Raw genomic sequence first — 57,671 nt, forward strand, 5'->3', positions numbered from 1 at the left:
TTTTAGGTAGAATAGATGACATAGGAAGTTTTGGTATCCAATTAGTAGAAGATATAGTTACTATATTCACTAACTTTGGTATAGAATCAGAGATAATATGTGCTAGTATAAGAACTCCAATTCATGTATTAGAATGTGCTAGAGTAGGTGGAGACATTGCAACTGTACCTTATAAAGTATTTGCTCAAATGTTAAAGCATCCTCTAACAGATAGAGGTATAGAACAATTTTTAGAAGATTATAAAAGCATGAACAAATAATATAAGCTTTAAAATGATTTTAAAAATAAACATAAAATTGAAAGAAAAATTATGTATTTTGTCTTAATAATCCACAATATGTTAAAGCACTTATCAACATAAAAAATGTTGATAATGTTAGTAAATACTTATATTTAAAGACAAATCAAGCTTTTCCAAGAGAAACTTGTCCACAAAAATAAGTGAATTGTTATTAACTTTGTGGATAACTATAGAAAATATAGATAAATAAATTTTAAATTAAAGAAAGTTCATTAAAAGATAGTTTAGAGTGAATTTTCAGAAAGTGTCGAACACCTAGTATGAACTACATACTAGGTGTTTAATTTACATTTTTTTCAATTGATTATTTATAATGTGGGGTAGAGATTCTACGCTTGAATTCCTCTAAATTAAATTTAGAACTTATATAAACTCTATCTAGAGAATAAATACCATTCTCTTTAAAAGACCAAGTTCCAGTTGTAGATAGAGCCATAGAATATCCAGCAACTTCAACAGCTTTTAATGTATCTTCATTCCAATTACCAAAGGGATATGCTATATATTTAATATCTTTTTTTAATAAATCCTGTAAAAATTTTTTTGAATCAACTAAAGTTTTTAATTGATCTTCATAACTTAAAGTCAGAAGATCATCATGCTTAGTGGTATGACTTTGTATATCTATTCCATTATTACTCATTTCTATGATTTGTTCTGAAGTTAGATAGTTTTCATTATTATCTACTAAATCTGTGATGACAAATATCGTTGCATTAATATCTAATTCTTTTAATATAGGATAAGCATTAATATAGTTATCCATATATCCATCGTCCAAAGTTATAACTATGGATTTTTCTGGTATTGGATTGTTATTTTTTAAGAAATTAAATAATTCATCTAAAGTTAAAGTAGTATAACCTTCTTTTATTAAAAATTCCATTTGATTTCTAAAAACTTCTTTTGGAATTCTTAATTCATTATTTTCTTCATAATCAATAGAATGATACATAAGAATGGGGACACCTTTATTATTATATTTTAAATTTTCTTTTGAGAAAGTTCTTAGCTTTGAAACTTCTTTTTTATTTTGAGATGAGTTATCCACTATACTATTATTTTTTTTGTTAATAACTTGTGAATTACTTCTATTTAAATTTTCACTAGAAGAATAACAAGATGTAAAAATTAATAATGAAACAGAGAATATTGGTAGAAATAAAACTTTTTTGTTCATAATCAACCTCCTTCTAAATTTTTCGGCTACATGGAATTATATGTAATAAAATATACTTATCAACATTATCCACAATACGTATGTGAATAAGTTGTGCAATTAATGTTAGTTGTCGAAAAAAACATAGAAAAAAATTAAAAAATATGAAAAATTGAAAAAACTAAGGTTATATCTATAAGAATGTAGTTTAATGTATCAACATTATCCACATAAATGTTGATAACTTGTGGACAATCCACCAGAAACTAATTATACAATACATAAGTATATAATTAGTATATTAAAAAAACAATAAAGTATATGTTAATTATAGCATTAAAATATACAATTTATTTTAAATATGTTTGAATTATTGACAAAAAATTAGTGAATGATAGTATTTAATTATAATATGTTTAGGAGGGGGTCTAGTGAATAAAAAGTATGTAGTAGGAATAGACTTAGGTGGTACAACTATAAGCGGAGGAGTATTAGATTATGAAGGAAATATAGTTTTTAGACATACTATAGATACTAAGTCTGAACTTGGAGAGAAAATTGTACTAGAAAGAATCATAAAAGTTATAGATTATGTAATAAAAAAATCAAAGATTCCTAAGAATAATATAAAAGCAATAGGAATTGGATCACCAGGACCTTTAGATATAGAAAAAGGAATTATTATAACTAGTCCCAATTTACCATTTAAAAATTTTAATATAGTTAATCCAATAAAAAATCATTTTAAAATCTCTGTTTATTTAGATAATGATGCCAATGCGGCAGCAGTAGGAGAGTATAAATTTGGATCTGGAAAAGGAAGCAGAAACATGATATTTATAACTGTTTCTACAGGAATAGGTGGAGGAGCAATATTAAATGGGAACATATATAGAGGTAGTAGTTCCAATGCTTTAGAAATAGGGCATATGACTTTAAAAGAAGATGGAGCCATATGTAATTGTGGAAATTTTGGATGTGCAGAAGCATTGGCATCGGGCACAGCTATAGCTAAAAAAGCAAGAATGGAATTGAATAGAGGAAAAGAAAGCTCATTGAAAAAACTAAAGAAGATTTCAGCATATAATGTTTTTCAAGAAGCTAAAAATGGAGATAAATTAGCACAAGAAATTGTAGACGAGGCTTTGGAGTATTTAGGTATATGTGTTTCAAACATAATTATAACCTTTGATCCAGATACTATAGTTATAGGTGGAGGGGTATCAAAAGCTGGAGATATAATATTTAATAAAATAAACCAAGTTGTAAAAGAAAGGTGCTTTGAAGCTATGTGGAAAAATACTAAAATAATAAAAGCTTTGTTATTAGAGGATGCAGGTATTATTGGGGCAGCTTCATTAGCTATATTTGAAGAAAGTAAATAAATTTATATAATAATTTTACAAATTCTTTTAAGAATTTTCTTAACATTTGGGATATTTCATGATATTATATTAATATAGACAAAACATAAAATATTTTAGATAAAGGGTGTTGTGAAATGAAAAATAACGTTATCTATATTGATTTTGTTAAAAAGGTTAAAAAATCAAAGACAGGTTTTTTTTCAAGTTTAATTAATAGATTAAAAAGATTATTAAGTTTTAATAAATTCGCAAGCAATAAGGGTAATGTAATTGTTTACAAGAAAAATATTTCTTAATAATAATTTGTTCTGGCACATATTTGTGCCTTTTTTATTTTGGTACAATATTTTGTATAATACTTGTATAATAGAATATATAAACTTAAAATAGGTAGGTGAAAAAGTTTGGATTATATAAGGAACAAATATGTAAAAAGAAAAACTAAATATGATAAATTAAGAGAAAAACAAATACAAACTATAAATTTTATAAGTGTTTTGAGAATGATAATCTTTATTTTGGGTGTTTTATTTACTGCTATAATATATTATAAGTTTAAAAATTACTATATGAGTATATTAATTGCAGTAATATTTACTGGAGCTTTTATATATTTAGCTGTAAAACATCAAGATGTTATAAATAATAAGGAAATTATAGATAAAATATGTTATTTAAATGATAAATCTATAAAACGCTTAGATGGAAAATGGAGAGATTTTGAAGATACAGGAAAAGAATTTATAAAAGAAGATCATAATTATTCAAAGGATTTGGATATATTCGGAAGAGCATCTCTTTTTCAGTATCTAAACGCAACAAATACATACATGGGTCGTAGGCAATTAAAATCATCTTTAGAAAATCCTAATTATAATATAAAAGAAATATACGAAAGACAGGAAGCAACAAAAGAGTTATCTAAATATCTTGGATGGAGACAAAGGTTTCAGGCAGAAGGATTGCACACATCTAGCAATAAAAGTGTAGATGAATTAATTGAATGGGGAGAGCAAAGAGATGATTTTTATACTAATTCTATAGTTATTTTATTATCTTTAGTAGTACCTATAGCTACTGTAGCTACTATAATAATGTATTTTATGAAGTACATAAGTTATTCTATACCTATTTTTTTTATGATTATACAAGGAATTATGTTAAAAATAAAAAAAGAAAATAGGGATAATACATTAAAATTAGTGTATAAGTATAAAAAAATAATAAATAGTTATTATAACATGCTAGAACTTATAGGTAAAAAAGAATTTAAAAGCAAGTATTTAAAAGATTTGAAATTAAATATTATGTCCAAAGAAGAAAATAAAGCATTAAATGGAATAGATGGTTTAATCAAAATATCTAGTTTCGTTTCTGATAGAAATAATATGCTTTATTTATTAGTTAATGTAATATTACTTTGGGATTATCAGTGTATGATTTTATTAGAAAAATGGAATAAAGAATATGGAAGTGAACTTGAAAAATGGTTAGATACCATAGGCAAAGTAGAAGAAATCTCTAGTTTATCGATTATAACGCATGATAATCCAGATTGGGTAATGCCCAAATTTAATAAAGATTACCTAATTATAAAAGGTAAAAACTTAGGTCATCCTCTTCTAGGTAAGGAAAGAATTTGTAATGATTTTCAATTGGGAGAAAGGGAGAAAGTTTTACTAATTACTGGTTCTAACATGTCTGGTAAGAGTACTCTTTTAAGAACGGTAGGAGTAAATTTAGTTTTAGCATATGCTGGAGGGGTTGTTTGTGCTGAAGAGTTCTATTGTACACCTATGTATATATATACATGTATGAGAATAAGTGATAATTTAGAAAAGAATATATCGTCCTTTTATGGAGAAATTTTAAGAATTAAGAAGCTAATAGAAGGAGTAAAAACAGGTAAACCGATATTCTTTTTGTTAGATGAGATATTTAAAGGTACAAATTCTCTTGATAGACATACTGGAGCAGAAATATTAATAAATAAACTAAGTAAAGAAAATGTATTAGGAATTGTATCTACCCATGATTTAGAATTAGGAGATTTGGAAAAGCAGAATAGTAATGTTAGAAATTATCACTTCAGAGAATATTACAAAGATAATAGGATATATTTCGATTATAAATTAAGATTAGGAATTTCTACTACAAGAAACGCATTGTACCTCATGAAAATGGCGGGTATAGAGGTAGATGAAAATAATATTTAAGATTATTAAGTTGGGAGGAAGTCCATGAGAGTAGGAATAGGATATGATGTACATAAACTGGTAGATGGAAGAGATTTAATAATAGGGGGAGAAAAAATACCTTTTGAAAAAGGGTTATTGGGACATTCAGATGCAGATGTTTTATGTCATGCTATAGGAGATAGTATATTAGGAGCAGCAGCATTAGGTGATATAGGTAGACATTTTCCTGATACAGACAACAGATATAAGGGTTATAGTAGCTTAAAATTACTAGAAGAAATAAAGAGAATTATAAATGAAAAGGGATATTATATAACAAATATAGATAGTACTATAATAGCTCAAAAACCTAAAATGTTAGCATATATAAATAATATGAGAAAAAATATAAGCAAAGTTTTAGATATTTCTATAGAAGATATTAATATTAAGGCTACTACAGAAGAGGAGCTTGGATTTACAGGAAAACAATTAGGAATTAAAGCTCAAAGTATATGCCTATTAAATAAAAATATATAAAATTCTTATACTAAAAAAGGATTTTATACTGATCATATAGAATAATCAAAGTAGATAGACAAAATGTAAAAATAAGCAATAGTTATAAAAACTATATAATGAATATAAATATTTAGGAGGTATTAATATTATGAAAAAAGTAATAAACACAGAATTAGCACCAAAGGCTATAGGACCTTATTCACAAGGTATTATGATAGGAGACTTAGCATTTTTATCAGGACAAATTCCAGTAGATCCTGCCACAGGGGAACTAGCTACAGGAGATGATCCAGTTGTAGCTCAAGCTAATCAATCCCTAAAGAATGTTCAAAGTATATTAGAATCACAAGGTATGTCTTTTGATAATGTAATAAAGACTACAGTATTTATTGCTAACATGGATGACTTTGCAAAAATAAATCAAGTATATGCACAATACTTTAAAGAACCATATCCAGCAAGATCTTGCGTACAAGTAGCAAAATTACCTAAGGAAGCATTAGTAGAAATAGAAGTTATAGCTAAAAAATAACTTCATAAATATAATTGAATAAAAAATATAAGATGGCGGTTGCGAAATAATTTTAATGACAAAGTTATTTTGTAGCCGCCATAAATATATAATTAGTTGTATTAATTTTTAAAGTTATTTATCAATTTAAGTATAATATGTTCTATTTCACCATAGAAAAATTTTGTAATAGCTTATATAATTATAAATATAAATATATTTTGGTAAGGGGGAATTTTACATGAAAATCAGAAAGGTTATTATATCATCACTTATATTTTCCATGTGTTTAGGAAGCAAAGTGTTGGCTAGTAATAAATTTCAAAGTAAAGTGAATATTTCAATAGATAAGGTTTGGACAGTAAAGTTTAATTTTGGGTTGAATAGAGATACAATAAATAATAAAAATATATATGTAACAGACACAAACGGTCAAAAAATTAATGTTAATATTACTCCAGGTAAAGATGAGAATACAATAGACATAGTCCCAATAACAGGTGGATATATACCAGCGAAAACTTATGTTTTAAATTTAGGAACAGGAATTGAATCTATAGGAGGTAAAAGTTTAAAAGAACCAACAAAAATGAATTTTACCATAGAAGGTAAGAATAAAGACGGATCAAATTATATAGATTTACCTAAAGTTACAAATGTTAAGATGGAGAAGGAACCTATATTGCCAGGACAGACACAGACATTTGATTTAACTTCAACAGGAGCTAATCATGTAGAATATAGAATATTTGTTAGTAAATATACATATGGTGTGGACAAGTTTGAAGATTTTAAAGAAGTCACTAATGGTTATATAGGCAACAATAAAATAACATCAAATAAAACTTTTGAAGCAGGTAATGATGGAGAAAAATATAAAGTTATTATATATGTTAAAAGAGCAGGGCAAAAAGGATTATACAAGGATGAGCTTACAGATTTTGATAATTATTATGTAGATTATTTTAGATGTGTGAATAGGATAAACAACTCCAATATAACCAATATAAATTATAATAACACAATTGATGAAGTTCTTAATAAACAAGCACTTCCTAGCGTTTCTGTAACAGATGAAGGACCTTCAGCTTGGGTTGGAGCTAGTAGAAATCAAATAAAGTATTATTTAAATCCTGAAAACTTTACAGATGAGTATGGTAAATATATGTTTTTAAAATTAAGCTATATCGATGATAGCATTACAGCAGAAGACATAGATGGAATTTTAAAGGGAAAAGGAATATTAGAAGGAAAAGGACAAGCCTTTGTAAATGCAGGAAAAACTCATAATATAAATCCAATTTATTTAGCCTCACACGCATTATTAGAAACAGGTAACGGTAAGTCTAAATTAGCTAATGGAATTGAAGTAACAGGTGATGATGGAAAGAAAAAAGTCTATAATATGTTTGGAATAAAAGCATTTGATGCAAATCCAGATAAATATGGATCCGAATTTGCGTATGAGCAAAAATGGGTTACTCCAGAAGCTGCCATAATAGGTGGAGCTAAATATATAGCAGAGAAGTATGTAAATAGTGCTGAAAATCCAAGGGAAACTTTATATGAAATGAAGTGGAATCCATACAGACCAGGATCATATCAGTATGCTACAGATATAGGATGGGCATATAAACAAGTTAAAAATATAAAAGATTTAATGGATAAGTGTGAGAATCCAACTTTGGTATTTAAAAAGCCTGTATACAAAAAATAGCTTATATATTTAAATTACCGTGCATTTTTAATGCACGGCTTATTTTTAATTTAAGTTCAACTCATCTAAAGATTCGTCTTCTACAAAAGGAGCATAGAATTGAAAGATTCTTTCATGACCACATTTAGAACATATGCAATTACATATATCATGAGGAATACCTTCAACTATATCTATGTCTAAAAAATCAGCAAAAAAGTGACCACCACACACTTCACATGGGGTTTGGCTTATTATTTTATATTCGCTTTCTATATATTTCATTATATCTTTTATTATCATTGCATTCCTCCGATTTAATAGAATTTATAATATATTATAAATGGTAGCACTAATGAAATTTAAATGCAATATAGAAAAATGAGTCGCTTTTATTATGAGTCGAAGTTGTTTTTAAAAGTTGTAGGCATAAATAGTGCAATAATTGTAAAGAGTTCTAGTCTGCCTAATAACATTAATAGAGATAATAACAGTTTACTAATTCCACTAAATCCGCTATAAGTACAAGTAGGACCTACGAATCCAAAGCCAGGACCAACATTACCAAGCATGGATGCTGTAGCACTTGCAGCACTTTCAAAATTTATACCTTCCAATGAGATTAAAATTGTTCCTAATATAAATATTGCCATGTATAATATAAAAAAGCTACTTATACTTGCAACTGTTTCATTTGGTATAGCTCTTTCTCTATTTTTTATTGGTATTATTGCTCTTGGATGTAGAATCTTATAAAATTCTCTTTTAACCAATTTTGCTAATACCAGAATTCTTATACTTTTAATCCCACCACTAGTTGAACCAGCACATCCTCCTACAAACATAAGTAGAAAAAGAATAGATTTACTAAAGGTTGGCCACTCATCAAAATTTGTTGTTGCATAGCCTGTAGTGGTAATAATTGAGCTTACTTGGAATAATGCATCTCTAAGAGCTAATCCTATGTTATGATATATTTCAGAATTTATATTTAATGCAATTAATACTACAGATGATAGGACAATTCCTAGATATAGTTTTAATTCTTCATTTCTTAAAGCATCTTTCCATCTCCCTTTAAAGAGAGCATAGTATAATGAAAAACTAATACCAGATAGTAGCATAAATATGGATATTATAATATGAATATATGTACTATTAAAAGCACCTACACTTGAATTTCTAGTAGAAAATCCACCAGTACCTACTGTGGCAAAAGTATGTACTGTAGATTCATATAAAGACATACCACCAATTCTAAGTAATATTATTTCTAAAATAGTGATTGTAACATAAGTAATATATAAAATTTTTGCAGTATCTTTAATACGAGGTACAATTCTTTCAGCAGTTGGACCAGGACTTTCTGCTTTAAATATTTGAAATCCCCCAACTCCTATAGTAGGTAGCAATGCTACGGTGAATACAAGTATTCCCATGCCACCAATCCAGTGAGTAAAAGATCGCCAAAATAATATCCCTTTAGGAAGAACCTCTATATTATCAATAAGTGTAGCACCAGTAGTGGTTAAACCAGAAACTGTTTCAAAAAATGAGTCTATCCAGAAAGGGATGCTTCCTGAAAATACAAAGGGTAAAGAACCAAAAAAAGAACATAGAACCCATCCCAATGCTACAATAGCTAAACCTTCTTTTGCTTTAATAGATTTTTTATAGACAGTTTTTTTAGATAGAATAATTCCTATAATGCTTATTAAAACAATACTAATTATAAAGGAGAGCTTATCAGATTGATTATAATATAAAGATACTAGTAGAGAAGGTACCATTAATATGGCTTCAACGCTTAATATATTTCCCAGTACCTTGATTATGATTCCATAGTTCACTAAATATCCCTCCTTTATGCGATTTAATAAACATATTTAATGATGGTAAATCTGATGTTAAGCAGAAAACAATTATTCGATCATTTGGATGTATAATTGAATCTCCATTTGGAATAATTACATTTTCTTCATGGACAATTGCCCCAATTATAATACCTTTTGGCAAACCCAGTTTGGATAGGGGTTTTCCTACAATAGGAGTATTTTCGCTTGCTATAATTTCAGTAACTTCTCCTTGACCATCTAAAAGTAGAGATACGGATACAACTTTACCTCCACGTATATATTTTAAAATATTGCTAGCTGTAATGTTTACAGGATTTAATGCAACATCTAGACCAAGTTTATCTATTATATGAACATAGCTAGGTCTGCTTATTTTTGCTATAGTTTTGTTAACACCTGATTGTTTAGCCATTAATGCCATTAAAAGATTTTGTTCATCATATCCTGTAACACCAATAAAAGCATCCATAGAAGAGAGATTTTCTTCTTCTAGAAGATTCATATCTGTCCCATCTCCATGGATAATTAATACGTTATTAAGTTTTTCAGATAAATATTCACATCTTTTTTTATCTTGTTCAATTATTACTACATTTATATTATATGAAGTCAATCTTTGGGCTAAATAGTAGCCTATTTTTCCACCACCTAGAATCATAGCATTTTTAACATGTTTTTTATTTATATTTACATCAAGCTTGCTATTCAATTTCTCAATATTCTTGCTTTGTCCAATTATGTGAATTACATCGTTTTCAACTAACTCTATTGAGCCATAGGGAATAATAATAGTTCCATTTCTAGATATTGCAGTAATTAATAGTCCATCTAGGTCATCAATATCTTCGATTTTTTTACCTACAAAATTATTCATATTTCCTATATTAAAATCAACCATTGAAACTTTCCCACTTGCAAAATCACCTGAGTAAAAATTATAGTTTTTTAATAGATATTTCTCTATTGCATTTGCAGTTGCTAGTTCTGGATTAATAATATGGTCGATACCCATTTCAGCTTTAACAAAATCTAGTTGTTTCATATATTCTGGATTTCTAATTCTTGCTATAGTCTTTTTACATCCAACTTTTTTAGCTAGAGCACAAATGATTGTATTAGTTTCATCGCTACTTGTTGCTGCAACAAGTAGATCATAAGTTTCAATACTTAGTTCTTTAAGTACATCCATTTCTATTCCATTTGCAGTAACAGTTAATACATCCAGATGATCATTTATCCTTTCTAAAACTTTGGGATTTGAGTCTACCAATGTTACGTCAATATCTTCATTTAACATAGCTTCAGCTAGTTTGTAGCCTAACTTTCCTACACCTACTATTATTACTTTCATTTTTATCATCTCCTGATTTAAAAAGTAAGTAAAAAAATAAGGACCCAATATTATGCCTAACATAAAAGCTAGGGCAATATTAGTCCGTTGTAATGCTTAATTAAAGAGTAGCAATTGCAACCTTAAAACTTACATTTTTACATATGTAACCCAAATAATGTTACTTATTTAAAGGGTATAGTCTATTAGAGTATAAATTATGGAATCATTATATCTTAAATTCAATGGATTTTCAATACACTAAGATAATCCATTTTAACTACTAAAAGTATACTCTGAGTTATATTATCCATATATATTAAATAATATATATGGATACGAAGATAAATAAGTATATTTATGATAAGGAGAGATAAAATGGTAAATTATATATGGTTTTTTATATTAATTATAGGCATAGTAGTTGGAATTATAACAGGTAGAGGAGAGTTAATGTCTAGAGTTATAATATCTTCTACAACTTCTTCTGTAGATCTAATAATAAAACTTCTGGGTATTATGAGTTTATGGTGTGGAATTATGAAAATAGCTGAAAAAAGTGGACTAACAGATAAATTGGCTAAAATTTTAAAACCTATATTAAGGTTAATACTTAAAGATGCAGGAAAAGATGATAAAACATTGGGTTCTATAGTTATGAATATAACAGCAAATATGATGGGACTTTCAAATGCAGCTACACCTTTTGGAATAAAAGCTATGGAAAATATGCAAGAAATAAATCTAGATAAAGATAAGGCAAGCGATGATATGGCTATGTTCCTTGTTTTAAATGCCGCTTGTATACAAATAATTCCAACCACAATAATATCCATAAGAGCTGCTTCAGGTTCTAACAGTCCAGCAGATATAATACTACCATCCATTTTGACTACGGGTATGGCTGGAATTGTGGGAATTATAAGTTGTAAGATATTGGAAAAATATTTTTAAGTAGGTGATATTTTGGCAAATATAATAATTCCTATTATTATAATGACTATAGTAATATATGGAATGATGAAAGGTGTAAAGGTGTATGAATGTTTTGTAGAAGGAGCTAAGGATGGTATGAAAATATGTATAAACATATTTCCATACATGTTGGCCATGCTTTTAGCTATAGGAGTATTAAGGGAGTCTACAGCACTAGATTATATTATAAGTTTTGTAAATCCTATTGTTAAATATATAGGATTACCAGGAGAGGTATTACCTTTAGTTTTTATGAAACCTTTATCAGGAAGTGGTGCTTTAGGAATATATACAGATATAATTACAAACTATGGAGCAGATAGCTATATAGGAAGAGTTGCTTCAGTAATAATGGGTTCTACAGAAACTATATTTTACACGTTAACGGTTTATTTTGGAGCAATTGGAATAAAGAAAATAAGACATACATTATGGGCAGCTATAATAGCAGATATATCAGCGGTAGTTTTTTCTGTAATAATTTTAAATTTATTATATTAAAAACACTTTAAATAAAAAATACACTGTTATAAAATATATATAAGAATATATATTAAGGAGATTATAACAATGATACATTTAGAAAATGTTAGTAAGTCCTATAACGGAACTACTAAGGCTGTAGATAATATTAGCTTGAGTATAGAAAAAGGTGAAATATTTGGATTTTTGGGACCTAATGGAGCAGGAAAGACTACTACCATAAAAATGATAACTGGCATTTTAAATGCAGATGAAGGTGAAATAAAAATAAATGGAGTGGATATAAAAAAAGACCCATTGAGAGCTAAAATGCAGTTTGGATTTGTACCAGATAATCCAGATATGTTTTTAAGATTAAAGGGAATAGAATATTTAAATTTTATAGCAGATATATATAAAGTTTCACAAGAAAAAAGAGAAGAAAAAATAAAAGAGTTATCATTAAGATTTAATATGGAAAATGCCTTAGATGATAGGATACAAAGTTACTCTCATGGTATGCGTCAAAAAATAATAATTATGGGAGTTTTAATACATGATCCAGAGGTATGGATATTAGATGAGCCTATGACTGGACTAGATCCAAAATCGGCATATATATTAAAAGAGATGATGAGAGAACATGTTAAAAGTGGAAAAACTGTATTCTTTTCAACGCATGTGCTAGAGGTAGCGGAAAAATTATGTGATAGATTAGCCATAATTAACAATGGTAAAGTATTATTATGTGGAAAGCTTAATGAAATAAAGGAAAAGTTTAAGGAAGATGAATCTTTAGAAAAAATATTCCTAGAGGTAACTGAAAATGAGTAGATTTATATCTCTTACAAAGGTTTTTATTAAGACTAATTTAGGAGAGGATAAAAAGAAGGCTATTACGTTGGTAATATTATTAGCCATAGGATTTGCGCCTCTTTTAAAAAGTTTTGCCATGGCAACCTCCGCTGCTTATGATATATTAAAAGAAATAAATGAAGAAAGTATACTTTTATATACAGGTTTATCAGCTACTTCTTTGGCTATATTCATATTTGCTATATTTCATGTAATGAATACATTTTATTTTTCTATGGATATAGAAAGTTTACTACCACTTCCACTGCGTTCATATGAAATAATGGGGAGTAAATTAATACTTATAGTGATATATGAATATGTAACAGAAATAATATTTTTATTACCTATATTGATACAATATGGTATAAAAATTAATGCAGGAGTCAGTTATTATATTTATGGAGCTATAATATTTTTGGTAAATCCAATTGTTCCAACAATTCTATGTACTATATTAATAATGATAATCATGAGATTTTCTAATTTAGGAAAAAACAAAGATAGATTTAAGATGATTAGTGGAGTTATTGCATTAGGTATAGGTATAGGAATTAATCTACTTATACAAGGTACTTTTTCTAAAGATCAAAGTAAAGATCAGATTCAAAATATAATAATGGGAATTAAGAATAAATACGTAGGAGTTTTATCCAAAATTTTTACTACTACTAAATCAGGAGTATATAGTTTAGTAGAACATAATAATATCAAAGGATTTATTAATATTTGTTTATTTTTAATAATAACTTTATTATTTTTAGTAATATTTATATATATAGCAGAAAAACTTTATTTAAAAGGAGTTGTAGGAATATCAGAAACTACATCCACAAGAAAGGTGATAGAAGATAATAAATTACATAAGTATACCACAAAAAGAGATGTTGTTATATCTTATGTTTTAAAAGAAATAAAAGTACTTTTAAGAACACCTATATATTTTATAAATTGTATATTGATGAATTTTTTATGGCCAATATTTTTTATATTACCTATAGCTATGCAGAAAGATATAAATGAAATAACACAATATGCAAATGCAATGTTGCAAGATAGTAATGGGATGAAGACTGTAGTTATTATAGCTTTTTCAGTTATATTATTTATAACTGCCACAAATGGTATAGCTGCATCTTCAATATCACGGGAAGGACAAAATCTATATTTCAATAAATTTATACCACTAGATATAAAGAAGCTGTTTATATCTAAGATATTAACAGCGGTTATAATAGAAGTTGTAAGTACATTCCTTATTCTACTATTAGTAAATTTAATAATTAAAGTTCCTTTAATTGTTGCTATGAGTATAGTTATTATAGCCATACCAGCTATGTTTTTTTCATCATTAATGGGCTTGATTATAGATTTATATTATCCTAAGTTAAATTGGGATAATGAACAAAAAGCAGTAAAGCAAAATCTTAATATAGTAGGTAATATGGTGTTAAATATAATAATAGCAGTAATAACAGCTATTACATTTATAGATCTAAATTTAAATTTAACCATCACCGTTTTACTTATTATGGCAATATATACTTTAATAGATATTTTCATGTATAATTTCTTGAAAAATAAAGGAGTATCTATGTTTAATGATATCGAAGTTTAGTTTAAATTTGTGAAATATTTGTTTGGAGTGAAGTTTTGTGTTAGGGTGGAAAGAACTACATAATAATTGTTTGGCTTGTAACAAGTGTGATTTATCTAAAAATAGAACTCATATGGTTTTTGGAGAAGGAAATTCTAAGGCTGATATAATGTTTATTGGTGAAGCTCCAGGAGGAGACGAAGATAAAACGGGGAGACCCTTTGTAGGTAGGGCAGGACAGTTTCTTACAAAGATGTTGAATAGCTTAGACTTAATACGAGAAAGAGATTATTATATATGTAATATTTGTAAATGTAGACCTGAAAACAACAGAAATCCTAAAGAAGATGAAATTAAAGCTTGTATACCTTATTTAAGAAATCAATTTGCACTAGTTCAGCCTAGAATAATAGTATGTTTAGGTGCTATAGCTACTAATCAGATTATAAGTGATCAATGGAGAATAACTAGGGATAGAGGAAAGTGGATAAAAAGAAAAGGGTGCTTTATCACAGCCACTTTTCATCCAGCAGCGGTATTACGAGATGAAGGGAAAAAGCAGTATATTTTCAGAGATTTACAAGAAGTGAAAAAGGCATATGAGAGTTTAAGAAAAGTTGACTAGTTAGAAATTTCAAATATAATTAGTATAAAATTAGTTGACATTGTAAAATATATATAATATTATTACTTTGAACCATGATATTAAAATGCAATGAAAGGAAGAGTAGTAAACCTAAGGTATTTAAAAGAGAGTGAGGAAAGGTGAAAGCTCACAATACTAAGAGTTTATGAATATGGACCTGAAGCATAGTATTTGAAATTAGAGTAAAGTACTACGGTAGCAACCGTTAAATTGCAAAGTGATTATATAGTCACTTATGGAGGTCTTATTTGTGAAAATAAGATATATTTAGAGTGGTAACGCGTTTTGAGCAATACGCCTCTATACGGAATATTTCGTATAGAGGCTTTTTTGTTTATACAATTAAATTTTAGAAAATTAATTATAGGAGGAGTTTAATATGAATAAAAAAACTTTTTACATTACTACACCAATATACTATCCATCAGCTAAATTGCATATTGGGAATACTTATACTACAGTTGCAGCAGATGCATTAGCTAGGTTTAAACGATTAACTGGGCATGATGTATTATTCTTAACTGGAACAGATGAACATGGGCAAAAGATTCAGAGGGTAGCGGAAGAAAAGGGATTAAAACCTAAAGAGTATTTAGATAATATGGTTGACAGCATAAAAGAATTATGGAAATCAATGAATATAAGCTACGATAAATTTATAAGAACTACAGATGATTATCATATAGAATCTGTACAAAAAATATTCAAAAAGTTATACGAACAAGGAGATATATACAAGGGTGAATATGAAGGATGGTATTGTACACCTTGTGAATCTTTCTGGACAGAATCACAACTAGATGATCACAATTGTCCTGATTGTGGAAGGCCTGTAGAAAAGACAAAGGAAGAAGCATATTTCTTCAAGATGTCTAAATATGCAGATAGACTAATTAAATATATAGAAGAAAATCCCCATTTTATACAACCAGAATCAAGAAAAAATGAAATGTTAAATAATTTTTTAAAACCAGGGTTGCAAGATTTATGTATTTCAAGAACCTCATTTGACTGGGGTATACCTGTAAGCTTTGATAATAAGCATGTTATATATGTTTGGATAGATGCTTTATCTAACTATATAACAGCATTAGGATACAATAGTGATAATCAAGAACTATTAGAAAAGTTTTGGCCAGCAAATGTACATTTAGTTGGAAAAGATATATTAAGATTCCATACAATATATTGGCCTATTATGCTTATGGCATTGGGAATTGAACTACCAAAGCAAGTATTTGGTCATGGATGGCTTTTAGTTGATGGTGGAAAAATGTCTAAATCAAAAGGGAATGTTGTGGATCCAGTTGTTTTAGTAGATCATTTTGGTGAAGATACAGTTAGATATTATCTTTTAAGAGAAATCCCATTTGGATCAGATGGATTATTTAATAACGAATTATTCATAAAGAAAATAAATTCTGATTTAGCAAATGACTTAGGAAACTTACTTTCAAGAACTGTAGCTATGGTACAAAAATATTTCAACGGGATAATGCCAGCACCTATAGCCAAAGAACCTATTGACGATGAACTTATAAATTTAGCTTTAGATACTAGAGAAAAAGTTGAAAATAATATGGAAAAATTAAAAATACCAGAAGTATTAGATGAGATTTGGACACTTATAGGAAGAGCAAATAAATATATAGATGAAACGACTCCTTGGATACTTGCTAAAGATGAAGATAAAAAGGACAGACTAGGAACTGTATTATATAATCTATCAGAAACTTTGAGAATCATTTCAGTTCTTATATCTGCATTCATACCAAAGACTAGCGAAAGAATAAATGAACAATTAAATGTAGATTTAACTACTTGGGATAGTATAGCTTCCTTTGATGGCACTAAGGCTGGTACAAAAGTAGTAAAAGGTGATGCATTATTCCCAAGAATAGATGTAGAAGCTAAAATTGAAGAACTTAATAGTCTAAAAGAGAAGAAGGAAAAGAAAGAAATTAAACCTATAAAAGAAGAAATAACTATAGACGATTTTGATAAAATTGACTTAAGAGTAGTAAAGGTAATTTCTTGTGAGCCAGTAAAAGGTGCAAAGAAACTTTTAAAATTAAAAGTGGATTTAGGTGGAGAAGAAAGACAAGTAATTTCAGGAATTGCTCAATATTATAAACCAGAAGAACTAGTAGGTAAGTCTGTGGTTTTAGTTGCAAATTTAAAGCCAGCAAAATTAAGAGGAGAATTATCCCAAGGAATGATATTAGCAGCTGCTACAGATGATGATAGTAAGTTATTTACTGTGAGTATTCCAGGTGAACTACCAACAGGAAGTCAAGTTAGATAATATCATAAATAGCTTATAAGTAATAGCTTATAAGCTATTTTCTTCACGGAAATATATTTTTAATATAATATGAATAAAAAATAATTATATGGTAATATTATGTAATAAATCTCTTTTACCATAAGTTATAAAGGTTGAAAGGAAAATGAAAATGAAAATATTTGATTCACATGCTCATTATGATGATGATTCATTTAATGAAGATAGAATAAAGGTTTTAGAAGAACTAAAAAATAATAATATTATTGGAGTGTTAAATTGTGGTTCTTCCTTTAAAGGAGCTGTAGATTCATTAAATTTAGCTAAGAATAATGATTTCTTTTATGCTGCTGTAGGAATTCATCCTGAATATGCTGATACGGTAGATGAAGATATGTTAAATGAAATAAAAAATATGACTTCTTATCCTAAAGTAAAAGCTATTGGGGAAATAGGACTAGATTATTACTATGAAGATAATCCACCGAAGGAGGTTCAAAAAGAAGCATTTATAAAGCAAATGAAATTAGCAAAAGAATTAAATTTGCCTGTGGTAATTCATGACAGAGATGCTCATAAAGACATTTTAGATATAATAAAAATGTTCCCAGAAGTATATGGGGTAATCCATTGTTTCTCGGGAAGTGTAGAATTTGCAAGAGAATGCTTAAAATTGGGTTACTATATAGGATTTACAGGTGTTGTAACCTTTAAGAATGCTAGGAAAACTTTAGAGGTAGCAAAAGAGGTTCCTATAGATAAGATATTAGTTGAAACGGATTGCCCATATATGGCACCGGAGCCCCATAGAGGAAAACGAAATAGATCAGAGTATATAGAACAGATTATCAAAAAAATAGCTAAAATTAAAGAAATATCAGAAGAAGAGCTTAATAATCAAGTAATATTAAATACAAAACATTTGCTTAATATAAAATAATAATATAAAATATACGTAGTATTTTTTATGCTACAAACATATAATTAATTAAAACAAAGAACATATAGCAAATAAAGGGTAATAACATTTTAAATATAGAATAAATAATATCCACCTTAGACCATAAGAATGTTAAATTTTGCAATTATAAATTATTTATAATTTTATGCATATTAATGCATTTTATATTAAAAATTATATTCAAATTTGACAAAATCGAAAATGACATTTATAATTGACGAATGTTTATTGGTTTTGCCAAGGGAGGTTTTTTTGGTGGAAGAATGTAAGAAGTCTATCAACAAATATTTTTTAAATGGAAATAAAGCAGTTTTTATTGCAATTCTTGTACTAGTAACAATATCAGTACTTGTATTTAGCACAAAAAAGACCCTTTATGTAAATGTTGATGGAAAAGAAAAAAAGATAATTACATTTAAATCTGATATTAAAGATGTATTGTCTACGAATGGTATACAGGTAGGACCCAAAGATAAGGTAATACCTAAAATTGACAGCGTAGTAAATAATGGCGATAAAATATATATAAAAAGAGCAGTTAATGTTCAGTTAGAAGTAGATGGTAAAAGATTATCAATAAAATCTGCAGAAGATAATATTAATGAAATGTTAAAAGCAGAGGGTATAAAAATTAAAAATGAAGATAAAATTTTACCTTCTAAATCAGAAACAGTAAAAGATGGACTCAAAGTGGCTATTGTTAGAGTAGATTCAAAAGTATTAAAAGAGGTAAAGTCAATTAACTTTTCAACAGTCACAAAGCAAGACAATAATATAGGACAAGATGAAAATAAAATTATCCAGGAAGGAAAACCTGGTGAAAAAGTTATAACAACAAAGGTAACTTATGAAAATGGTAAAGAAGTTACTAGAAGGGTTATAAGCGAGGTGGTTACTAAAAAACCAGTGGAAAAAATCGTGGCTATGGGCAATGTATCATCATATACTCCTTCAAGAGGAGGGAATTTTCAATATGCTAATGCTATGAAAATGAGAGCTACAGCTTATACTTCAGATTATGAATCTACAGGCAAAAATCCAGGAGATCCAGGTTTCGGTATAACAGCTACTGGAACTGTAGCAAAAAGATCTCAGGGAGGATATAGTACCATAGCAGTGGACCCAAGAGTAATTCCTCTAGGAACAAAGGTATATGTAGAAGGTTATGGATATGCTATTGCAGAAGATACAGGAGGAGCTATAAAAGGTAATAGAATAGATGTCTATCTTTCTAGCAATAGTGAAGCAAATAACTGGGGAGTTAAATGGGTAAATGTATATATATTAAAGTAGACAAGTAAAAGGAGCCTAAGGCTCCTATTTTTCTATTTGTACATAAGTTTAGGAGATGGTTTTGTAATGATTAAAGAGGTTATAGTAGTAGAAGGCAGAGATGATATAACTGCGGTAAAAAGAGCAGTAGATGCAGAGGTTATTGCTGTAGGTGGTTTTGGTATAAATGCAAAAGTTATAAATAGAATAAAAGAAGCACAAAAAAGGCAAGGGGTAATTGTGTTTACAGATCCTGATTTTGCAGGTGAAAAAATAAGAAAAATTATATCAAAAAGAGTTGAAGGAGTAAGGCATGCTTATATATCTAAGGGAGAAGGCTACAAAGATGGAGATATTGGAGTTGAAAATGCATCACCTAAAGCTATAATAAGTGCTTTAAATTCTGCAAAGTGTAATGTTAAAATAAAAAGAGAAGAGTTTTCAATACAAGATATGATGGTATATGGATTAAGTGGAGCTACGGATTCTAAGGAAAGAAGAGATAAACTTGCTAAGGTTTTAAGAATAGGATATTGTAATACTTCTCAATTTCTAACTAGGTTAAATAATTATGGAATAACAAGAGAAGAGTTTCTAAATGGAATAAGAAAAATAGATGAGGAGAGTAGTTATGGGAAAAAATAATACTAAGGATATTGTTAATAAATATAACTTTAGTTTTACAAAAAGTTTGGGACAAAATTTTTTGATAGATGATGGAGTTATAAAAGATATTGTAGAAGGTGCAAATATAGAAAAAGAAGATGTAGTTATAGAAATAGGACCAGGATCAGGAGCACTAACAAGAGAATTGTTAAGTATAGCCAAAGAAGTAATAGCTATAGAATTAGATTCAGAATTAATACCTATATTAAAAGAAGAATTAAAAGAATATAATAATTTAACTCTTATTAATGAAGATGTGTTAAAAATTGAACTCGATGAAATAGTATTAGGTAAAAAAAATTTAAAATTAGTTGCCAATCTGCCATACTATGCAACTACTCCCATTATAGCTAAGATATTAAAGCAAGGAGTAAATTTTAAATCATTAACAGTAATGATACAAAAAGAAGTTGGAGAGAGAATGTCAGCTAAGCCTAAAGCTAAGGAATACGGCTCTTTGTCATTACTAGTTCAATATTATTGTGATATAAACATTATAAGAAGAGTTTCACCATCTAGCTTTATACCTAGGCCAAAAGTAGACTCTGTGATAATAAAATTAGATAAATTACAAAAACCTAGAGTAAGTGTAAAGGATGAAGAATTATTTTTCAAAATAATAAGGTCTGCTTTTAATATGAGAAGAAAGACTATGTGGAATGTTATAAAGAGTTTAAGTAATTTAGATAAAGAAATAATAGAAAAGGCTTTTCGGGTTTCTAACATAGATCCTAAAAGAAGGGGAGAAACTCTATCTGTAGAAGAATTCGCTATCTTATCCGATAGTTTGCATGAATTAATATAAAAATTTTTATTTTTAAGTTCTTGTTCACTTTTTGTATTAATACTCATATATTATAATGAATAAATATATGGGGGTACATCAATTGGCACAAAAAAAGAATTATAGCAGGTATTTTATAATATTGCAGGAAGACGAAAAAGGATATGCTTTGGCCTCTGACAAATTGCCTACTGGTTATGTTAAGCTAGAATTAAAGAATGACAAATGTAAAGTTTCCTACTATGTACAGAACCTTAAAAAAGAAGATGCTCCTTATTACATGGTATTAATTTTAGGTAAAAAAGGAACTAATAAACTAATAAGAATAGGTGAACTGAACATAGATGATTATGGTAGAGCAGACGTATCCTACGAATATAACAGCGACGATATAGCAAATACTCAATTGCCTATAGACAATATATCAGGGGCAGTAGTTGCAAAAATACTAGATAAAAACATAATACCTGTTTTAAGTGGATTTTTAACAACAGACAATTTGAAGTGGAGAGAGTTTGAATTATTAGAATCAAGCGCTAATAAAGACAAAATTAAAGCTGAAGAAAAGAAAGAAAAAGAGGCTAAAGAAGTTAAAAAAACTAAAGAAGAAATAAATGTATTTGATAAGTATGAAGAACAAATTGAAGATATCAAAGCAAAAGATGTCAAAGAAGAAAATAATAAAGCTAAACTACAAGAGACAGAAGTGGAAACATTTAAAAAATCGGAAGTTCAAGAAGAGGATATAAAAGTAGTGGACTTAGAAAAGGATACAAAAGTAGATGATTTAGAAGATGATGTAAAAGAAATAAAAACACAAAATAATCAGGAATATAAACCAAGAAAAGATTACTCGCAAGAAGTTAATAAAAAAGTATATGAAACTGTGGAAGATGAAAATAGTGAATCAGACAATAGAGAGAATGAAATATTTATAGCAGATACACATAATAATCATACTGATTATCCTACAGGAGAAACAGGAACGTTCTTTAGAGGCATAGCTAAAGATTTTAAAGATGTTTCTAATACAATAGTGGATATAAAAAGATGTAAATGGTATAGAGTACCGGTAAATAGTATTATGGATATGTATTATATAGGAGATTATAATAAATATACTACGTTTTATTATCCTATGATTAATTATTATAAATATATTGAAGCATATAATCATTTTATAGTTGGATATAAATTTGATAATGAAGGAAAAATGAAATATTTAATATATGGTATACCAGGTACTAAGAAATTAAAGCATCAACCATTTAGAGGGAAAACAGGATTTGTAACTTGGGTTCCTTCAAAATCTAAAGAAGATAATGTTAATGGATATTGGCTAATGTTTTATGATTTCAAAAACTCTACTATATTAATTCCTTCAAAAAAATAGGTGTGCATTGCATACCTATTTTTTAATATTATTTAACCTTCTATCATATATTTAAGTATTAGAATTTTTAGGAGGTGAGTCCCTTTTGAATAAGTCAATTTAAAAGGGGTTAAATGAAAATCATATTTATAGATAAGAAAAAGACCACAGTATTTATAGTTATATTAATTTTAATGAGCAGCATGTTTGTTTTTCAGAAAATAATAAATAACAGCATGAGAATGACTTCATTAATGCAAAGTAATATAAAAAACTTAAAGGAATATAAAGCTTTAAATGGAGAAATAGAATATGGATTGCCAGAAGATTGGATGACTGAAGAAAAAAAATTTGAAGAAAGTGAGATTATATACCATAATGAATTTCAATCAATGGATTTAAAAGTCCATGGATTTATACAAATTTGGGATATCAATTATAATATAAAAGAGTTTTTAGAAAATAGTAAGGCTATATCAGAAAAGCAAAATAAAATATCTGATTATGTTATGGAAAATATAAAAATAAATAATAATCTTACTTACTCTATTAATTATACTATATGTAATAATCAAGATAAATTTTTTAGGTGTTATGAATATTTTCTGAATAAAGACAATAAGATAATTAGATTTTCTTTTTTTGTACAAGAAGATAAGTTTAAAGAAAATATGCCTACTATTTTTAAAAATATAGTTTCAACTTTAAAATATAATAAAAATTAAATATAATTATTTTACGTATAAACAATATAGGAAAACATATATGATATAATAGTATTTATAAGATACATTTGATAAACAGGAGGAAAACACAATGAAACCAGTGTTGTTTGAATTATTTGGACTAAAAATATATGGATATGGTGCAATGATAGCTTTAGGAATATTGGCAGCAGTAATATTATTGGATAAACGATCAAAAAAAAGAGGATATAATGAAGATCACATATTTAACATGGCTATTGTGGGAATTATTGGTGGAATATTAGGGGGAAAGCTACTTTATATAATTGTAGATATAAAAAATATAATAGATAATCCTGAGATTTTAAAAGATTTAGGCAATGGATTTGTAATATATGGAGCTATAATAGGGGGAGCTATTTCAGTATATTTATATTGTAAGAAAAAGAACTGGGATGTTTTAAAAATGCTTGATTTAGTGGTACCATCAGTAGCACTAGCTCAAGGGTTTGGAAGGATAGGATGCTTTTTAGCGGGATGTTGTTATGGTAAACCTACAAAGTTACCAATAGGAGTTATGTTTACAAATTCACCCTTTGCTCCATCAAATATACATCTACATCCTACTCAAATTTATTCATCTATATTTGATTTCTTATTAGCGTTTTTCTTGCTTTGGTATAGTAGAAAAGCTGAAAAATCGGGAAGAGTATTTTCATTATATGTAATTATATATGGTGTAGGTAGAGTTATAGTTGAATTTTTAAGAGGAGATCCAAGAGGAAATGTATCTATGCTATCTACGTCTCAGTTTATAAGTCTATTTACTATTATTATAGGGATATTTGTATTTAATATAGATAGATTTAGAAAACAATAATAAATTTAACGGAGCTGGAGGAAAAAATATTGTTTAAATGTGATAGACATAAGAAAAAAGTTTATTTTCTTCTTTTTATAGCCTTTAGTATAATTTTTTCTGGTTGTTCTACTTTAGATAAGTTAAAGGTATCTTTTCGTATGAAAAATAACGATTTTGAATATATAAAAGAGAACAAAATAAATAAAATTATAATACAGAACACTAGGGATCCAGGATATAGATTTATAGTTACAGATAAAAGAGCTATAAATGATCTATATGATATACTTTCTAAAGCAAAAGAAGTTGACAAAGAATCAGAGCTGAAACCAGATTACATCTTTGAAATGCATGAATCACATGATAAAATTCATAAATTCCAATACATTGTAGGATTAGATAAGAAAAATGGTGGAAATTTATATGGTGATGGAAAAGTGTATATAGTATCTAAAAGAATAGATAATGATATAATAAAGAGCTTTTGGGATGTAAGAATTCCTAAAGATTTTACAAGTATATATTATGATTCTATATTAGAAATTCTTGATAATTATTTAAAAGATAATAAAGGAACAAATAAAACTATAGGAATAAATTTAGATGATGATATTGAAGTAGGAAAGTTTATTTTATCTAAGGATTTGGAGGAATTTAAAAATAGACTAAAAAAATACAAAGGAGTATACTTAGTAGAGGAAGATGATTCTAAGTATGATGTAGTAATGACGTTAAAAACTCAAGGCTATAGAAGATTATTATATAAATCTAGTGCAATATTTCATGATAGAGTAGATAGAAATGATAAGAATTATTATCTTAAAGCAGAATATGAAAATAGGTCATGGAATGTAGAATGTTTTAATAAAAAGCCTGACAATTTTTAACGTAAGCAAAGGAGGATTTTTAATGAGTAATTGTGATAGTTGTCCAAGTAAAGGAAAGTGCGGCGAAAATAAAGAAGCCTGTTCAAAAGTAGTACCTAAATACGGAAATATAAAACACATAATTGGAGTTATAAGTGGTAAAGGTGGCGTAGGTAAATCTACAGTAACCGGAATACTTGCTACAAAGCTTAAAAAAGCTGGATATAAAGTTGGGGTATTAGATGCTGATATAACAGGACCATCAATGCCTAGATTTTTTGGCATAAATGAAGAAAGAGCATATGCTATGGAAGGTAGAACTAGAGAAGAGGTTAAATTTTTACCGGTAGAAACATCATCAGGTATAAAGGTTATGTCTCTTAATTTATTAACTGAACATGAAGAGGAACCAGTTATATGGAGAGGACCAGTTGTTACTGGAGTGCTTACTCAAATGTACACAGATACAGACTGGGGTGAACTTGATTATCTTCTTATAGATATGCCACCAGGAACAGGAGATGTAGCACTTACAATTATGCAAAGTATGCCTGTGGAAGGTATGGTAGTTGTTTCAACAGCACAAGATATGGTTTCTATGATAGTTAAAAAAGTAATTATAATGGCGGAAAAATTAAATATAAACGTTTTAGGTGTAGTAGAAAATATGTCTTATGTGAAATGCAGTTGCGGGGAGAAAATAAATTTATTTAGTAAAAAAACTGCTAAAGAACAAGCTGAATATTTAGAAGTACCTTTAATATCAGAACTTCCTGTAAATCTAGATTTAACAGAAAACATGGAAAAAGGTAATGTAGAAAATTACATTGCAAGTTGTGAAGAGTATGATGAACTATTAAAAGGTTTCATGAATCAAATAAAATAAAGTATAACAAAGTTGGTGAAAATTATTTACCAACTTTGTTATTTTTTAAATACAGTTATAAATAAACGAAACAAGGTAAAAATAATAAGGAAAATATTTATCAAGGAGGAAATACAAATGAAAGCATATGTAGATAAAGAAGCCTGTATAGGATGTGGGTTATGTCCGTCAGTAGCTTCAGAGGTATTTGAAATGGATGATGATGGGAAAGCTAAAGCAATAACAGAAGATGTTCCAAAAGGATCAGAGGATCTTTCCAAAGAAGCAGAGGCTAGTTGCCCTACAGCTGCTATTTCCGTAGAAGAGTAGAAAATTTAAAGGTGCCTTAACTTAAAGGCACCTTTAATATTTTATGAAACGTTATAATGAGATTTTCTATTTATAATTTTATATAGGTTTTCAACAGGTAGCATGTATAGTATTACAACGCATATAAGAGCATTTACAGATAAAAATGATCCATTATAGATTAATGAATACAAATAAGGAGACATAGTTTCAGGTGCTGTACTTCCCCAGAAAATCACTCCTGCAATAAAGTGGAAAACAAATCTTCCGAATATGGCTACTATAGTTGCTAGAATCTTATTATTTCTAAAATATCCTGCTAATCCAAGAGCCATAAAAGGTAATGGATAGTCAAATAAAACTTGAAGTGGATGAAGTATATATGGTCCTAGTATCAGTTTTATAAGACCACATAAAAAACCAGTTAAAAAACCTACTTCAGGTCCATATAAAAGTGATATTAATATAATAGGAACCATTGCACCTAGAGTAACTGAACCTCCGTTTGGAAGCTTAGTAAGCTTAAACATATCTAATATAATAGCTAAAGCTAAAGCTAGTCCTATGCTAGAAATTAATGATGGAGTTAGTTTTATTTTTTTAGATTTTAATAAAACTATTACAATCAACATTATACCCAGTAATGTTAACATAGAGTTAGGATGATTAACTATTTCTAAAAAGTTTTTGCCTAAAGATAATAAATTCATTTAATAATACCTCCTATTTTGTGCTTGAAGGGTATAAATAAAAAAAAGCATTCCTGAAGGAATACTATATAATAGGCTATATCTATAAAAGGCTTCCCTACGCTAGAATTATCTAGTTCAGGTACAAGGGTTAATGAATTGATCATAAATAATTCATTTCTCAGCTCTTATATAGCACCCCTAGCACTACATTTATTAAGTTATACAAGTTAATTATAGTATATGTCCATAATTATTGCAAATGAAATAGTGAAGTAATTATTTTTGTTATATATTCTGTTAAGCATATTGAAAATAGAAATAGTACAGGAAAATTATATCTTTGTTGTCCCTCAAAAGCAAAACTTATTAATATAAAAAATATAATATTAAAAAATAATATAGATTTTTTATATTCCATTGTAATTGTTTTTTTAAATAAGCATACAAATATATTTTTTAAATTAAATAATATATATATAAAACCAGAAAAACTTAAAATATAAATATATTTATTAAAAATCCAATAAAGAAAATCATTTTTTAATAGCTTAGAAAAATTATTTTCTTTTGGACTATTCATTGCCCATTCATATATATCTCCACATCCATTAAAAAATGTATTATTCACCCTGGTTATACCAAGATGACTAAATTTTAATGGATGATTTAATATCCACTTTATTGCCTCTTGTTTAAAAATCTTATCTAGTTTAGGGGTTAGAAAGATTTGGCTTTTTTCATCTTCTAAAGGAGTTCTATATTTAAAGCCAAGTTCTAGAAATTGAGATTTTACTTCATCAGATACATCTACAGCAGATACTGGCATCCAAGCTCCTGTAGTATTATTATCATTATTATTGATAAACAATACATATCCTCCATTGTAAGATACAGGTATAAACATATTAAATTTTTTGTAATTTCTATATGTCCATGGAGAAATGGTTATGCATAAAAATATATAAGTTATAATAATAAGTTTAAGTGATTTCTTTAAATTTTTGTTTTTTAACCACTCGGTTAAAGCTATTATAAGTGGATAAACTAGAAAGAACGGTTTAGTTAATGCAGCTAAACCAATTAAAATTCCTATACTAATATACTTAATATAATAATTAAAATTACATATTTGCAAATAAATAATAATAGAAAGTATGCAAGTTAGCAATACTTCGGAGCCTAAGACATTATTATATGCAATATAGTTAGGAATAAATGCTATTGCTGTATATGATAAGTATAAGGAAAATTTGTTTTTACATAGTTTCAATAAAATAAGAAAAATAACTATCAAATTTAAAGATGATAGCATAACATTTAATATTTTACCTAGAAATATATTATTAGATCCTATAAATCTATAAAAATATCCTAGAAGCATAGGATAACCCATTCCTTGAAATGCTATAGGCCTTCCAAGATATGTATGACCATTTTTCATAAAAATGTTAGTCGCAATTTGTTGATATATAGTAAAATCAGACAATGGTTCACATGGGATATTAATGATAAACCATATTCTTACACAAATCGCCAAAGTTGTTATTAATAAAAAATATGCATAGTGCTTATTTCTTAAATTTAACATAAATAAAACCCCCTTTTTAATTGAGAAAATTATTTTAAAAGAGACATAATAATATCAGAAAATAAGTAGTTTGTCCATAAATCATATGAGATTAAACACAACAAATTAACCAATGTAATATTATCTAAAATAGTAAATTGAAATTTACCTTTTTTTAGTATTATCAAATCTACATTTGTAAAATCATCGCAGAAGGCTACGCCCAAAAATTTGGGTGGTTATGGAATATATTGAATAATATTAACTAAAGATAATAATTGAAGATTAAATCTTATAGTAATTTAGGTACTTATTTTAGTAAGTGCCTTTTTTATGTCTTGATTTAAAAAAATTTATATATATTTATAGAATAGTATATAAAAGTATACTTTCAAAAAAGTTCAACTCTGGTATAGGTATAAGAAAAAGATGAATGAAAAGATAAGTTATATTAAATAGATTTAACACATATAATATGTAATTTTGTAAGTTGATTTTATGATATTCACATAGTATAATTACCAAAGTATATACAATATATTGTAGTTAGGAGGAAACATATATGCTATATGTTGTAAAAAGAGATGGGAGAAGGGCTTCTTTTAATTCTATAAAGATAGCTAATGCAATTAAAAGAGCTTCAGAAGAAATAGGCTTTGAGTTAAAAGAGAGCGAATTTATGAACTTAACTCAAAATGTAATAAAAGTGTTAGAAAAATCAGTTAAAGATGAAATTACAGTTGAAGAGATTCAAAATTTAGTTGAAAGAACTTTAATGGAAAATAACTATAAAAACATAGGAAGAGCCTATGCCAATTATAGACAGGAAAGAACTAGAATAAGAGAGATAAAGTCAGATTTAATGAAAGCTATAGAAAAAATAGGAATTGAGACAGATAGAGATAATGCTAATGTTGGTAATAACTTCTCGTCAAAATTATTAAGAATAGCTAGCGAATCTAATAAATGGCATAACTTGTTTAATATGCCTAAACATCTAGCTAAAGCTCATGAAAATGGAGATATATATTATCATGATTTAGATAGCTATAACCTAACAGTGAATTGTTTACATATACCTACTAAAGAAATTTTGTCCAAAGGGTTTAACACAGGATACGGATTTATAAGACCTCCTAAAAGAATAGAATCTGCTTGTGAATTATCATGTATATTATTACAATCAACTCAAAATGATATGTTTGGTGGACAATCTCATCCAGACTTTGATAATGATATGGGATACTTTGTTGAGTCCACAAGAAAAGAGATAAAAGAAGGATTAAGAGAGATCGGGTTAGAAGAACAAAAAATTGAAGAGATATGTGAGAGAAGATTAAGAAAAAGTATAAGTCAAGCAATGCAAGGGATAGTATATAATCTTAATACTATGCATTCAAGAGCTGGTTCACAAGTGCCTTTTAGCTCAATAAATATAGGAATACCAATGTCAGAGGATGCAGCTTTAGTTTGTGAGTTATTCCTAATAGAATATGAAAAAGGATTAGGTAAAGGAGAACAGCCAATATTTCCTAATATAATATTTAGAGTAAAGGATGGAGTAAATAAGAAACCATCAGATCCATACTACAATTTATTTAAATTAGCTTGTAGAGTTGCTAGTAAAAGAATGAATCCTACTTTCATGAATATTGATGCAGATTTTAATTTGGAATATTATAATAAAGGATACTTACCTGCTACCATGGGATGTAGGACTAGAGTACAATCTAACATAAACGGAGAACCTGATGTTAAAGGAAGGGGAAATATAGCGCCAACTACAATTAATTTACCAAGGTTGGGTATTATATCCAAAGGAGATATAAATAAATTCTTTGAATTATTAGATAATAGGCTAGACATGGTAAAGGAAGCATTACTACATAGATATGAAATATTAAAAAGACTAAGAATTAAAGATTTACCTTTTGTTGCAGGACAAAATTTAATGAAGGGATCAGAGAATTTACAGCCAGAAGATAGCATAGAACCTATTTTAAGGCAAGGGACTTGGGGTATAGGATTTATAGGATTAGCTGAAACTCTTAAGGCATTAATAGGTAAGCATCATGGAGAGTCAGAAAAAGCTAGAGAACTAGGACTAAAAATAATAAAGCATATAAGGGAATTTACTGATAAAATCACAGAAGAGACAAAGTTAAATTGGTCTTGCTATGCAACACCAGCAGAAGGATTAAGCGGAAAGTTTATAGTGCAGGATAAGAAAATATTTGGTGAAATTAAAGGTGTAACAGATAAGGAGTACTATACTAATAGTTTTCATATACCAGTAGGATATCAAATATCAATAAAGGCGAAAATAGACATAGAAGCTCCGTATCATTCCATTTGTAATGGAGGTCATATTTCCTATATAGAACTAGACGATTATCCAACAGATGATATAATAATGGATATAATAGATTATGCCTATAGTCAAACTAATATTAATTATTTAGGAATAAACTTTCATATAAAATATTGTAAAAATTGTGGTACTTATATAGATAACCATGAGTCAAGTTGTTTTCAATGCGGAAGTAAAAATATACAAGGAGTATCAAGAGTTACAGGATATTTAAGCTTAGATGAAAGATTTGGAGTTGGAAAAGCAGGGGAAAGAAAAGATAGATTATCACATACAAATGGTAAAGCATTTTATGAAATGAGGTAAGAAAATGAACTATCTTCAAGTTGCAGGTTTTTTAGATAATTCACTAGCAAATGGTAAAGGCTTAAGATCAGTATTATTTTTATCAGGCTGTAATCATAAATGTAAGGGTTGCCATAATCTCATCATGCAGGATTTTAAATATGGTGATAGAGTAAAGATAGATGAAATAATGGACAGAGTGAAAGGAAATATTCCCATTATAAGAGGAGTTACTTTTTCTGGGGGGGAGCCATTAGAACAAGCGGAAAATTTAGCTAGATTAGCTTCAATGATAAAAAAAGAGAATCTCAATATATGGTGTTACACAGGATATGAGTTTGAATATATACTTGATAATATGAATAAAATAAATGGATGGAAAAATTTAATTGAAAATATAGATATATTAGTTGATGGAACTTTTCAAAAGGATAAAAATAAACCTAAGCTAAAATATAAAGGTTCATCCAATCAAAGAATAATAGATGTGCAAAAAAGTCTCATAGCTAAAAAAATTATATTATATATTGTATAAAAAGTTGAATAAAAATATATTGATATATATAATAAAATTAATTAAAACATTCATATTGAGGTGAAGTGATGAAAAATTTAGATGGAATAGAAGTTTGTGAATGCTGTACTATTCATGAAGATTGTGTAGAATGTGTAAAGAGAAACATGTTAGATGAAGAAACTTTTATGAAACTATCGGGTTTATTTAAGGTTTTAGGTGACTACACTAGAATAAGAATAATATATGCTTTATTTAATAAAGAACTTTGTGTTTGTGATATTGCCGAGGTATTAAACATGAGTCAATCTTCTATTTCACATCAACTAAGAACTTTAAAAGCAGCTAGATTAGTCAAGTTTAGAAGAGAGGGAAAAACAGTCTTTTACTCTTTAGATGACAAACATATAAGTGAACTATTTAAGTCTGGACTAGAGCATGTTAAACATGAATAAAAGTATATTTAGCAATAAGAATAAGTCTAAAGATATGCACAACTAAAACCAATTGACATAACTAAAATCTTTTGTTATAATATTCTCAAAAGATAAATAGTGTACGTTCTTATGTTTGTATGTAAGTTAGCGAAAGCTGAAACTTATATACATAAATGTAAAGAAGCCGGATTTTTGTTGTAAAAACAATAATCTGGCTTTATTTTTTGAGGGGGTTGATGCTTATGATTACAAAGGACAGTGTTATAGGAGTTTTAGATTCAGGAGTAGGAGGACTTACAACAGTAAAGGAACTTCAAGAATTATTACCGAATGAAAATATATACTACTTTGGTGATAATAAAAATGTTCCTTATGGAAATAAGACACAGGAAGAAATTATACAGTTTACTAGAAATATGATAGAATTTTTAGTATCGCAAAATGTTAAAGTAATAGCTGTTGCTTGTAATACCATTTCAACTATTATAGACAAGATAAGTGGAGATTATGATGTTAAGATAATAAAAGTAATAGATCCTATAGTAAACAATATAAAGAATATTCAGAAGAAACATAAGGTTGGGTTAATTGCAACAAGCTTTACCATAAGTACCAAATACTATGATGAAATGTTAGGAGATGTAAAGGTTATTGGGAAGGGATCACCAGAACTTGCAGCAATAGTAGATAGTGGAGAAATAAATGAAAAGGAAGTTAAAGATATTATAAAGGTTCATATAGAAGATATTAAATCAAGAGAGAATGTAGATACAATAATATTGGGATGTACTCACTACCCTATAATTAAGCACTTTTTTGATGAGTGTTATCCAGATATAAACTTTTTAAATCCAGCACATCAACATGTTATTGCTGTAAAAGAATATTTAGAGGAAATGAATTTACTTAGAGAAGATAATAATAATAAATTTTTTAAGATTTTTACTACGGGAGATAAAGAAAAATATAGAATTATAATGAACATGCTTAAATTAGAAGAACCTGATGAAATAATATTAAAGTAGAAATCTTTTAAAAAGGAATTACTTCACTTTAGAAATTAATTTTCAAAGTGAAATAATTCCTTTTTTGTTTCAATAAAGTATAAATTAAAGTGAAATTATTGTATAATTTAGTTATAGAATAGTATTCACTATTATTTCATAAAGAATGGAGAGAAAAAAATGATTTATGATAAAAACACCATATATGTAACTGGTATGTCGAAATCTAATAATACGGATCCTATAACTAAAATGTATAATTCTTTCTTTATAGGACTTATATTAGATAGAAATACAGATATTATTGTAGATGTAACTTGTAATGCAATAAGCGATATAACTAATGATTTTATAAAAACTATTTTAGTAGATAAAAACTTAGTGGAAGATTTAAATAAAATAATACTAGAGATAAACGAAAGATTTTTAGGAACTTCTCAAAAGGCACTAATAGTTGCATTAAAAGATTGTTTTAATAAATATGAAATTTATAAACGAAAAAATAAATATTTTTAGAATGGGGTGTTTTCATGAAAAAATATAAAAATGCAATAACGTTTAGTATTATGTTTCTATTTTTATTGCTATTACCAATAGTATGTAAAGTAAAGGCAGCGGATGATTTTAAGATTATTCCAACTAAGCAAAATGTAGAGCAAAATAAAAAATGGATTATAAAATTTAATGATATTTTGAAAATCAGTACAGTAAATAATGATACAATATATGTAACAGATGAAAAGGGGAAAAGGGTACAAACTAATTTAGAAGTTGGGGCTGATAAAAAGTCTATATATGTATCACCTAAATCAAGCTATGAGTATGGAAAAACTTATTTTCTTATTGCTAATAAAGGAATTCAGAGGCTTTCTGGAAGAAGCATGGCTACAAATGTAAAAATGAAATTTATTATAAAAAACAATGGAGTAGTACCACCAGTAAATGGAGATAATTTGGTTGTATGTTTGGATGCAGGGCGTGGTGGCAGCGACAAAGGTAATGTAGGTTCAAGTGGATCATTAGAAAAAGATATAAATTTAGATGTAGCATTAAAAGCAGGATCTATTTTAGAGAATACAGGCATGAAAGTAGTTTATACAAGAAAAGATGACAATATTAAATATGAAGAAAATGATTTAAAATCTAGGTTTCAAGTTATAGATGTAACACCTGTAGATGCTATAGTAAGTATACACTGTAATATAGCAGCTAATAGTGATGCTACAGGAATAGAAACTTTTTATAAAGAAGGAGACATTAACGGGAAAAATTTAGCAGATAAAATTCAAGGGAAATTATCATATTATACTGGTATGAGAAATAGGGGTGTAAAAACTGGGAATTTCAAAGAAATATATGCAGTTGACGAACCAATAGTAAAAATCTTTTTAGGATTTATAAATAACCCAGAAGATGAGAAAAAATTAAATGATTCAAGCATGCAAGAGAAATTAGGAAAAGCTATAGCAGATGGAATTATAGATTATGCAAAAGGAAGCAGTAATGGAGGGAATAATATAACTATAGCTTCAGTAGAGGATATAATAAAGAGTGTATCTGAAGGTGAAAAATATAATTTACCTTCAAAAGTTAATGTTAAAACCATTCAAGGTGAATCTAAAGAAGAAAGTATAATTTGGAATAGCACAATTGTAGATACAAGTAAAGTAGGTACATATGCATATAAAGGAAAAGTAGAGGGATATCCAAAAGAAGTTATTTTAACATTGCTTGTTACAAATAAAGGAAATGGTAAACATATAGTTTGTATAGATCCAGGACATGGAGGTTATGATTCTGGAGCAGTAGGTCCTACAGGGATAAAAGAAAAGGATATAGCTTTAAAAGTAGCACAAAAAACAGGTAAGATTTTAGAAAATAAAGATGTTAAAGTAGTATATACTAGAACTAGTGATAAAGTATCATGGCCATCTTCTGAAGGATTAGATTTAAAAAAGAGAACAGAAATAGCAAACAGTATGAATCCAAATTATTTTGTTTCCATACATTGTAATTCAGCAAATAATATACCTTCTGCAAAGGGCACAGAGACTTACTATAGTAGAGGAAGTGTGTTAGGACAAAAATTAGCTACTAATGTTCAAAATGAATTAATTAAAAATTTAGGAACAATAAATAGGGGCACTAAAACAGCTAATTTTTATGTTATAAGAAACAGTAATTGCCCAGCAATATTGGCAGAATTAGAGTTTATTAGTAATACCGAAGGAGAACAAAATTTAAACAATGAAGAATTCCAAGATAAATGTGCACAATCAATAGCAAATGGAATTTTAAAATCTTTAGGATTATTAAATTAAATTGACAAGAAATAAACCATATAATATAATGTATTTTAATAGATTTTAATAATAATTTTATTTAAATGCTATGAAAAGGAAGAGTACTTAAAATAACCCTTGTAGAGAGTGAAAGTTTGGTGAAATTTCACAGGTGGAATCTTAAGGAAAATCGCCTTGGAGTAGATTGCTGAAATTTTAGTAAGTATATCCGTAATCCTGCGTTAAAGGATAGAACATGTTTGTGTTTGAGAAAGTTACACTATTTTTATAGGTGGTATAGCGAAGATAGACTTCGTCCTATTTGGACGAAGTCTTTTATATTATGAGAAAATAGTTTTTATGTAAATTTACTGACTATTATAATAAGTATATGACAAGAATAGTTTTAGGAGGGAGTTGTAAAATGTATAAAAAGATAGACGGTTCAAAAAGTTTTGTACAAATGGAAAGAGAAGTATTAGATTTTTGGAACAAAAATAACATAGTAGATAAAAGTTTTGCTTTAAACGAAGAGGGAGAATATTTTACTTTTTATGATGGGCCACCAACAGCTAATGGTAAACCCCATGTAGGTCATGTTCTTACAAGGGTTATAAAGGATTTAATCCCAAGATACAAGGTAATGAAAGGTTACAAAGTTTTAAGAAAAGCTGGTTGGGATACACATGGTCTTCCAGTAGAACTTGAAATAGAAAAGAAGTTAGGAATTTCAGGGAAAGAAGAGATAGAAAAGTTTGGAGTAGAAGAGTTTATAAAAGAATGTAAGGATTCTGTATTTACATATTCTAGCATGTGGAAAGACATGTCAGAAAAATTAGCATTTTGGGTGGATATGGAAAATCCATATGTTACTTATCATAATGATTATATAGAGTCAGTATGGTGGGCATTAAAGCAACTTTGGAATAAAGAACTTTTATACAAGGGACATAAAGTTATACCATATTGTCCAAGGTGTGGAACAGCACTCTCATCTCATGAAGTTGCACAAGGATATAAAGATGTAAAAGAAGCTACTGCATTTGTAAAATTTAAAGTAAAAGGAGAAGAAAATAAATATATACTTGCATGGACAACAACTCCTTGGACTTTGCCAAGTAACGTAGCTTTAGCTATCAATAAAAATTTTGATTATGTAGAAGTAAAAAATAATGATGAAGTTTTAATTCTTGCAAAAGAATTAGTAGATAGTGTAATAGACGGAGAATATGAAATAATAAAAGAATTTAAGGGAGAAGATATATTAGGCCTTCAATATGAACAATTATTACCATTCTATACTCCAGAAGAAGAAGCTTTTAGAGTAATTCATGGTGATTTTGTAACTTTATCTGATGGTACAGGTATAGTTCACACAGCACCAGCATATGGTGAGGATGATAATATTGTTTGTAAGAAACATGGTCTTCCTATGATAAATCTTGTAGATAAAGAAGGTAAGTTTATAGATTGTGTAGAACCTTGGAAAGGAATGCCTGTTAAGAAAGCAGACTCTAAAATTATAGAGTATATGGATGAGAAGGGAATACTGTATAAATCAGAAAAGTTTACTCACTCTTATCCACATTGCTGGAGATGTGATACTGCACTTTTATATTATCCAACAGATAGTTGGTTTGTAAGAATGACTTCACTAAGAGATAAGTTATTAGAAAATAATAATAAAGTTAATTGGTATCCAGACAACATCAGAACAGGAAGATTTGGAAAGTTCTTGGAAAATGTAATTGACTGGGGTATTTCAAGAGATAGATATTGGGGAACACCATTACCTATTTGGGAATGTGAATGTGGTCATAGAGAATGTATAGGAAGTATTTCGGAACTAAAGGAAAAAGGAATAGATGTACCAGAAGATATAGAACTTCATAAACCATATATAGATAAAGTTAAATTGAAATGTTCTAAATGTGGAAAAGAAATGAAAAGAACAAGAGAAGTTATAGATTGTTGGTTTGACTCAGGATCCATGCCTTTTGCTCAACATCACTATCCTTTTGAAAATAAAGAGGTATTTGAAAAAACTTTCCCAGCACAATTTATATCAGAAGCAGTAGACCAAACAAGAGGATGGTTTTATACATTAACAGCAATATCAACAGCAATATTTGATACAAATCCGTTTGAAAATTGTATTGTATTAGGACACGTTTTAGATAAACATGGGCTAAAAATGTCAAAATCAAAGGGAAATGTTGTTGATCCATTTGATGTTTTAGATAGTGCTGGAGCAGATGCTTCCAGATGGCATTTTTATACTGCAAGTGCACCATGGCTACCTACAAGATTTTCGCCTGAGGATGTAGAAGAAACTCAAAGAAAGTTTTTAAGTACTTTATGGAATGTATATTCTTTCTATGTACTTTATGCTGATATAGATAAATTTAATCCATTAGAATACAAAGATTTTGTAAGTGAAAATGTAATGGATAAGTGGATTGTTTCAAAATTAAATTCACTTATAAAAGATGTTGAAGATCATATGGATAGTTATAGAATAACTCAAGCTGCATTGGCCATAGAAGATTTTGTCGATGAACTTTCAAACTGGTATGTACGAAGAAATAGATCCAGATTTTGGAGTGAAGAATTAAGAGAAGATAAAATAGGAGCATATGTTACATTATATAAAGTTTTAACTACAGTAAGTTTAATAGCAGCTCCATTTGTACCATTTATAACAGAAGAAATTTATAATAATTTAGTTAGAGGATTAGATAAAAATGCTTTAGAAAGCATACATCTATGTAATTGGCCTAAATATGACGAAAACCTAATTCAAAAAGAATTAGAAAGAGAAATGGATGAAGCTTATAAAATAGTTAAACTTGGAAGAAGCGCAAGAAATTCTGTTAATATAAAGAACAGACAGCCATTATCTTCTATGTTAGTAAGCATTAAGACACTTCCAGAATATTATGGACGTATTATAAAAGATGAGTTAAATATAAAGGATATTATATTTGGAGCAGACTTATCTAGTTATGTTGAATTTAATATAAAACCAAACCTACCAGTGCTGGGTAAAGCTTATGGAAGATATATTCCTCAAATAAGAAAAGAAATTACTTCCATGGATCAAATGAAATTAGCTCAAAAGATAAAACAAGGAGAAAAAGTTATTATAAATATAGATGGAAATGAAATAGAATTAAATGAAGAAAATCTACTTGTAACAATGAAAGGGCTAGAAGGATTTGCTTTTGCAGGTGAAGGTAATATTGGTGTAGTTCTAAATACAACTATAACTGACGAATTAAAAGAAGAAGGACAATTAAGAGAAATTTTAAGCAAGATACAAAATATGAGAAAAGAAAAAGAGTTTGAAGTTGCAGATAGAATTAAACTATACGTATCTGGAAATAGGATGTTAGAAAGTGTTGTAGAAAAATTTGAGGATATTATAAGAAAAGAAACTATTGCAGAAGAAGTTATATATAACGAAGAGAGAGAATATGTTGATTGTAAAATAAATGGAGAAGATTTCAAAATAGAAGTAGAAGCTATAAAATAATAATATTTAAAGGACATTAGATATATTTAATGTCCTTTATTTAAATTATTTATATAAGTAGAAGTCTACTTTATAAATAATTTAAAATGCTGAAAAGGTTTGCTATTTTTTAGGCTATATCGTAAAATATAATTAGAAAAGAATGTAGTTTAAATAGAAAATAAAAGAAAAACTGTATTAGGAGTTGATAATATGCCAGCATCAATAAAAGATGTAGCAAAAGAAGCTGGAGTATCTATAGCTACAGTATCCAGAGTATTAAATGATATAGATGTAGTTAATGAAGATACTAAAAAGAAAGTTTTAGATGCAATAAAAAAATTAGGTTATAGACCTAATATAGTGGCAAGAAGTCTTAAAACTCAACGAACAAGTACAATAGGAATAATAGTGCCGGATATTTCTAATCAATTTTATCCTGAGATAGTAAGAGGAGCTGAAGATGTAGCTAATATATATGAATATAATATAATGTTATGTAATACAGATTTAGATACAGAAAAAGAAAAAGAATATTTAAGAGTTTTAAAAGAAAAAATGACAGATGGAGTTCTTTATATGAGTAATTCTTTAGAAAATGAAACTGTAGAATTAATAAAAGAATTAAGAATTCCTACAGTGTTGGTGGAAACAACAGATGAAAATAAAGAATTTCCAAGTGTAAGTATAGATAACAAAAAAGCTGCATATGAAGCAGTTAAATATCTAATAAATAAAGGAAATAAAAAGATTGCCTATATAGGACCTAAAGATGAGAAAAACAATGCTGTTGCACTTAGATATAAAGGATATAAAAAATGTCTAGAAGAAAATAACATAGAAATAAAAGAGTGTTTAATTTATAGGTCTGGATTGAAAGCAGGAGATGGATATGAAGCTATGGAAAAGATACTTAAAGAAGAATCCATAGATAGTGTGTTCTGTGCTAATGATGAAATTGCTATGGGAGCTATAAATGCCCTAAGAGATAAGGGGATAAATGTACCTGAAGATGTAGATGTAATTGGTTTTAATAATATATATTCAGCATCTATTTTTTATCCTAAACTTACAACTATATCTCAACCTATGTATGATATGGGATCTGTAGGAATGAGAATGCTTATAAAAACTATAAACAAAGAGCCATTAGAAAAGGAACATTATGTATTAAATTATAATCTTATAGAAAGAGATTCTTGTAAAAAGTAACAAGAATTTGTTAAGAACTATAACAAGATGAAAAAACACGGCAAAAGCTGTGTTTTTTTTATGTCATGTAAAAGAAAATAATGTTATACGAAAACTTTGAAAAGAAAAACAATAAATGGTATAATTTAACACAAACATAATATATTAGTAATTTTGATTTAAATTACTAAATTAGGGGGATATGCATGGATATAAGAGAAAATGTTAAGAATATATTCGAATATCTTTTTTATTTAAAATCATTAAATGAAAAAATAATAAGAAACATTAAAGACTATGAAAAGGCTTTTACAGTAGATAGCTTGGTGAATGTAAAGGGATGTAGAAAAAACAATAATATAAAAGATGATTGGTGGATAAGTATAGATAAAGAAAGTGATAGAGAATATAATTTTATATTTGATTTATATCAAAATCTTGAAAAAGAAGAAAAAATAGAGGTTTTATTTGGAACTGGAATATTAAAGTGGAAACCTGAAAAAGAAGAAATATATCACCCATTGTTTATCACAGGAGTTAGTTTAGATTATAATACTGAGGATAGTAAATTTTACATCAAATTAAAAGATAAAATAAATTTGGATATACATTTTTTACAAGGAGTCTCTGTAAATGATTATAATAATTTATTAAACATAAAAAATAATATTGAAGAAGAAAAGATAAATCCATTAGATTATGAAAGCATAGAGCTATATTTTGACGAAATATTAAGTAGCCTATATAAAAAAGATACTGTTAACTCTAACTTAGAAGAACCTAGAATAATAAAAGATAATTTTATTATAGTTAGAAAAACCAATACAAATTTATGGAAAGAGGATATAAAAAATATAATATGTGAAGTAGACAATGGTATAGAAATACCTAAAAGTATACAAGCTCTAACTACTAATGAAAGATTATATGAAGATAAAAACACCATAGAAGAATGGGAGGAAGTTGGGAAAGAATTATTATTTCCTTTACCCATAAATGGAGAACAAGAAGAAATAATAAAAAAGGTATCCAAAGAATTTGGTGTAGTTGTACAAGGTCCACCGGGAACAGGGAAAAGTCATACTATCGCTAATTTAATATGTCATTTGCTTGCTCATGGTAAACGAGTATTAGTTACCAGTGAAAGAGGAAAAGCTCTGAAAGTTTTAATGGATAAAATACCAGAGGAAATTAGAGCACTTTGCATTAGTTTAAATGGTAGTGATACAAAATCTATAAAGGAGTTAGAAGAATCTGTTAGAAAGATAGTAGATAATTTGGCTTTAAATCCTAGAATATTAAGTGAGGAATTAACTAAATTAAAACAAGAATTAGAAATATGTAGAATGAATCAAAATACATATTTTGAAAAGTTAATAGATATAAATAAAAAAGAAAATATGAATATTAACTATTGTGGGGAAAATTTTGAAGTTGTTGATATAGCAGTTTGGCTAAGAGAAAATGAGAAAGAATTTTCATGGATAGAAGATGATATATATTTAAACAATAAATCACCTATATCAGACAAAGAATTTAAAAAACTGATAGAATATAAAGAAACAATAAATAAAGAAGAATTAGAAAGAATAAAAGATGTAGGAATGTTATTAGATAAAATACCATCATATAAAGAATTAGCTTATGTAATAAAAGAATTTTTAAACTTAAAAGGTAAATATGAATACAATTTAGATAAAGTAGATGGTTGGAATATATATAGTGACGAAGGATTTCAATACAGTAAGGTAAAAGAAGTTGTTAAAGAAGGAATAGAATTAATTGAAGGTGTAGAAAAGTTGAAATTTTTAAAAGTTATGGATGATTATTTTCACAGTGATATTTTGAAAGTTTCAATTTCATCTATGATATTAAACTGGAAAAGGTATGTAAAGCGTTTATCCATTATAAAAAAAGAGCTAAATAATCATAGCATATTTATACCTAAAGATATAGATTCACACAAATTCGAAGAGGATTTTGACAAAATATACGAGGAAATAAGCAAGAAAAATAAAGTAAGAAAGAGTTTTTTATTTTTAAATAAGAACTGTTCATATATAATGAATGAATGTCTAGTGGATTGTAAACCTATAGATTCAATAGAATTAGCAATTATAATAAAATTATATTTAGAGCAAAAAACTATAGTTAAAAATATGATAAGCTTATGGAATAATACGATGAATATGTATGATGAACTTTTAGTAAAAGAATATAATGTAAATAATATTTTAATTATAGAAAACTATATGAAGAATATCGAAGCAATAGTTAATTGGAATGAAAAAGTGAAGATGTCTATAACCAAGTATCTGGGAAACATAAAATATCCTAAAAATTTAAAATGGACTGAAAAAAATACACTTATTTATTTAGAAGAGTGTATAGATTCTATAGAGGAAATAAATCAATATAGACAAGCTAAAACCTATCTAAAAACAATAACTACGTTCTTATCACAAAAAAAGGATTTTCATAATATGGTAAAGGCTATAGATGAATTGAATATATGTGAATTGAAAAAGAGTTATGAAGAACTTAAAAATCTAAAGATTTTAAAAAGAAAAATAGCTGAAATGGATATAATATCTAATAAATTAAAAGTTACATGTCCAAGAACATATAATAGAATTGAAAGAGGAGAGTATAAATCCTTTAAAAACTGGAATAGAGCTTGGAGATGGAGAAAGTGGGATTGTCTGTTAAAGAAAATAAGAGAAGTGGATGAAGATAAAACTGAAGAATTGTTAGAATATGAAAAAGATAAAGAAAGAGAAATAATTAAAAATATAATATATAAGAAGACTTGGTACAATCAAATAATGAAAGTATCAGAAGGAGAAAAGAGAAGTTTAATGAGCTGGTTAAGTGCAGTCAAAAGAATAGGTAAGGGAAAGGGAAAATATACAGATGAATATGTAAAGTTAGCACAGCAAGAAATGGAGAAATGTAAAAGCATTATACCTATTTGGATAATGCCTGTGGATAATGTGGTAGAAAATATAAATGTTTCAAATAGCAAATTTGATGTAGTAATATGTGATGAAAGTAGTCAAAGTAATATATTTTCTTTATGTGCTTTAATGAGAGGAAAAAAAGCTATAATAGTTGGGGATGAACAGCAGATAAGCCCCCAAGCTGTTGGAGTAAACTTTGAAGAAGTAAAGAATTTAGCTAATATGCACTTAAAGAATATTCCTCATAGAGAATGGTTTGATCTTCAAACAAGTCTTTATGATACAGCTCTAAGGGTATTTCCAGATAGAATTACATTAAAGGAACATTTTAGATCTGTACCGGAAATAATAGGATTTAGTAATAAACTATGTTATTTTAATGAAATAAAAATATTAAGGCATGCAAAAAAAGCAGAAAGATTATTAACTCCTATAAAAACGATTAAAGTAGATAATGGAAAAAGAGATGAAAAAAAGAGCGTCAATAGAGAAGAGGCAATATGTATAGCAGATAAAATATATCAATGTTGTAATGATAAAAGATACAGTGGAATGACAATGGGGGTTATATCTTTACTAGGGGAAAGTCAAGGAGAATACATTCAGGAACTTTTAAAGGAAAGAATAGGAATACAAGAAATGATAAAGAGAAAGATAATTTGCGGAGATGCATACTCTTTCCAAGGTGATGAAAGGGATATTATATTTCTATCTATGGTTATTGGAAACAATATAAAATTTGCCTCACTTACTAAGGAAGCAGATATAAAAAGATTTAATGTAGCAGCAACTAGAGCCAAAAATCAAATGTGGATATTTCATTCTGTTGACCTTAAAGATTTAAATAAAGATTGTATAAGATATGAACTATTGGAGTATTGCAATAACTATAAAAAATATAATGAGAATAATAATAAATTAGAATACATGGTAAAAGGGTCTTTACAAAAAGAAATATATAATATAATAAATACTAAAGGTTATGAAATATATCCTAGTTCAGATATATATGGGTTTAAATTGGACTTTATAGTAGAGGGGTATAATAATAAAGCCGCTATAAAGTGTAGGCTTCATGGAAGTGAAGAAAAGAATATTAAAGAAATAAGAGAAGAATACAAATTAGAGCTAAAATTAAAGAATATGGGATGGAATATAATTAAAATAAGAGATTTAGATTTCTATAGAAGTCCTGAAAAGGCTATGCTTGATTTATTTTTAAAATTAAATTCATTAGGTATATTACCCAATGATAGTTTTAAAGAAAAAATATTAATAAAAAATAAAGGACTTAAAGCAGTTTAAATTTAAAAAAGTAATCACCACTCCGGTTATTACTTCATAATATATTTTATGACTAATAATTCGGAGTGATGTTTTTTTGTTATATGCACTAATTTTAGCAGGAGGAAAAGGAACAAGATTATATCCTCTTTCAAGGGAAGATAAACCTAAACAATTTTTAAAAATAATTAATAATAAAAGCTTCTTAAAAAGTACAGTAGATAGAATAAAGACTTTAGTAAATATGGAGAATATATATATAGTTACAAATGAAGTTTATCTAGAAAAAATATATGAAGAATTACCTGAATTAAATAAAGAGAATATATTCTTAGAACCAGAGAATAAGGAAACAGCAACTTGCATAGGTCTTTCTGCAGTTAAATTACTTAAAAAAGATAAAGATGCTGTGATGATGGTTCTTCCTTCAGATCATCATATTCAAGATGAAAAAGTCTTTATAGATACTATGAAACAAGCAGTAGAAACAGTAGAAAAAAAAAGGGGGTTAGTAACAGTTGGAGTTAAGCCCATAAGACCAGAAACTGGATATGGATATATTGAAGCAGGAGAGAGAGTACAGGGAAGTATTGCTACCTATAAAGTAGAAAGATTTGTAGAAAAACCAAATGTAGAAGTTGCAAAGGATTTAATAATGAAAGGTAATTACCTTTGGAATAGTGGAATGTTTGTTTGGAGAGCCGATATATATTTGAGAGAAATGGAAAAATATTTACCAAAGATGTATAAGAGTATGATGAATATATATTCTAGTCTAGGTACAGAAGAAGAAGAGGAGGTTATAAGACAAGAATATAATCTAATAGATGGAATTTCTGTAGATTTTGGAATTATGCAAAAAACTAGAAAAGCTTATGTTATAAAATGTGAGTTTACATGGGATGATATAGGTAGTTTTATGTCGCTATCCAGATTCTTAAAAAATTTCCGGGGAAATAATGTAGAAGGAAATACTTTCTTGGAACAAAGTAATAACTGTATAGTTTTTAGTAAAGAGAAGTTAATTATAGGATTTGGAATAAATGATTTGATAATAGTAGATTCAGGAGATGTAATGCTTATAATGGATAAAAATAAAGACCAGGAGATAAAGCATTTAGTTGATGAGTTAAAATGTTCCAAGGAATTTAATAAATTTACTTAGTATATAAAGAAAGTCCTTAGATACTCCTAATATATTAAGGTCTTTCTTTTTTATAATAATATATATATATATATATATAGTAAATAAAAACCATTCCTAGGATATATTTAATTTGGAGGGGTAAGTATGAGTATTAAGAAATCCATAGAAAAAGGAATAAGAGATACTCTAATTGGTAATGCTGTTGAACTATTAAATAAGAATCCTGAAAAAAATGTAGATAAAGTGGTTGATATAGCTAGAAAAATAGCTAGAAAAGATGAAGAAAATCTACGAAGGATTAATACTATTTATAAGTACTATAATGACATACCATCTATTAATCAATATATTAATAACATATTAAAAACTACTGATAAGAATTGTCTAAACAAACTATTTACAAATTTTTTTGGAAATGCTGTCTGGTCAGGAATGCCTAAAAGAGCTAAGCTTTTAAATGAAGAGGGTATAAAAACACCCTTTGTGATTTTAATAAGTCCTTCTATGAGATGTAATTTAAGATGTACAGGATGTTATGCGTCAAGTTATAGCAAAGAAGATGATATAACCTATGAAGAGTTAGATAGAATTATAGGAGAAGCTATTGATATTGGGATTTATTATTTTGTTATTTTAGGTGGTGAACCATTTTTCTATAGAGATTTACTAAAAATATATAAAAAGTACAATGATGCTATATTTATGCCATTTACCAATGGAACTTTGTTTGACAATAAGTTAGCAGATAAGCTTCAAAAGTTAGGCAATGTAATTCCTATGTTTTCTCTTGAGGGCTTTGAAAAAGAAACAGATGAAAGAAGAGGTAAAGGTGTATTTAAAAAAGTAATGAAAAGCATGGATATGCTAAAAGAAAGAGGAATACTATTTGGAGTTTCTAGTGCAGTAGGAAGTTCTAATATTGATATTGTATCTTCGGATAAATTTATTGATATGCTTATAGAAAAAGGATCTAAAATGAGTTGGTACTTTATATTTATGCCAGTAGGTGAAGAGCCTAATTTTGACCTTATGTTAACACCAGAGCAAAGGCTCAATTTAGGTAGAAGGGTAAGGGAAGTAAGGAGTACTAAGCCTTACTTTGCTATTGACTTTTTCAATGATGCACCTTATGTAGGAGGGTGTATAGCAGGTAAATACTATTGTCATATAAATTCAAAAGAAGACGTTGAGCCTTGTATATTTTCGCATTTTGCCACAGATAATTTAAAAGACAAGCCTTTAATAGAAGTTTTTAAGGGACCATTTTTTAAGGAATTAATAAAGAGACAACCATATAATGACAATCTATTACTACCATGTATGATGATAGACAATCCAGAAGTAGTTAGAGATATAATTAGCAAAATTGGAGCAAAACCTACAGATAAGGGTGCAGAAATGATGTTATATGATGAAGAATTCAAAAAGACTTTAGATAAACTTTCAAAGGAATTTAAACCTTATGCAGAAAAGGAGTGGGCTGAGGAATTTAACTCTACCGGAAATTATTCTATGTCAAAGGGTTGATTTAAAAATATATTAAAAAGCTGCTAAAATTATAGCAGCTTTTTAATATATTTTGACAATATGATTTTATTAAACTATGATTAAAATAATTATATTAAAATATTGAGTGGTGATTATTTTATGAGGTACATAAATATGAAAAAATATAGTGTTTTATCAATTATAATAATACTAATAATTTTTAATTTAATTGCATGTAAAAATAAAGATAATATTAGTACTTTAGACAAAAATTCTAGAGGAGATCTATCTATATCAGTTCCTAGGGAATTGATACCTTATATGAATCAATATACTGAAGAATTTAACAAGTATTATCCAAATGTTAAGGTTAATATAAGTTTAGAAAAAGATATATCAAAAGGGAAAAAAGAAACAGATATTATAATTGTAAAAAGTGAGCATGCAAAATATTTTATAAATAAATTTAAAGACGACTTTTTAAATCTAGAAGAGCTTTTATCAAAGTATAGAAAAAACTTTAAAGATTCAAATTTAGAAGCTGTATCTTCAGACAAAGGTATTCATGGAATAGATTTAAGTAGTAATCCTTACTTAATGATATATAGAAAAGATGTATATGAAAAGTGTAATATAAATATAGAAGATATAAAAACTTGGCATGATTATGTAGAAAATAGTAGATATATAAATAAAAAATTAAATAAGAATTATAAGTTCATGCATAATTACAATAATATAGATTTATATGATATATTTTTAAATCAGCTAGGAAGAGGATATAAAGATGAAAAGGAAAATAAAACTATAGTTAGTGGAGAAGCTATAAGAGCTGTTGAGCTAATAAATATTTTTAATAAAAATCAAATAATTTATAGAGAAGAAAATAACTCCTTAGTAGAGGCTTTAAAGAGCGAAGAAGTTGTGTCCACTATATGTACAGCTACAGATGTATATAACATTATGGAAAAGCTACCTAGCATGAAAGGGCAGTATGAAATAAAAAAGATACCTGGATTTATTCTAGCAGGAAATAGAAATGTAAGCAGAAAAGGATATAGTGTTTTAGTTTTTAAAGGGAGGAATAATAAAGCTTCAAGAACATTTTTGAAGTTTATGATAGAAAATGAACAATTTCAGGAAAAAATGTTTAAAAATGAAAAAATACTACCTTTTAATATGAATGTTTACAAATCAAAAAGTCTAAATAAAAAAGAAGACTTTTTTAATGATAAAAATATATTTAAACTAATGTATGATGTATATAAAAAATCCCCTAATATAAAATATAATGAGGATTACGAAGATATAAGAAAAAATATAAATAAAACTTTAAAAATAATTAATAATGAAGATTTTAACATAGAAAAGTTTATACAAGAAGTATCTAAAAAGAAGTAGACAATATATAAAAGGCTTAATTTTTAATTAAGCCTTTTATATATTGTTAGAAATAATACTGTTATATACATTAAGAGTATTTTTAGCTGTATTTTCCCAAGAATATAGAGAGGATCTTTCTAAAGCTTTTTTCTTTAATTCATATTTAAAAGATACATCTAGCAAGGTTTTTTCTAAAGAATTAGAAAGTTCATCTATGTCATTAGGATTAATAAGAATTCCGCCATCACCAACTACTTCAGGGATAGAAGTTACATTAGAGGTTATAACTGGAGTACCGCAGCACATGGCTTCCAATGGAGGAAGTCCAAAGCCTTCATATAATGAAGGATATACGAAGGTTTCACAACTATTATACAAAATAGGTAAGTGATCTTCAGGAACAAATCCAGTAAATATTATTTTAGATTCTATGTTCAAATCTTTAGCCATATCCATTAGGATTTTCGTGCCATTCTTATTTGCACCAACTATGACTAGTTTATAATCTTTATCTAAATTTTTATATATTTTAGAAAAAGAAATTAGTAAAGATTTTATATTTTTTCTAGGGCTAAAACCACCTATATAAAGTATAAAAGGATTATCTATGTTGTAATGATTTTTTAGGATATAATTACACTTATCTTTATTTAAAGGTCTATACTTTTCGTCTGCAGCTAAATGAGTTACAAAAATCTTTTTTTCATCCATAGGAAAAAATCTTAAAATATCTTTTTTAGAGTATTTGGATACTGTTATTATAGCATCTGCATCATAAATTAATTGTGGCATGTTTCGCAGAAACTTCTTTAAGTAACCTCTGCCTACTGTTTCAGGCATTGTATAAGGAATTAAGTCATGTACGGTTATTATTTTTTTACAGGAAGTATTTTTACTAAGTCCCATACCATTTTGTGGTACATGATATAAATCCACACTTTCTCTATCCAAATTAGCTGGAAAATAGTATTCTTCATAAAAACTTTTACGTCGTTTTGATGTTAAAAGAACTTTAGAATTATCTTTAGAAAAATCATTATAATTTTCTCCCCACCAATATATGTGATAGAAGTTTTTACTATCCAAGTCTAATATATGCTTTAAAATATTTTGGGTATAAGTACCTATTCCGGTACCATTATATAAATTAATAGCTCTTGCATCAAATCCTATTTTCACTAAATCCCTCCTTTACAAAAGAATCCTATATATTAATAATATTAGCTAATCACAAAAATGTGTCCTCTTATGAAATAAAATATGTATAATATCCTTTAGATATTACCTTTTAGCACATACAAAGTAATTAATACATATAATACAATTATAAGTAAGAAGCAGGGGGATAAATATTGGAGAATAGATATATAAAGAAATTAGTGGAAGATAAGTACAACATAAAAGCTATACATGTAGAAAAAATAAAGAATGTATATAAAATAAAAAGCAATAGGAAAAACTTTTGTTTGAAACTATTGAAGTATAGATCACAAGAAACATTATTTATAACTTCTGCCATTAATCATCTTTATAATAATGGTTTTAAAAATACTCCTAAAATTATACAAACTGTAGATAAGAAGGATTGTATATCTTTAGGAGATTATTATGGCTATTTAACACCATGGATAGAAACTAGACATTGTAATTATGAAGATCCTAGAGATGTTCAGCTAGCTGCATTTACTTTAGGACAACTTCATAAGAATAGCATTAATTTTAGTTGGAATAAATATATAAAATCAAGGTATAGGATGGGAAGATGGATTCAGGATTTTAACAGTAAAAAATCAGATATAAGTTTTTTTAAAAATGAAATAGATAAAAAGGATAAGCCGTCCTATTTTGATAATCTCTTTAGAAAAGTAATAGATGAGGAATTAAGAAGAATTGATAAAAGTATATATAATCTAGAGAGGAGTGATTACTTAAATAAAATTCAATCAGAGAAGAAAAAAAATCCCTTTTGTCACCATGATTATGCCAACCATAATGTATTAATAGATAAAAATGATTCTGTATATATAATAGATTTTGATTATTGCATATTGGATACTCATTTACACGATTTATGCAGTTTAATTATACGTGTAATGAAAAATGGTAAATGGAACATAGAAAATGCAAAAAAAATAATGGATAGTTATAGTTTAAACTATTCTATAAATAAAAAAGATATAAAAATTATGGCTGCTTTTATAGAGTTTCCTCAAGATTTTTGGCAAGTAGGACTTCAATACTATGCAGAAAAACAACCTTGGAAGGAAAAAGTTTTTATAAATAAAATAAAAAGAATAGTGGATGACAGAGAAGCAAAACAGGAATTTGTAGAGGAGTTTAGATGTATAAACTATGGAAGCGGAGGGTGTTATGATTAGAGAAAATGCTTTTTTAGAGTATTTAAAAGATATAAATATATTTGTAGATGAATCTATAGGTTCTGACATTAAAGTTAAAAATGTAGATGAGACTAAATTAGAAAAACAATTATATATAATAAATGATTTTCATAAAAGGATTATGGGATATAAGAATATAAAAGATAGATTAGATAGTGGGATTGGGAAAACAGTAGAAGAATATAAAGTGTATATAAAAAAAGTAAATAGAGATTTAAAAAGAATTAAATCAGAAGGACCTAGGAATGCCTTTGAAAATAAATTTTTAGAAGTAGGAGAAGAACATATAGAAAAAGGAAAAGCAGCTATTAAAAATATATATAAAAATGACTACTATTCATTAATAACTAGAAGCATGCAAAATAAAGAAATAATATTAGACAAAGTAGATTTTAAGCATTTGATAAAAGAAGAAGAATTCATAAAGGTAAAAACTATAAGTAAATGTAAATATAATTTAGTAGAAATGGATTGTTTTTATCTATTATCTAGATATAAAAGAAAAGGAGTTAATTTAAATTATTATATGTTAATAGATAGATTTTGCCATATGGAGAATTTAGGACAAAGCAGTTATCAATTTATATTATCACTTTTATCATTTCCTTATGAGTTTGTAAAGACAATTATTAACTATAGATATGACAGAAAAAGTTTAAGTGATTATGAGTACTTAGTAATATTGGAAAAATTAATTGAACAAAAAGATTTGATTTCAATATAGGGGTGGTGGAATGAAAGGAATATATTCTACTAGGAATTACTTGGCACAATATGACTTAGATTCAACATTGTTTGAAAATTTTAAGGTAAAGCCTAAGGAAGTTTTACCTTTAAGAAGTGTTTTTATAATAAGTGATGAAACTGGAGAAAAAATTCTAAAGAAAGTAAATTATACTGTGGATGAGTTAGAGTTTATAAAAAAGGGATTAAATTATGTAAACAGAAGTTTTAATAGAACCATAAACTTCTTAGAAACAAAAGATAATAAACCATATGTTATTTGGAATGATTCCATATATTGTATGATGAACTTAGTAGAAGGAAGAGAAAGTGATTATAGTAATCCTATGGATTTAATCGTAGCTACAGAAGCTTTGGCAGAATTACATTATGCAGGAAAAGGATTTTATAGCGATATACAATCTAAAAATAATCTAGGAAAGATTATTAAAAATTTCAAAAGAAAAGAAAGGGAAATGGAACTTTTTAGAGAGTTAGCTTTAATTTATAATAATAAGAGTAAATTTAATAATATATTTATAGAGAATGCAGATTATTTAATAGATAAAATAAAAAAGAGTATAAAAATATTAGAAAACTCATGCTACTATAAATTATGTAGCATGGAGGAAAAAAGAGTGTTTTGTCATCATGATTTAGCCTATCATAATATTATAATTAATAAGGATAAGGGATATTTTGTAGATTTTGACTATGCTATAGTAGATTTGAGAGTACATGATTTATGTAATTTCATAACTAAATGGGTAAAGAGCTCTGCTTATGATATAGAAAAATGTTCTAAAATATTAGAAGTATATAACAAAATGAACCCTCTAAATGGCAAGGAAATAGAGGTGTTATATGGCATGCTTACTTTCCCACAGGAAATATTTAGTATAGTAAAAGGTTATTACACTGAAAATAAAAATTGGTCTGAAGAAAGCTCCATAGATAAATTAAAAAAGAAAATCGATTTAGAAGAATTTAAAGAGGATTTCTTGAAAGATTTTCAAGGCTTTATATGATAAAAGAGGTATCTAAAAGGTAATTTTAAAATTACCTTTTAGATACCTTCTACTTGTTTACTATATTCATTATTTATAATTTGAGAGTATGCACTTATAGTATTAAGGGCAGTTTTTTCCCAAGTAAGTTCAGAAGCTCTTTTACTTCCTTTTTTAATTAAAGAATTTCTTAAGGCGTCATTTACTAAAACCTCATACATAGAAGAACAAAGGTCATCTATATTGTGTGGATCTATTAATAGTGCAGAATCTAATACCACTTCAGGAATAGATGTGGTATTAGAAGTTATAACAGGACAATCACATGCCATAGCTTCTATAGGTGGTAATCCAAAACCTTCGTAAAAAGAAGGATATACAAAAAGTTTACAAGCACTATAAAAATAAGGTAGATGATTTAATTCTATAAATCCTGAGAATATAACTTTATCAGCTATGTTTAACTCTTCACATCTTTTCTTGTACAACGAATAGGACTTACCTTTTTTTCCAGCTATAACTAGCTTTATATCTTTTTTATAAAAGGATATAAGTTTGCTAAAAGCTTCAATAAGACCAATTATATTCTTTCTAGGACTAAATCCTCCTACATATAGTATAAAGTCGTCTTTAATAGAATAATGTTTTTCTATTAGTAATTTACTTATTTTTTTATCTTTAGGTTTATATATATCCTCACTTGCTAGGTGTGTTACAAAAATCTTTTCTTCGGGAAAATTAAAAGCCTTTATTATATCTTGTTTTGAAAAATTAGATACCGTTATTATTCCATCACATAAAGATACTATTTTAGGAAGAGTTTCATTAAAAATTTTCCTATAATTATCACTAGTGGTTTCAGGCATCCTATAGGGAATAACATCATGTAGAGTTATAACAAAAGAACAGTTTTTTTCTAAAGGTAATCCTATACCATTTTGGGGAACATGATAAAGTTGTAAATTACTTTTAGACAATGGATTGCATATGTTTACACCATCCCAAAAACTATTGCTTTGATTTTGTGAAGATATTTTGGATATAGAGAAATTATCATTAAAATTTATCATATTATTACATTCAGAAGGCATAAATATCTTGTATTTATTTATTTTATCAACATTATTAATATAATTTATTAGTTGATAAGTATAAGTACCTATCCCTGTCCCCCTATACCATTTTGCAGCTCTTCCATCTATACCAATTTTCATAATTTAGGGTTCCTTTCTTAGAAATAATTATATTTCATTATATTAATATGTTACATAAAGTGTTAATAATATAAAATTTTATTACTGTTCTTCTAAAATTTATAAAGAATACATATAGATTATAGAGAGGTGATTACTATGATGAGGGAATTTGAAATAGAAAGACAGTTTGATATTAAAATTGAAAAACTTAAACCTAATAAGGGAGTGTATTTTTTAAGAACTAATGAAGGCACAAGGTGCCTAAAAAAAATTAACTATGGTATTCAAAAGTTATTGTTTGTTTATGGTGCAAAAGAGCATCTTGTTAAGAATGGATTTCCTAAAGTTGATAGATATTATATGAACACTTATGGAGAGCCCTTTGCCATTGTAAATGAAGATATCTATACATTATCTGAATGGATAGATGGAAGAGAGGCGGATTTTAAGAATAAAGAAGATGTAGCTAATGCAGCTAAAAGCTTAGCACATATGCATATAGCCTCTAAAGGGTATGAACCTCCTGAAAATAGCAAATTAAAGACAGATCTTTGGAGATGGCCAAGTCTTATGAATAAAAGGGTTAGAGCGTTAGAAAAAATGCGTCATATGACTAGAAAAAGAAATAATAAAAACGAGTTTGAAATGAATTATATAAAAAATGTTCAATTCTATAAAGATTTAGGAATAAGAGCTATAAATGTATTAGAAAGTTCAGCCTATGAGGATTTATGTAAAATATCCGAAGAGGATAAAAATTTTTGCCACCATGATTATACCTATCATAATATAATAATAGACGAAGATGATTCTATAAACGTAATAGACTTTGATTATTGTAAAAGAGAGATAAGAGCATATGATATATCTTCTTTTATGATAAAAGTGTTAAAGAGAGTAGATTGGGATATAGAATATGCTAAATTGATATTAGAATCTTATAATAAAGAATATCCCCTGAGAGAAGAAGAATACAGAGTTTTATTTGCATTTTTATTATTTCCTCAAAGATTTTGGAGATTATCTAATAGATATTTTTATAATGAAACAAATTGGGCTACAAAATCTTTTGATAGGAAAATGAGTAGGTTAATAGATGAACAAGATGCGTATATGAAGTTTATAGAAAATTTTAAAACTGATTATGACCAAAAAGAGTAAATATTTATTATATGTTCTATATAAAACCCATGTAAAATATTTTTACGTGGGTTTTATATTTAATAAGTATAATTTTTGCAAATTTACTTTAGATAAAGATAACCTTATAAAGAGATAATATATGCTAAAATTAAGAATAAGGAGGGAGTTATATATGTTAAAGATAAAGAAGATAATAGGATTGGTACTGGCTTCAGCAATAACATTAACATCTTTTGTTGGTTGTAGCAATGGAGCTGGTAACCAAAAAGGGAAAGACAACGGTCAAAACCTTACAATATATTGTGGCTTAATGGAAGACTATATGGTTGTTGCAGTTAAAGAATTTGAAAAAGAGACAGGTATAAAAGTAGATGCAGTAAGAATGAGTTCCGGAGAAATAATGGGAAGAATTAAAGCAGAAAAAGAGAATCCTAAGGCATCAGTATGGTTTGGAGGACCAGCAGATGGATTTATCCAAGCTAAAAAGGATGGGCTTCTTGAAAAATATGAATCACCATCTGCTAAAGAAATACCAGATCAATTTAAAGATAAAGAAGGTTATTGGACAGGACTTTATAAAGGATATTTAGGATTTGTTTCAAATAAAAAACTTCTTGCAGAAAAAGGAGTACAAGCTCCACAAAGCTGGGAAGATTTATTAAAGCCAGAATTTAAAGGTCAAATAGTAACAGCGAATCCAGGTTCATCAGGAACAGCATATACATTTTTAGCAACAGTAGTTCAAGTTATGGGAGAAGAAAAAGGTCTTGACTACATGAAAAAGCTAAATGGTCAAATAAAATCTTATCAAAAATCAGGAACAGCTCCGGGAAGAATGGTTGGTCAAGGAGAAGCTATGGTAGGGATAACTTTCTTACATGATGCTATAAAGTATAGAGAAGAAGGAATGAAGGATATAGTATTATCCACACCAAAAGAAGGAACAGGATATGAAATAGGAGGAGTTGGATTACTAAAAGGTGCTCCAAATCAAGAAGTAGCAAAGAAGTTTATAGACTGGTGTTTAACAGCTAAGGCTCAAGAACTTGGACAAACTGTAGGATCATATCAATTCCTAACTCATCCAAGTGCTAAACCGCCGCAACAAGCAGCAGAATTGAATGACACAAAACTTATAGAATATGATCTTGATTGGGCAGGAAGTCATAAAAGTGAATTAATAGAAAAATGGAATAACGCAATAAAATAAGAAATTTGATATAAAGCCTATCTATAAATAGATAGGCTTTATTAAAACCAGAGGTGATAAAATGAATAGCAAATTAAGGACAAAAATAGATGAAGCAAAAAAAATAGTAAGGGATCCAATTTTGCTATGTACTATAATTTTTGTGATGATATCTTTATTTTTATTTATAATATGGCCTATATACGGTGTATTAAAAGAAAGTTTTGTTAGTAATACTGGAGTTTTAACTTTAGAATATTATAGACAAATTTTTGCCCAAACTGAAACTAAAATTGTATTGAAAAATACTTTAATATTAGGTGGCTTTGTAAGTGTTATAGCTACTATATTAGGTTTTTTATTTGCTTATGCAGATGCATATATAAACCTAAAGTTTAGAAAGCTATTTAAAATACTTACTATTTTGCCCATAATATCTCCACCCTTTGCTCTTGCAATGTCATTTATAATGCTTTTTGGACAAAGAGGATTTGTAACTCATAGTTTATTAGGTATAAAAGATTCTAATATATATGGGTTTTCGGGTTTAGCTTCAGTTCAAATACTGACATTTTTCCCAGTAGCATATTTAGTATTAGCAGGACTTTTAAAACAAATAGATCCTTCTTATGAAGAAGCTGCTAGAAATATGGGGGCCTCTAGAACTCATATTTTTAGAACTATAACTTTGCCTCTTTTAAAACCAGGTATTGCAAATGCTTTTTTACTAGTATTTATACAGAGTGTGGCAGATTTTGGTAATGCCATGGTCATAGGAGGAAACTACACTACGTTGGCAACTAAAACCTATCTTCAAGCTATGGGAAACTATGATATAAAAGGAGGTACGGCATTAGCGACTGTACTTCTAAGCATATCCATACTAATGTTTGTACTACAAAAATATTGGGTAGGTAACAAGTCTTATGTAACAGTAACAGGTAAGCCTTCTAGACAAAGGGATTATATTTCAGAGAAATCTATAACTATTCCAATAGAAACTATATGCTACATAATATGCTTATTTATAATGATACTTTATATATTAATACCATATGGTTCATTTGTTAATTTATGGGGAATAGATTATACACCAACATTGAAACATTATAAATACATAAAAAATTTAGGTGTAAAAGCTTTAGTAGATACTACTAAACTTTCATTGATAGCTATGCCTATAACAGGAGTAATGGGGATGGTTATAGCATTCTTAATAGTTAGAAAAAGATTTTTAGGTAGACAAACTGTTGAGTTTGTATCAATGCTTTCAATGGCAGTTCCAGGTACTGTAATTGGTATGGGGTATATATTAGCATATAATAAAAAGCCTTTAATACTAACAGGAACGTCTGCCATTATAATAATAGCATTTATTTTTAGAAGTATGCCTGTAGGAATAAGATCGGGGATAGCATCATTACAACAAATAGACCCTGGAATAGAAGAAGCAGCTCAAGATTTAGGAGCTAACTCCATTAAAGTATTTACATCTGTAACAATTCCGCTCATA

General features: G+C 27.6%; 49 protein-coding genes, 1 riboswitch and 2 other annotated features (1 of these 52 running past the window's edge). Of the genes, 41 read left to right on the plus strand and 8 right to left on the minus strand.

Features of this window, described 5'->3' with window-relative positions; all coding sequences use genetic code 11:
• A partial coding sequence (locus B5D21_RS11350; RefSeq protein ID WP_278320379.1) for a transaldolase family protein occupies positions 1 to 260 on the plus strand: 260 nt, incomplete at its 5' end.
• Between the two features lie 346 nt (positions 261 to 606).
• On the opposite strand, the gene B5D21_RS11355 is transcribed toward B5D21_RS11350, so the two are convergent.
• The gene (locus tag B5D21_RS11355; RefSeq protein WP_396349710.1) at positions 607 to 1,485 is read right to left on the minus strand and encodes a polysaccharide deacetylase family protein; all 879 of its coding nucleotides are present in this window, start codon (positions 1,483 to 1,485) and stop codon (positions 607 to 609) included.
• 407 nt (positions 1,486 to 1,892) lie between these two features.
• Between B5D21_RS11355 and B5D21_RS11360 the strand changes: the two genes are divergently transcribed.
• The 6 genes from B5D21_RS11360 (at position 1,893) to B5D21_RS11380 (ending at position 7,755) form a co-directional block, all read left to right on the plus strand.
• Positions 1,893 to 2,846: an ROK family protein gene (locus tag B5D21_RS11360; protein ID WP_011098545.1), complete on the plus strand. Its 954-nt coding sequence runs from the start codon at positions 1,893 to 1,895 to the stop codon at positions 2,844 to 2,846.
• A gap of 116 nt (positions 2,847 to 2,962) precedes the next feature.
• Positions 2,963 to 3,124 carry a hypothetical protein gene (locus tag B5D21_RS14205; protein WP_115603865.1) on the plus strand — a complete coding sequence of 54 codons (162 nt, stop codon included), beginning with the start codon at positions 2,963 to 2,965 and terminating at the stop codon, positions 3,122 to 3,124.
• A gap of 108 nt (positions 3,125 to 3,232) precedes the next feature.
• Positions 3,233 to 5,044, plus strand: coding sequence for a MutS family DNA mismatch repair protein (locus tag B5D21_RS11365; protein ID WP_011098546.1), 1,812 nt, complete (start codon positions 3,233 to 3,235; stop codon positions 5,042 to 5,044).
• A gap of 24 nt (positions 5,045 to 5,068) precedes the next feature.
• Positions 5,069 to 5,545: a 2-C-methyl-D-erythritol 2,4-cyclodiphosphate synthase gene (gene ispF / locus B5D21_RS11370; RefSeq protein ID WP_011098547.1), complete on the plus strand. Its 477-nt coding sequence runs from the start codon at positions 5,069 to 5,071 to the stop codon at positions 5,543 to 5,545.
• Positions 5,546 to 5,675: 130 nt separating this feature from the next.
• Complete coding sequence (locus tag B5D21_RS11375) at positions 5,676 to 6,059, plus strand: RidA family protein (protein ID WP_011098548.1); 384 nt, start codon at positions 5,676 to 5,678, stop codon at positions 6,057 to 6,059.
• 220 nt (positions 6,060 to 6,279) lie between these two features.
• A complete protein-coding gene (locus B5D21_RS11380; RefSeq protein ID WP_011098549.1) occupies positions 6,280 to 7,755 on the plus strand; it encodes an N-acetylglucosaminidase in 1,476 nt (491 codons plus the stop codon).
• A 45-nt stretch (positions 7,756 to 7,800) separates the two neighbouring features.
• Here the strand turns inward: B5D21_RS11380 and B5D21_RS11385 are convergent, their stop codons facing one another.
• From B5D21_RS11385 to trkA, 3 genes are all read right to left on the minus strand, one after another.
• Positions 7,801 to 8,037 carry a hypothetical protein gene (locus B5D21_RS11385; RefSeq protein ID WP_035110897.1) on the minus strand — a complete coding sequence of 79 codons (237 nt, stop codon included), beginning with the start codon at positions 8,035 to 8,037 and terminating at the stop codon, positions 7,801 to 7,803.
• 92 nt (positions 8,038 to 8,129) lie between these two features.
• Positions 8,130 to 9,584, minus strand: a complete 1,455-nt coding sequence (locus tag B5D21_RS11390; RefSeq protein ID WP_011098550.1) for a TrkH family potassium uptake protein — start codon at positions 9,582 to 9,584, stop codon at positions 8,130 to 8,132.
• On the minus strand, positions 9,535 to 10,941 hold the full coding sequence (gene trkA / locus B5D21_RS11395; RefSeq protein ID WP_023437066.1) for a Trk system potassium transporter TrkA: 1,407 nt from the start codon (positions 10,939 to 10,941) through the stop codon (positions 9,535 to 9,537). Before trkA ends, B5D21_RS11390 begins: the two co-directional genes overlap by 50 nt.
• Before the next feature lie 357 nt (positions 10,942 to 11,298).
• On the opposite strand from trkA, the gene B5D21_RS11400 reads away from it, so the two are divergent.
• The 16 genes from B5D21_RS11400 (at position 11,299) to B5D21_RS11475 (ending at position 26,403) form a co-directional block, all read left to right on the plus strand.
• On the plus strand, positions 11,299 to 11,874 hold the full coding sequence (locus B5D21_RS11400) for a nucleoside recognition domain-containing protein (protein ID WP_035110902.1): 576 nt from the start codon (positions 11,299 to 11,301) through the stop codon (positions 11,872 to 11,874).
• Positions 11,875 to 11,916: 42 nt separating this feature from the next.
• Complete coding sequence (locus B5D21_RS11405; protein WP_052040442.1) at positions 11,917 to 12,396, plus strand: spore maturation protein; 480 nt, start codon at positions 11,917 to 11,919, stop codon at positions 12,394 to 12,396.
• A 69-nt stretch (positions 12,397 to 12,465) separates the two neighbouring features.
• Positions 12,466 to 13,191 carry an ABC transporter ATP-binding protein gene (locus B5D21_RS11410; protein WP_011098554.1) on the plus strand — a complete coding sequence of 242 codons (726 nt, stop codon included), beginning with the start codon at positions 12,466 to 12,468 and terminating at the stop codon, positions 13,189 to 13,191.
• Positions 13,184 to 14,830 carry a putative ABC transporter permease subunit gene (locus tag B5D21_RS11415; protein ID WP_011098555.1) on the plus strand — a complete coding sequence of 549 codons (1,647 nt, stop codon included), beginning with the start codon at positions 13,184 to 13,186 and terminating at the stop codon, positions 14,828 to 14,830. Before B5D21_RS11410 ends, B5D21_RS11415 begins: the two co-directional genes overlap by 8 nt.
• A gap of 37 nt (positions 14,831 to 14,867) precedes the next feature.
• Positions 14,868 to 15,434: a uracil-DNA glycosylase gene (locus tag B5D21_RS11420; RefSeq protein WP_011098556.1), complete on the plus strand. Its 567-nt coding sequence runs from the start codon at positions 14,868 to 14,870 to the stop codon at positions 15,432 to 15,434.
• Positions 15,435 to 15,515: 81 nt separating this feature from the next.
• Positions 15,516 to 15,760, plus strand: a binding site (T-box leader).
• A gap of 74 nt (positions 15,761 to 15,834) precedes the next feature.
• Positions 15,835 to 17,760, plus strand: coding sequence for a methionine--tRNA ligase (gene metG, locus B5D21_RS11425; protein ID WP_011098557.1), 1,926 nt, complete (start codon positions 15,835 to 15,837; stop codon positions 17,758 to 17,760).
• Between the two features lie 145 nt (positions 17,761 to 17,905).
• Positions 17,906 to 18,679: a TatD family hydrolase gene (locus B5D21_RS11430; RefSeq protein WP_011098558.1), complete on the plus strand. Its 774-nt coding sequence runs from the start codon at positions 17,906 to 17,908 to the stop codon at positions 18,677 to 18,679.
• A gap of 273 nt (positions 18,680 to 18,952) precedes the next feature.
• Positions 18,953 to 19,993 carry a 3D domain-containing protein gene (locus B5D21_RS11435; RefSeq protein WP_035110905.1) on the plus strand — a complete coding sequence of 347 codons (1,041 nt, stop codon included), beginning with the start codon at positions 18,953 to 18,955 and terminating at the stop codon, positions 19,991 to 19,993.
• 66 nt (positions 19,994 to 20,059) lie between these two features.
• Entirely contained in the window at positions 20,060 to 20,617 is a 558-nt protein-coding gene (gene rnmV / locus B5D21_RS11440) for a ribonuclease M5 (RefSeq protein WP_035110908.1), read from the plus strand.
• Positions 20,604 to 21,443 carry a 16S rRNA (adenine(1518)-N(6)/adenine(1519)-N(6))-dimethyltransferase RsmA gene (rsmA, locus tag B5D21_RS11445; RefSeq protein ID WP_035110910.1) on the plus strand — a complete coding sequence of 280 codons (840 nt, stop codon included), beginning with the start codon at positions 20,604 to 20,606 and terminating at the stop codon, positions 21,441 to 21,443. The genes rnmV and rsmA overlap by 14 nt, the downstream gene beginning before the upstream one ends.
• An 82-nt stretch (positions 21,444 to 21,525) precedes the next feature.
• On the plus strand, positions 21,526 to 22,815 hold the full coding sequence (locus B5D21_RS11450) for a DUF7922 domain-containing protein (protein WP_035110913.1): 1,290 nt from the start codon (positions 21,526 to 21,528) through the stop codon (positions 22,813 to 22,815).
• A 113-nt stretch (positions 22,816 to 22,928) separates the two neighbouring features.
• A complete protein-coding gene (locus tag B5D21_RS11455) occupies positions 22,929 to 23,519 on the plus strand; it encodes a hypothetical protein (protein ID WP_011098563.1) in 591 nt (196 codons plus the stop codon).
• Positions 23,520 to 23,610: 91 nt separating this feature from the next.
• Positions 23,611 to 24,360: a prolipoprotein diacylglyceryl transferase gene (locus tag B5D21_RS11460; protein WP_011098564.1), complete on the plus strand. Its 750-nt coding sequence runs from the start codon at positions 23,611 to 23,613 to the stop codon at positions 24,358 to 24,360.
• A gap of 29 nt (positions 24,361 to 24,389) precedes the next feature.
• Positions 24,390 to 25,229 (plus strand): YhfM domain-containing protein, encoded by an 840-nt coding sequence (locus B5D21_RS11465; RefSeq protein WP_011098565.1) that lies wholly within the window; start codon positions 24,390 to 24,392, stop codon positions 25,227 to 25,229.
• 22 nt (positions 25,230 to 25,251) lie between these two features.
• Positions 25,252 to 26,094 (plus strand): Mrp/NBP35 family ATP-binding protein, encoded by an 843-nt coding sequence (locus tag B5D21_RS11470; protein ID WP_011098566.1) that lies wholly within the window; start codon positions 25,252 to 25,254, stop codon positions 26,092 to 26,094.
• Positions 26,095 to 26,211: 117 nt separating this feature from the next.
• Positions 26,212 to 26,403, plus strand: coding sequence for a ferredoxin (locus B5D21_RS11475; RefSeq protein ID WP_023437083.1), 192 nt, complete (start codon positions 26,212 to 26,214; stop codon positions 26,401 to 26,403).
• A gap of 41 nt (positions 26,404 to 26,444) precedes the next feature.
• Here B5D21_RS11475 and thiT read toward each other — a convergent pair whose 3' ends face one another.
• Positions 26,445 to 27,092, minus strand: a complete 648-nt coding sequence (gene thiT / locus B5D21_RS11480; protein ID WP_011098567.1) for an energy-coupled thiamine transporter ThiT — start codon at positions 27,090 to 27,092, stop codon at positions 26,445 to 26,447.
• 77 nt (positions 27,093 to 27,169) lie between these two features.
• Positions 27,170 to 27,284, minus strand: a riboswitch (TPP riboswitch).
• A gap of 40 nt (positions 27,285 to 27,324) precedes the next feature.
• Positions 27,325 to 28,662, minus strand: coding sequence for a membrane protein (locus tag B5D21_RS11485; protein ID WP_011098568.1), 1,338 nt, complete (start codon positions 28,660 to 28,662; stop codon positions 27,325 to 27,327).
• 541 nt (positions 28,663 to 29,203) lie between these two features.
• Here B5D21_RS11485 and B5D21_RS11490 point away from each other — a divergent pair.
• The 12 genes from B5D21_RS11490 (at position 29,204) to B5D21_RS11545 (ending at position 48,519) form a co-directional block, all read left to right on the plus strand.
• On the plus strand, positions 29,204 to 31,318 hold the full coding sequence (locus B5D21_RS11490; RefSeq protein ID WP_011098569.1) for an anaerobic ribonucleoside triphosphate reductase: 2,115 nt from the start codon (positions 29,204 to 29,206) through the stop codon (positions 31,316 to 31,318).
• A gap of 4 nt (positions 31,319 to 31,322) precedes the next feature.
• Positions 31,323 to 31,832: an anaerobic ribonucleoside-triphosphate reductase activating protein gene (gene nrdG / locus B5D21_RS11495; protein ID WP_011098570.1), complete on the plus strand. Its 510-nt coding sequence runs from the start codon at positions 31,323 to 31,325 to the stop codon at positions 31,830 to 31,832.
• 68 nt (positions 31,833 to 31,900) lie between these two features.
• Complete coding sequence (locus B5D21_RS11500; RefSeq protein WP_023437087.1) at positions 31,901 to 32,266, plus strand: ArsR/SmtB family transcription factor; 366 nt, start codon at positions 31,901 to 31,903, stop codon at positions 32,264 to 32,266.
• A gap of 224 nt (positions 32,267 to 32,490) precedes the next feature.
• Complete coding sequence (gene murI, locus B5D21_RS11505) at positions 32,491 to 33,273, plus strand: glutamate racemase (RefSeq protein WP_035110917.1); 783 nt, start codon at positions 32,491 to 32,493, stop codon at positions 33,271 to 33,273.
• A gap of 159 nt (positions 33,274 to 33,432) precedes the next feature.
• Entirely contained in the window at positions 33,433 to 33,768 is a 336-nt protein-coding gene (locus B5D21_RS11510; RefSeq protein WP_052040423.1) for a DUF3870 domain-containing protein, read from the plus strand.
• A gap of 14 nt (positions 33,769 to 33,782) precedes the next feature.
• Positions 33,783 to 35,573: an N-acetylmuramoyl-L-alanine amidase gene (locus B5D21_RS11515; RefSeq protein ID WP_011098572.1), complete on the plus strand. Its 1,791-nt coding sequence runs from the start codon at positions 33,783 to 33,785 to the stop codon at positions 35,571 to 35,573.
• A 61-nt stretch (positions 35,574 to 35,634) separates the two neighbouring features.
• Positions 35,635 to 35,858 (plus strand) — a binding site (T-box leader).
• 100 nt (positions 35,859 to 35,958) lie between these two features.
• Complete coding sequence (ileS, locus tag B5D21_RS11520) at positions 35,959 to 39,069, plus strand: isoleucine--tRNA ligase (protein ID WP_035110918.1); 3,111 nt, start codon at positions 35,959 to 35,961, stop codon at positions 39,067 to 39,069.
• 192 nt (positions 39,070 to 39,261) lie between these two features.
• The gene (locus B5D21_RS11525; protein ID WP_011098574.1) at positions 39,262 to 40,260 is read left to right on the plus strand and encodes a LacI family DNA-binding transcriptional regulator; all 999 of its coding nucleotides are present in this window, start codon (positions 39,262 to 39,264) and stop codon (positions 40,258 to 40,260) included.
• 185 nt (positions 40,261 to 40,445) lie between these two features.
• Positions 40,446 to 44,504 (plus strand): AAA domain-containing protein, encoded by a 4,059-nt coding sequence (locus B5D21_RS11530; protein WP_011098575.1) that lies wholly within the window; start codon positions 40,446 to 40,448, stop codon positions 44,502 to 44,504.
• 76 nt (positions 44,505 to 44,580) lie between these two features.
• Positions 44,581 to 45,648 carry a mannose-1-phosphate guanylyltransferase gene (locus B5D21_RS11535; protein WP_011098576.1) on the plus strand — a complete coding sequence of 356 codons (1,068 nt, stop codon included), beginning with the start codon at positions 44,581 to 44,583 and terminating at the stop codon, positions 45,646 to 45,648.
• 126 nt (positions 45,649 to 45,774) lie between these two features.
• Positions 45,775 to 47,157 (plus strand): radical SAM protein, encoded by a 1,383-nt coding sequence (locus tag B5D21_RS11540; RefSeq protein ID WP_011098577.1) that lies wholly within the window; start codon positions 45,775 to 45,777, stop codon positions 47,155 to 47,157.
• Between the two features lie 135 nt (positions 47,158 to 47,292).
• A complete protein-coding gene (locus tag B5D21_RS11545; protein ID WP_035110922.1) occupies positions 47,293 to 48,519 on the plus strand; it encodes an ABC transporter substrate-binding protein in 1,227 nt (408 codons plus the stop codon).
• A 36-nt stretch (positions 48,520 to 48,555) separates the two neighbouring features.
• On the opposite strand, the gene B5D21_RS11550 is transcribed toward B5D21_RS11545, so the two are convergent.
• A complete protein-coding gene (locus tag B5D21_RS11550; protein WP_011098579.1) occupies positions 48,556 to 49,680 on the minus strand; it encodes a glycosyltransferase family 4 protein in 1,125 nt (374 codons plus the stop codon).
• A 173-nt stretch (positions 49,681 to 49,853) separates the two neighbouring features.
• On the opposite strand from B5D21_RS11550, the gene B5D21_RS11555 reads away from it, so the two are divergent.
• Genes B5D21_RS11555 through B5D21_RS11565 form a run of 3 tightly spaced genes read left to right on the plus strand, consistent with a single transcriptional unit; the run spans position 49,854 to position 52,651 of the window.
• Positions 49,854 to 50,879, plus strand: a complete 1,026-nt coding sequence (locus B5D21_RS11555; protein ID WP_011098580.1) for a CotS family spore coat protein — start codon at positions 49,854 to 49,856, stop codon at positions 50,877 to 50,879.
• Positions 50,872 to 51,624: a hypothetical protein gene (locus B5D21_RS11560; RefSeq protein WP_052040424.1), complete on the plus strand. Its 753-nt coding sequence runs from the start codon at positions 50,872 to 50,874 to the stop codon at positions 51,622 to 51,624. Before B5D21_RS11555 ends, B5D21_RS11560 begins: the two co-directional genes overlap by 8 nt.
• A gap of 10 nt (positions 51,625 to 51,634) precedes the next feature.
• Entirely contained in the window at positions 51,635 to 52,651 is a 1,017-nt protein-coding gene (locus B5D21_RS11565) for a CotS family spore coat protein (RefSeq protein WP_011098582.1), read from the plus strand.
• 38 nt (positions 52,652 to 52,689) lie between these two features.
• Here B5D21_RS11565 and B5D21_RS11570 read toward each other — a convergent pair whose 3' ends face one another.
• Complete coding sequence (locus tag B5D21_RS11570) at positions 52,690 to 53,844, minus strand: glycosyltransferase family 4 protein (protein WP_011098583.1); 1,155 nt, start codon at positions 53,842 to 53,844, stop codon at positions 52,690 to 52,692.
• Positions 53,845 to 53,982: 138 nt separating this feature from the next.
• On the opposite strand from B5D21_RS11570, the gene B5D21_RS11575 reads away from it, so the two are divergent.
• The 3 genes from B5D21_RS11575 to B5D21_RS11585 form a co-directional block, all read left to right on the plus strand.
• Positions 53,983 to 54,987: a CotS family spore coat protein gene (locus B5D21_RS11575; RefSeq protein ID WP_035110925.1), complete on the plus strand. Its 1,005-nt coding sequence runs from the start codon at positions 53,983 to 53,985 to the stop codon at positions 54,985 to 54,987.
• Positions 54,988 to 55,141: 154 nt separating this feature from the next.
• Positions 55,142 to 56,179 carry an ABC transporter substrate-binding protein gene (locus tag B5D21_RS11580; protein WP_078688114.1) on the plus strand — a complete coding sequence of 346 codons (1,038 nt, stop codon included), beginning with the start codon at positions 55,142 to 55,144 and terminating at the stop codon, positions 56,177 to 56,179.
• 61 nt (positions 56,180 to 56,240) lie between these two features.
• Positions 56,241 to 57,671 carry the 5' portion of an ABC transporter permease gene (locus tag B5D21_RS11585; protein WP_011098586.1) on the plus strand. 252 nt of this gene lie beyond the right edge of the window, so only the first 1,431 of its 1,683 coding nucleotides appear in the window; it begins with the start codon at positions 56,241 to 56,243; its stop codon lies off the right edge, out of view.

Origin of the sequence: Clostridium tetani, from assembly GCF_900167265.1 — a bacterium.
Taxonomy (GTDB): Bacteria; Bacillota; Clostridia; order Clostridiales; family Clostridiaceae; genus Clostridium_G; species Clostridium_G tetani.

What these genes read in the sequence shown, in the direction of transcription:
- B5D21_RS11500 (WP_023437087.1), top strand. Translation starts at nt 31,901, where the DNA reads ATGAAAAATTTAGATGGAATAGAAGTTTGTGAATGCTGTACTATTCAT.
- B5D21_RS11410 (WP_011098554.1), top strand. Translation starts at nt 12,466, where the DNA reads ATGATACATTTAGAAAATGTTAGTAAGTCCTATAACGGAACTACTAAG.
- B5D21_RS11475 (WP_023437083.1), top strand. Translation starts at nt 26,212, where the DNA reads ATGAAAGCATATGTAGATAAAGAAGCCTGTATAGGATGTGGGTTATGT.
- B5D21_RS11455 (WP_011098563.1), top strand. Translation starts at nt 22,929, where the DNA reads ATGAAAATCATATTTATAGATAAGAAAAAGACCACAGTATTTATAGTT.
- thiT (WP_011098567.1), bottom strand. Translation starts at nt 27,092, where the DNA reads ATGAATTTATTATCTTTAGGCAAAAACTTTTTAGAAATAGTTAATCAT.
- B5D21_RS11560 (WP_052040424.1), top strand. Translation starts at nt 50,872, where the DNA reads ATGATTAGAGAAAATGCTTTTTTAGAGTATTTAAAAGATATAAATATA.
- B5D21_RS11515 (WP_011098572.1), top strand. Translation starts at nt 33,783, where the DNA reads ATGAAAAAATATAAAAATGCAATAACGTTTAGTATTATGTTTCTATTT.
- B5D21_RS11530 (WP_011098575.1), top strand. Translation starts at nt 40,446, where the DNA reads ATGGATATAAGAGAAAATGTTAAGAATATATTCGAATATCTTTTTTAT.
- ileS (WP_035110918.1), top strand. Translation starts at nt 35,959, where the DNA reads ATGTATAAAAAGATAGACGGTTCAAAAAGTTTTGTACAAATGGAAAGA.
- B5D21_RS11380 (WP_011098549.1), top strand. Translation starts at nt 6,280, where the DNA reads ATGAAAATCAGAAAGGTTATTATATCATCACTTATATTTTCCATGTGT.
- B5D21_RS11525 (WP_011098574.1), top strand. Translation starts at nt 39,262, where the DNA reads ATGCCAGCATCAATAAAAGATGTAGCAAAAGAAGCTGGAGTATCTATA.
- ispF (WP_011098547.1), top strand. Translation starts at nt 5,069, where the DNA reads ATGAGAGTAGGAATAGGATATGATGTACATAAACTGGTAGATGGAAGA.
- B5D21_RS11470 (WP_011098566.1), top strand. Translation starts at nt 25,252, where the DNA reads ATGAGTAATTGTGATAGTTGTCCAAGTAAAGGAAAGTGCGGCGAAAAT.
- B5D21_RS11460 (WP_011098564.1), top strand. Translation starts at nt 23,611, where the DNA reads ATGAAACCAGTGTTGTTTGAATTATTTGGACTAAAAATATATGGATAT.
- B5D21_RS11540 (WP_011098577.1), top strand. Translation starts at nt 45,775, where the DNA reads ATGAGTATTAAGAAATCCATAGAAAAAGGAATAAGAGATACTCTAATT.
- B5D21_RS11430 (WP_011098558.1), top strand. Translation starts at nt 17,906, where the DNA reads ATGAAAATGAAAATATTTGATTCACATGCTCATTATGATGATGATTCA.
- metG (WP_011098557.1), top strand. Translation starts at nt 15,835, where the DNA reads ATGAATAAAAAAACTTTTTACATTACTACACCAATATACTATCCATCA.
- B5D21_RS11565 (WP_011098582.1), top strand. Translation starts at nt 51,635, where the DNA reads ATGAAAGGAATATATTCTACTAGGAATTACTTGGCACAATATGACTTA.
- B5D21_RS14205 (WP_115603865.1), top strand. Translation starts at nt 2,963, where the DNA reads ATGAAAAATAACGTTATCTATATTGATTTTGTTAAAAAGGTTAAAAAA.
- B5D21_RS11485 (WP_011098568.1), bottom strand. Translation starts at nt 28,662, where the DNA reads ATGTTAAATTTAAGAAATAAGCACTATGCATATTTTTTATTAATAACA.
- B5D21_RS11570 (WP_011098583.1), bottom strand. Translation starts at nt 53,844, where the DNA reads ATGAAAATTGGTATAGATGGAAGAGCTGCAAAATGGTATAGGGGGACA.
- B5D21_RS11405 (WP_052040442.1), top strand. Translation starts at nt 11,917, where the DNA reads ATGACTATAGTAATATATGGAATGATGAAAGGTGTAAAGGTGTATGAA.
- B5D21_RS11575 (WP_035110925.1), top strand. Translation starts at nt 53,983, where the DNA reads ATGATGAGGGAATTTGAAATAGAAAGACAGTTTGATATTAAAATTGAA.
- nrdG (WP_011098570.1), top strand. Translation starts at nt 31,323, where the DNA reads ATGAACTATCTTCAAGTTGCAGGTTTTTTAGATAATTCACTAGCAAAT.
- rnmV (WP_035110908.1), top strand. Translation starts at nt 20,060, where the DNA reads ATGATTAAAGAGGTTATAGTAGTAGAAGGCAGAGATGATATAACTGCG.
- rsmA (WP_035110910.1), top strand. Translation starts at nt 20,604, where the DNA reads ATGGGAAAAAATAATACTAAGGATATTGTTAATAAATATAACTTTAGT.
- B5D21_RS11580 (WP_078688114.1), top strand. Translation starts at nt 55,142, where the DNA reads ATGTTAAAGATAAAGAAGATAATAGGATTGGTACTGGCTTCAGCAATA.
- trkA (WP_023437066.1), bottom strand. Translation starts at nt 10,941, where the DNA reads ATGAAAGTAATAATAGTAGGTGTAGGAAAGTTAGGCTACAAACTAGCT.
- B5D21_RS11400 (WP_035110902.1), top strand. Translation starts at nt 11,299, where the DNA reads ATGGTAAATTATATATGGTTTTTTATATTAATTATAGGCATAGTAGTT.
- B5D21_RS11415 (WP_011098555.1), top strand. Translation starts at nt 13,184, where the DNA reads ATGAGTAGATTTATATCTCTTACAAAGGTTTTTATTAAGACTAATTTA.
- B5D21_RS11510 (WP_052040423.1), top strand. Translation starts at nt 33,433, where the DNA reads ATGATTTATGATAAAAACACCATATATGTAACTGGTATGTCGAAATCT.
- B5D21_RS11490 (WP_011098569.1), top strand. Translation starts at nt 29,204, where the DNA reads ATGCTATATGTTGTAAAAAGAGATGGGAGAAGGGCTTCTTTTAATTCT.
- B5D21_RS11545 (WP_035110922.1), top strand. Translation starts at nt 47,293, where the DNA reads ATGAAAAAATATAGTGTTTTATCAATTATAATAATACTAATAATTTTT.
- murI (WP_035110917.1), top strand. Translation starts at nt 32,491, where the DNA reads ATGATTACAAAGGACAGTGTTATAGGAGTTTTAGATTCAGGAGTAGGA.
- B5D21_RS11375 (WP_011098548.1), top strand. Translation starts at nt 5,676, where the DNA reads ATGAAAAAAGTAATAAACACAGAATTAGCACCAAAGGCTATAGGACCT.
- B5D21_RS11385 (WP_035110897.1), bottom strand. Translation starts at nt 8,037, where the DNA reads ATGATAATAAAAGATATAATGAAATATATAGAAAGCGAATATAAAATA.